51 protein-coding genes and 4 pseudogenes (1 of these 55 only partly in view) are annotated in these 57,355 nt (G+C 64.0%); 23 read left to right on the top strand and 32 right to left on the bottom strand.

The genetic code is table 11. From position 1 onward, the window contains the following. Nucleotides 1–594: 594 nt before the first annotated feature. Nucleotides 595–957 carry a hypothetical protein gene (locus ACVBD7_RS25425; RefSeq protein WP_458098269.1) on the top strand — a complete coding sequence of 121 codons (363 nt, stop codon included), beginning with the start codon at nt 595–597 and terminating at the stop codon, nt 955–957. A 237-nt stretch (nt 958–1,194) separates the two neighbouring features. Here ACVBD7_RS25425 and ACVBD7_RS25420 read toward each other — a convergent pair whose 3' ends face one another. Then, a complete protein-coding gene (locus tag ACVBD7_RS25420) occupies nt 1,195–1,647 on the bottom strand; it encodes a hypothetical protein (protein ID WP_458098268.1) in 453 nt (150 codons plus the stop codon). Nucleotides 1,648–1,910: 263 nt separating this feature from the next. Here ACVBD7_RS25420 and ACVBD7_RS25415 point away from each other — a divergent pair, with 263 nt between their 5' ends. Next, nucleotides 1,911–2,915, top strand: a complete 1,005-nt coding sequence (locus ACVBD7_RS25415; protein WP_458098267.1) for an alpha/beta fold hydrolase — start codon at nt 1,911–1,913, stop codon at nt 2,913–2,915. A 48-nt stretch (nt 2,916–2,963) separates the two neighbouring features. Here the strand turns inward: ACVBD7_RS25415 and ACVBD7_RS25410 are convergent, their stop codons facing one another. From ACVBD7_RS25410 to ACVBD7_RS25400, 3 genes are all read right to left on the bottom strand, one after another. After that, complete coding sequence (locus ACVBD7_RS25410) at nt 2,964–3,368, bottom strand: response regulator (protein ID WP_458098266.1); 405 nt, start codon at nt 3,366–3,368, stop codon at nt 2,964–2,966. 69 nt (nt 3,369–3,437) lie between these two features. Beyond that, nucleotides 3,438–5,684 carry a PAS domain S-box protein gene (locus ACVBD7_RS25405; RefSeq protein WP_458098265.1) on the bottom strand — a complete coding sequence of 749 codons (2,247 nt, stop codon included), beginning with the start codon at nt 5,682–5,684 and terminating at the stop codon, nt 3,438–3,440. A 78-nt stretch (nt 5,685–5,762) separates the two neighbouring features. After that, nucleotides 5,763–6,290 carry an exopolysaccharide biosynthesis protein gene (locus ACVBD7_RS25400; RefSeq protein ID WP_458098264.1) on the bottom strand — a complete coding sequence of 176 codons (528 nt, stop codon included), beginning with the start codon at nt 6,288–6,290 and terminating at the stop codon, nt 5,763–5,765. 517 nt (nt 6,291–6,807) lie between these two features. Between ACVBD7_RS25400 and ACVBD7_RS25395 the strand changes: the two genes are divergently transcribed. From ACVBD7_RS25395 to ACVBD7_RS25365, 7 genes are all read left to right on the top strand, one after another. Further along, on the top strand, nt 6,808–7,392 hold the full coding sequence (locus ACVBD7_RS25395) for a tyrosine phosphatase family protein (protein WP_458098263.1): 585 nt from the start codon (nt 6,808–6,810) through the stop codon (nt 7,390–7,392). A gap of 54 nt (nt 7,393–7,446) precedes the next feature. After that, nucleotides 7,447–8,031 carry a transcriptional regulator gene (locus ACVBD7_RS25390; RefSeq protein ID WP_458098262.1) on the top strand — a complete coding sequence of 195 codons (585 nt, stop codon included), beginning with the start codon at nt 7,447–7,449 and terminating at the stop codon, nt 8,029–8,031. Between the two features lie 690 nt (nt 8,032–8,721). Continuing rightward, nucleotides 8,722–8,925, top strand: a complete 204-nt coding sequence (locus ACVBD7_RS25385) for a hypothetical protein (protein ID WP_458098261.1) — start codon at nt 8,722–8,724, stop codon at nt 8,923–8,925. Between the two features lie 434 nt (nt 8,926–9,359). Then, nucleotides 9,360–10,529, top strand: coding sequence for an antitoxin Xre/MbcA/ParS toxin-binding domain-containing protein (locus ACVBD7_RS25380; protein ID WP_458098260.1), 1,170 nt, complete (start codon nt 9,360–9,362; stop codon nt 10,527–10,529). Between the two features lie 407 nt (nt 10,530–10,936). Continuing rightward, a complete protein-coding gene (locus tag ACVBD7_RS25375) occupies nt 10,937–12,013 on the top strand; it encodes a hypothetical protein (protein WP_458098259.1) in 1,077 nt (358 codons plus the stop codon). Continuing rightward, complete coding sequence (locus ACVBD7_RS25370) at nt 12,010–12,240, top strand: hypothetical protein (RefSeq protein ID WP_458098258.1); 231 nt, start codon at nt 12,010–12,012, stop codon at nt 12,238–12,240. The genes ACVBD7_RS25375 and ACVBD7_RS25370 overlap by 4 nt, the downstream gene beginning before the upstream one ends. Nucleotides 12,241–12,369: 129 nt before the next feature. Next, nucleotides 12,370–12,726 (top strand): DUF6634 family protein, encoded by a 357-nt coding sequence (locus ACVBD7_RS25365; protein WP_458098257.1) that lies wholly within the window; start codon nt 12,370–12,372, stop codon nt 12,724–12,726. Nucleotides 12,727–12,996: 270 nt separating this feature from the next. Here ACVBD7_RS25365 and ACVBD7_RS25360 read toward each other — a convergent pair whose 3' ends face one another. The 6 genes from ACVBD7_RS25360 to ACVBD7_RS25335 all read right to left on the bottom strand — a co-directional run bounded on the left by ACVBD7_RS25360 (nt 12,997) and on the right by ACVBD7_RS25335 (nt 18,611). Next, complete coding sequence (locus ACVBD7_RS25360; RefSeq protein WP_458098256.1) at nt 12,997–13,701, bottom strand: GntR family transcriptional regulator; 705 nt, start codon at nt 13,699–13,701, stop codon at nt 12,997–12,999. Nucleotides 13,702–13,823: 122 nt separating this feature from the next. Then, a complete protein-coding gene (locus ACVBD7_RS25355) occupies nt 13,824–14,822 on the bottom strand; it encodes a Bug family tripartite tricarboxylate transporter substrate binding protein (protein WP_458098255.1) in 999 nt (332 codons plus the stop codon). Between the two features lie 130 nt (nt 14,823–14,952). Further along, nucleotides 14,953–16,308 (bottom strand): amidase, encoded by a 1,356-nt coding sequence (locus ACVBD7_RS25350; RefSeq protein ID WP_458098254.1) that lies wholly within the window; start codon nt 16,306–16,308, stop codon nt 14,953–14,955. Beyond that, nucleotides 16,305–16,691: a cupin domain-containing protein gene (locus ACVBD7_RS25345; protein WP_458098253.1), complete on the bottom strand. Its 387-nt coding sequence runs from the start codon at nt 16,689–16,691 to the stop codon at nt 16,305–16,307. Before ACVBD7_RS25345 ends, ACVBD7_RS25350 begins: the two co-directional genes overlap by 4 nt. 14 nt (nt 16,692–16,705) lie before the next feature. Continuing rightward, nucleotides 16,706–17,395, bottom strand: a complete 690-nt coding sequence (locus tag ACVBD7_RS25340) for a DUF2848 domain-containing protein (RefSeq protein ID WP_458098252.1) — start codon at nt 17,393–17,395, stop codon at nt 16,706–16,708. A 25-nt stretch (nt 17,396–17,420) separates the two neighbouring features. Beyond that, entirely contained in the window at nt 17,421–18,611 is a 1,191-nt protein-coding gene (locus tag ACVBD7_RS25335; RefSeq protein WP_458098251.1) for an FAD-dependent oxidoreductase, read from the bottom strand. Nucleotides 18,612–18,881: 270 nt separating this feature from the next. Between ACVBD7_RS25335 and ACVBD7_RS25330 the strand changes: the two genes are divergently transcribed. Together ACVBD7_RS25330 and ACVBD7_RS25325 are read left to right on the top strand one after the other, a co-directional pair. After that, a complete protein-coding gene (locus ACVBD7_RS25330; protein WP_458098250.1) occupies nt 18,882–19,463 on the top strand; it encodes an amino acid synthesis family protein in 582 nt (193 codons plus the stop codon). Nucleotide 19,464: 1 nt separating this feature from the next. After that, on the top strand, nt 19,465–20,661 hold the full coding sequence (locus tag ACVBD7_RS25325; RefSeq protein ID WP_458098249.1) for an amidohydrolase family protein: 1,197 nt from the start codon (nt 19,465–19,467) through the stop codon (nt 20,659–20,661). Nucleotides 20,662–20,747: 86 nt separating this feature from the next. On the opposite strand, the gene ACVBD7_RS25320 is transcribed toward ACVBD7_RS25325, so the two are convergent. The 9 genes from ACVBD7_RS25320 to ACVBD7_RS25280 all read right to left on the bottom strand — a co-directional run bounded on the left by ACVBD7_RS25320 (nt 20,748) and on the right by ACVBD7_RS25280 (nt 28,967). Beyond that, nucleotides 20,748–21,428, bottom strand: a complete 681-nt coding sequence (locus tag ACVBD7_RS25320; protein WP_458098248.1) for an HpcH/HpaI aldolase/citrate lyase family protein — start codon at nt 21,426–21,428, stop codon at nt 20,748–20,750. A 1-nt stretch (nt 21,429) separates the two neighbouring features. Next, nucleotides 21,430–22,419 carry a Bug family tripartite tricarboxylate transporter substrate binding protein gene (locus tag ACVBD7_RS25315; protein ID WP_458098247.1) on the bottom strand — a complete coding sequence of 330 codons (990 nt, stop codon included), beginning with the start codon at nt 22,417–22,419 and terminating at the stop codon, nt 21,430–21,432. Nucleotides 22,420–22,606: 187 nt separating this feature from the next. Beyond that, on the bottom strand, nt 22,607–23,320 hold the full coding sequence (locus ACVBD7_RS25310; protein WP_458098246.1) for an ABC transporter ATP-binding protein: 714 nt from the start codon (nt 23,318–23,320) through the stop codon (nt 22,607–22,609). After that, complete coding sequence (locus ACVBD7_RS25305; protein ID WP_458098245.1) at nt 23,320–24,066, bottom strand: ABC transporter ATP-binding protein; 747 nt, start codon at nt 24,064–24,066, stop codon at nt 23,320–23,322. Before ACVBD7_RS25305 ends, ACVBD7_RS25310 begins: the two co-directional genes overlap by 1 nt. Further along, a complete protein-coding gene (locus tag ACVBD7_RS25300; RefSeq protein WP_458098244.1) occupies nt 24,063–24,926 on the bottom strand; it encodes a branched-chain amino acid ABC transporter permease in 864 nt (287 codons plus the stop codon). The genes ACVBD7_RS25305 and ACVBD7_RS25300 overlap by 4 nt, the downstream gene beginning before the upstream one ends. Continuing rightward, a complete protein-coding gene (locus ACVBD7_RS25295) occupies nt 24,926–25,801 on the bottom strand; it encodes a branched-chain amino acid ABC transporter permease (protein ID WP_458098243.1) in 876 nt (291 codons plus the stop codon). The genes ACVBD7_RS25300 and ACVBD7_RS25295 overlap by 1 nt, the downstream gene beginning before the upstream one ends. A 7-nt stretch (nt 25,802–25,808) precedes the next feature. Then, a complete protein-coding gene (locus ACVBD7_RS25290) occupies nt 25,809–27,035 on the bottom strand; it encodes an ABC transporter substrate-binding protein (RefSeq protein ID WP_458098242.1) in 1,227 nt (408 codons plus the stop codon). Nucleotides 27,036–27,362: 327 nt separating this feature from the next. Beyond that, nucleotides 27,363–28,505, bottom strand: coding sequence for a 3,4-dihydroxy-2-butanone-4-phosphate synthase (gene ribB / locus ACVBD7_RS25285; RefSeq protein ID WP_458098241.1), 1,143 nt, complete (start codon nt 28,503–28,505; stop codon nt 27,363–27,365). Between the two features lie 3 nt (nt 28,506–28,508). Beyond that, nucleotides 28,509–28,967, bottom strand: a complete 459-nt coding sequence (locus ACVBD7_RS25280) for a flavin reductase family protein (protein WP_458098240.1) — start codon at nt 28,965–28,967, stop codon at nt 28,509–28,511. A gap of 439 nt (nt 28,968–29,406) precedes the next feature. Here ACVBD7_RS25280 and ACVBD7_RS25275 point away from each other — a divergent pair, with 439 nt between their 5' ends. After that, on the top strand, nt 29,407–29,958 hold the full coding sequence (locus ACVBD7_RS25275) for a MarR family winged helix-turn-helix transcriptional regulator (RefSeq protein ID WP_458098239.1): 552 nt from the start codon (nt 29,407–29,409) through the stop codon (nt 29,956–29,958). A gap of 121 nt (nt 29,959–30,079) precedes the next feature. Here the strand turns inward: ACVBD7_RS25275 and ACVBD7_RS25270 are convergent, their stop codons facing one another. The 7 genes from ACVBD7_RS25270 to ACVBD7_RS25240 form a co-directional block, all read right to left on the bottom strand. Next, a complete protein-coding gene (locus ACVBD7_RS25270; RefSeq protein ID WP_458098238.1) occupies nt 30,080–31,252 on the bottom strand; it encodes an NAD(P)/FAD-dependent oxidoreductase in 1,173 nt (390 codons plus the stop codon). 5 nt (nt 31,253–31,257) lie between these two features. Next, on the bottom strand, nt 31,258–31,452 hold the full coding sequence (locus ACVBD7_RS25265) for a ferredoxin (protein ID WP_458098237.1): 195 nt from the start codon (nt 31,450–31,452) through the stop codon (nt 31,258–31,260). A 19-nt stretch (nt 31,453–31,471) separates the two neighbouring features. Continuing rightward, complete coding sequence (locus ACVBD7_RS25260) at nt 31,472–32,737, bottom strand: cytochrome P450 (RefSeq protein WP_458098236.1); 1,266 nt, start codon at nt 32,735–32,737, stop codon at nt 31,472–31,474. Nucleotides 32,738–32,765: 28 nt separating this feature from the next. Beyond that, on the bottom strand, nt 32,766–34,280 hold the full coding sequence (locus ACVBD7_RS25255; protein ID WP_458098235.1) for a 4-hydroxyphenylacetate 3-hydroxylase family protein: 1,515 nt from the start codon (nt 34,278–34,280) through the stop codon (nt 32,766–32,768). 276 nt (nt 34,281–34,556) lie between these two features. After that, a complete protein-coding gene (locus tag ACVBD7_RS25250) occupies nt 34,557–35,573 on the bottom strand; it encodes a Bug family tripartite tricarboxylate transporter substrate binding protein (protein ID WP_458098386.1) in 1,017 nt (338 codons plus the stop codon). A gap of 232 nt (nt 35,574–35,805) precedes the next feature. Continuing rightward, nucleotides 35,806–36,507, bottom strand: a complete 702-nt coding sequence (locus ACVBD7_RS25245; RefSeq protein WP_458098234.1) for an alpha/beta fold hydrolase — start codon at nt 36,505–36,507, stop codon at nt 35,806–35,808. Between the two features lie 32 nt (nt 36,508–36,539). Then, nucleotides 36,540–37,304 carry an SDR family NAD(P)-dependent oxidoreductase gene (locus tag ACVBD7_RS25240; RefSeq protein ID WP_458098233.1) on the bottom strand — a complete coding sequence of 255 codons (765 nt, stop codon included), beginning with the start codon at nt 37,302–37,304 and terminating at the stop codon, nt 36,540–36,542. A 505-nt stretch (nt 37,305–37,809) separates the two neighbouring features. Between ACVBD7_RS25240 and ACVBD7_RS25235 the strand changes: the two genes are divergently transcribed. From ACVBD7_RS25235 to ACVBD7_RS25225, 3 genes and pseudogenes are all read left to right on the top strand, one after another. Next, on the top strand, nt 37,810–38,496 hold the full coding sequence (locus tag ACVBD7_RS25235; RefSeq protein WP_458098232.1) for an HpcH/HpaI aldolase/citrate lyase family protein: 687 nt from the start codon (nt 37,810–37,812) through the stop codon (nt 38,494–38,496). Nucleotides 38,497–38,565: 69 nt separating this feature from the next. Next, nucleotides 38,566–39,891, top strand: a complete 1,326-nt coding sequence (locus ACVBD7_RS25230) for an LLM class flavin-dependent oxidoreductase (protein WP_458098231.1) — start codon at nt 38,566–38,568, stop codon at nt 39,889–39,891. A 516-nt stretch (nt 39,892–40,407) separates the two neighbouring features. Beyond that, a pseudogene (locus ACVBD7_RS25225) lies at nt 40,408–40,861 on the top strand (IS110 family transposase); the annotation flags it as partial. Here the strand turns inward: ACVBD7_RS25225 and ACVBD7_RS25220 are convergent. Beyond that, nucleotides 40,858–42,003: pseudogene (locus tag ACVBD7_RS25220) on the bottom strand (IS701 family transposase); the annotation flags it as partial. The pseudogenes ACVBD7_RS25225 and ACVBD7_RS25220 sit on opposite strands and share 4 nt — an antisense overlap. Before the next feature lie 366 nt (nt 42,004–42,369). Next, entirely contained in the window at nt 42,370–43,254 is an 885-nt protein-coding gene (locus tag ACVBD7_RS25215) for a Bug family tripartite tricarboxylate transporter substrate binding protein (protein WP_458098230.1), read from the bottom strand. A gap of 1,008 nt (nt 43,255–44,262) precedes the next feature. On the opposite strand from ACVBD7_RS25215, the gene ACVBD7_RS25210 reads away from it, so the two are divergent. From ACVBD7_RS25210 to ACVBD7_RS25175, 8 genes and pseudogenes are all read left to right on the top strand, one after another. Next, on the top strand, nt 44,263–44,499 hold the full coding sequence (locus ACVBD7_RS25210; RefSeq protein ID WP_458098229.1) for a hypothetical protein: 237 nt from the start codon (nt 44,263–44,265) through the stop codon (nt 44,497–44,499). Nucleotides 44,500–45,587: 1,088 nt separating this feature from the next. Further along, entirely contained in the window at nt 45,588–45,776 is a 189-nt protein-coding gene (locus ACVBD7_RS25205; RefSeq protein ID WP_458098228.1) for a hypothetical protein, read from the top strand. Next, a pseudogene (gene tnpB, locus ACVBD7_RS25200) lies at nt 45,773–46,120 on the top strand (IS66 family insertion sequence element accessory protein TnpB). The gene ACVBD7_RS25205 and the pseudogene tnpB overlap by 4 nt, the downstream one beginning before the upstream one ends. A gap of 201 nt (nt 46,121–46,321) precedes the next feature. Then, nucleotides 46,322–47,299 (top strand): annotated as a pseudogene (locus ACVBD7_RS25195) (IS66 family transposase). A gap of 448 nt (nt 47,300–47,747) precedes the next feature. Continuing rightward, nucleotides 47,748–48,773, top strand: a complete 1,026-nt coding sequence (locus ACVBD7_RS25190) for an LLM class flavin-dependent oxidoreductase (RefSeq protein ID WP_458098227.1) — start codon at nt 47,748–47,750, stop codon at nt 48,771–48,773. Between the two features lie 132 nt (nt 48,774–48,905). Beyond that, nucleotides 48,906–49,904: a tripartite tricarboxylate transporter substrate-binding protein gene (locus tag ACVBD7_RS25185; protein WP_458098226.1), complete on the top strand. Its 999-nt coding sequence runs from the start codon at nt 48,906–48,908 to the stop codon at nt 49,902–49,904. Between the two features lie 91 nt (nt 49,905–49,995). Next, nucleotides 49,996–50,709, top strand: a complete 714-nt coding sequence (locus ACVBD7_RS25180; protein ID WP_458098225.1) for a response regulator — start codon at nt 49,996–49,998, stop codon at nt 50,707–50,709. A 959-nt stretch (nt 50,710–51,668) separates the two neighbouring features. Then, on the top strand, nt 51,669–52,580 hold the full coding sequence (locus ACVBD7_RS25175; protein WP_458098224.1) for an AraC family transcriptional regulator: 912 nt from the start codon (nt 51,669–51,671) through the stop codon (nt 52,578–52,580). 826 nt (nt 52,581–53,406) lie between these two features. Here ACVBD7_RS25175 and ACVBD7_RS25170 read toward each other — a convergent pair. The 4 genes from ACVBD7_RS25170 to ACVBD7_RS25155 form a co-directional block, all read right to left on the bottom strand. After that, nucleotides 53,407–53,862, bottom strand: coding sequence for a cupin domain-containing protein (locus ACVBD7_RS25170; RefSeq protein WP_458098223.1), 456 nt, complete (start codon nt 53,860–53,862; stop codon nt 53,407–53,409). Between the two features lie 837 nt (nt 53,863–54,699). Then, nucleotides 54,700–55,932 carry an ABC transporter substrate-binding protein gene (locus ACVBD7_RS25165; RefSeq protein WP_458098222.1) on the bottom strand — a complete coding sequence of 411 codons (1,233 nt, stop codon included), beginning with the start codon at nt 55,930–55,932 and terminating at the stop codon, nt 54,700–54,702. Between the two features lie 22 nt (nt 55,933–55,954). Beyond that, nucleotides 55,955–56,428 (bottom strand): helix-turn-helix domain-containing protein, encoded by a 474-nt coding sequence (locus ACVBD7_RS25160; protein ID WP_458098221.1) that lies wholly within the window; start codon nt 56,426–56,428, stop codon nt 55,955–55,957. A 119-nt stretch (nt 56,429–56,547) separates the two neighbouring features. Next, a protein-coding gene (locus ACVBD7_RS25155) for an alpha/beta hydrolase (protein ID WP_458098220.1) crosses the window boundary here: on the bottom strand, nt 56,548–57,355 show its 3' portion. It continues 116 nt past the right edge of the window; the window shows 808 of its 924 coding nt (coding positions 117–924); its start codon lies off the right edge, out of view — the gene reads right to left on this strand; the stop codon is at nt 56,548–56,550.

Genomic DNA, 57,355 nt, shown 5'->3' with positions numbered 1-57,355 from the left:
CGTACTCAGCGAGCAACGATGCGGAGAGCTCAGATTGCGTGAAGCCGCTCGTGACGGAACACAAATTCCCACTCCGATTTGGCGGGAGTGACCACACATATGTTCGGCGTCCGACTGTAGGACCTGCCATGCTCGCGGTGCGCGACCGCCTGAATTGACAGGCTCTCTCGCCTCCTCAGCCTGATTGGCCCCAGATGCACGACGCTAGGACAGTTCAGGCCGAGACACGGCGTCTCGTCGCGACGACTGCCAGTATGGCGGCTGAACTCAGCCTTGCGGTACGCAAGTCTGAAGACCTGCTGAAACAAAGCCGTCATCTTCTTGCTCTCACCTATGGTGCCCGGCACAGCGGCATGCCGCCGGTCTAAATGACGCAAAGTCGTCGCAGCCCGAGTCGCCCGGTGCGCATCCGTCTACGGCCTGGGTAAGAACTGGCCGGGCCTAAACGATGCGCGGTAGGCCCTCTGGCCTTCAATGCACCATGGCCCAAATGACGGCCCCGCAAATGTGTTGCCTTCACAACCAACACGCACCGCCTGCTCCGTCCAGACGGGCAACCTAGCGGTGCGCCTTTTCAATAGCTGGATGTCCACAATGCCAAAGAACGACGATCCTACCGAGATCGAGCCGCGTCCTGCTCCTGTGGCCCAAGCCCCTACGGGTACGTTCGCGCAGCTCAAGCGGGATCACGAGAGCGGCACGGCGGGGGACAAGGTCCCCATGCTCGACCCGGGCCTGTCGCCCCTTGGGACAGACGATGAAGCATCGGGCGATAGCCCCGATCCACAACTCATTGCGGAGGTGCGGGAAAGGGAGTCCCGCGATGCACCGCCGCCGCTAATCGCGGCAGACCGACAGATTCCGAACCCTGGGGTGCCGAGAACCGTCGCGATTGGCCTCGGCGTCGTCGGCCTCCTTCTCCTCGCGGGCCTGCTGTTCTGGCGCATGGCCGCCTGAGTACGCCGGCCCCGTACTAAAGCTTTCGAGAGAGCACCCGAGAATGACCGACCACGCTACCGGGTTCGGCCGCTCGGGCGCTCTCATTGCCGGATGTAGACGAGTCCACCTATCTAAACCGCCTACCCGCAGTAATGCGCATCGACACACACAGCTGCGAGCACTCTGTGGAGTTCATAGCTGGAGCCAATCAGGTGAAGGCTTTGCGCCTCCAAGGTCGGACAACATTGTCCAACGTCACGCGGGCAAAGGTTTAGACGCACCCGTGGCGCCCAGGCTTAAAACATGGTGTAGAAGCGCATCCCGGGCAAAGGGCTTGACCAGCAGTGGTGCGGCGACGTGGAAGCCAGGGAGAAATCCGGCTGGATAACCCGATGCGTAGAAGAACGGCACACCGATCGCGGTGAGAGCGTCCGCAACTGGCGTGACAGGGCTGCCATTGAGACTGAAGTCGAGCACCGCGGCAGCAATGCCGCCGTCAGCCCTGGCGATCTCGATAAGTCGCAGGGCACCAGCCACCGTCGGCACCGGACCCAATACCTCCAGACCAGCTTCCTCAAGACAGTCCGCAACTTCGGAGGCGATGAGCCACTCGTCCTCGACGACAAGGACGCGAAACCGGTGGGTCGGTGCGGAGGTCGGCGGATGGCAGTCAGGAGGGAAAGAAGAGGGCTGGGTAGCATTGACCACGGGTGACCTCCTGCGACGGAATGTCGGTGGGAGTACAGGCCTCTCCCAGTCACCCGCGCAGCACGTCGTGGCAGACGACGGCATCGTTATGGACCAACTTGGTCGTTGTCTTCGGAACATATGTTGGGTCGTTTTAAATCTTCTGCACCAGCACTGGGTACTCTGACGATGAGGAAACACAGGCCTGAATGGGGCGTTGTTACGGTGTAGGTGTGCATGCCTGCGGCACTGTTCCGCGCCACCTGACCTGAAGGGCCACCAACATGTTCGCCGAACGATCACTCCGCAGCCGCTCGGCTCGCGCCCGTCCTCTTGCCTGGCTGGTCGGAGGGATTGGTCTGCTTGCCCTGGCGAACCACGCCATCGCACGGCGGGCTGAACACAGGCATCCGCCCGAAGGTTCGTTCATTGTCGTGGATGGAGTCCGTGTGCACTACAGTGATCGCGGCACGGGAAGCCCGGTTGTCCTAATCCACGGCAACATGGTGACCGGGGACGACTTCAACACGAGCGGCGTGGCCCAGCTGCTGCTGCAGACTCACCGCGTCATCATCTTCGACCGTCCTGGCTTTGGGTACACAGAGCGGCCACGCGGGCGGATGTGGACCGCCGCCCAGCAGGCTGAGCTGCTCCGCAAGGCGCTTCGCCAGCTTGGCATCGACGAGCCGGTGGTCGTTGGCCATTCCTGGGGTGCCATGGTGGCCCTTGCATTCGCCGAGGCCTATCCGGAAGACACGGCAGGCCTGGTGCTGCTGTCGGGCTACTACTTTCCGACGCTACGCCCCGATGTCCTGCTGGTCGGCGTCGCGGCCCTCCCGGTGATCGGCGACGTCCTGCGCTACACCATTTCACCAATCCTCGGTTGGCTCACGATGCCGCTGATCAAATGGGCGTTGTTCGCACCTGCTCGCGTTCCTTCCCACTTCCACGACGAGTACTCGACCGCGATGGCGTTGCGGCCTTCCCAGCTCCGGGCGACTGCTATGGACGGAGCGCTAATGATTCCGGGAGCGACAAGCCTGCGCCGTGGCTACGAGCGGCTGACCACGCCCACGGTCATCATGGCCGGGGATGGCGACAAGGTGGTGTTCAAGCGGTCGGCGGAGCGGCTTCACGCGTGCATCCCTGGAAGCGATCTGCAGATTGTCCAGGGCGCCGGGCACATGGTCCACCACCTTGCATCCCGACAGGTTCTCGCCGCCATCAAGTCTGTTTCTGCTGCGAGCAAGCAGAATGGGTCTAGACCCTCCTTGGTGAGCTCCTCTTAGGAGGGCGACTGTTGACGGCGCGCAGCCCCAAGCTGCGTCCATCTACCTTCACTTGGCTTGCGGGTACGTTCCTGCTTTCAAAAGCTTTCCAACTGCCCTGAGCAGACCGTGTTGAGAGATTGGCTTATCCAGGCGCGGTCGCTCGCAATACGCCGAATGGTCAATGATCCGCACGTCTCCGGTTGCGAAGAGGTATGGCACGCCGAGTTGGTTCAGGTGGTCGGCTACAGCATAGGCGGTCTCGCCGCGACCGAGATTCACATCCAGGACCGCCGCGTCTAGCCTCCCAGCCTCCGCCTTGATGGCCACGAGCGCCTGCTGCACGCTGGGCACCGGACCGACGACTTCGGCGCCCGCCCGACGGAGCCAATCCTCCATGATCTCGGCAATGAAGTACTCGTCCTCAACGATGAGGATGTGGCGGCCGACCAGTAGCTCATTCGTGTCGGGCATCGAGCACTCATTTCATGCAGCGGAGTGATTGAACGTAGCGGCCCGTCCTCACAGGCGCGACAACCTGGGTCACTCCAGGGGAAGCTGAATGCGGCACCGCACGCCATCCTCCCCGAGCACGAAATCGGTCGTGGCGCCGAGCGCGTAGGTCAGCGACTTCTCGATCATCTGACGGCCGTAGCCGCGCCGGGTCACCTTATCAGGCTGCACGACGACGCCGCTCTCGACCCAATCCAGCATGAGGCTGCGCTGGCCCTTTTTGTCCTGAGCGACGGTCCAGGTGACGAACAGCTGCCCCGCATCGTCCCGCAGAGCGCCATACTTCACAGCGTTGGTGGTAAGCTCGTGCACGGCCAGAGAGAAGTTCTGCACCTGCCGGATGGTGAGGTTCACCTCGGGGCCGGAGACCACCACCTTGGGTGTGCGGATTGCCGTGTGGGCCTCCAATTCCATGCGGACCAGCGCACCCACCTCGGCAGTATCGCTACCGAACTGGCTGAGCAGGCCTTGTGCCCGGCTTAGGGCCTGGAGCCGGGCCTGGAAGGCCTTCGTCGATTTCCCCTCGTCCAGGGTCTTGTTGGCGAGGGAAGCAACGATCCCGAGGAGGTTGCGGCTGCGGTGCTGCAGTTCGGCGACCAGGACCTCCAGCCGTGCGGCACCCCTCCGCACCTCAGTGACGTCTTTGGCGAACCCGGCGATCCGCCGGACCCGCTCCTGCCCGTCAAAAAGGGGAAAGTCCGTGTTCTCGATCCAGCGGATCTCGCCATCGGACGGGCGCGAGATGCGGAATGCATTGAAGGCCCGTTCACCGGCCCGGACACATTCGAGACCAGAGAGCGCTCCCTCGCGATCCTCGGAGACGACGAGGTCGGCCCAGTTCTGAAAAGTGTCGCCGCTCAGGAACGCCTCTCGGCTCTTTCCGTAGATCGCCTCGAAGGCGGGGCTAAGATACTCGAGTTCCATGGTGTCCGAGTTACGGATCCAGATCAGGTCCGATGACGCCTCGGCGAACTGGCGGAACCGCTCCTCACTTTCCGCGAGGGCAGTCTCGGCCCGCTTGCGTGCGCTGATGTCGCTGGCAGCCCCGAACCACTCCCGGATCTGCCCGTCCTCCTGCAGCAGGGGAACCGCACGCGAGTGGGCCCAGCCGACGCGCCCGTCCGCCTGCCGGATGCGGTGCTCCTGATCGAAAGGCTCCTTCGTCCTGATTGCCTCCTCGATGGCAGTCCGGACCTGGGGCTGATCGTCGGCGAGCATGTATTCGCTCCACCAGGCCTCACTCGGGACCGGCGTGTCGGCGAGAAAGCCGCGCCCGTCGAGCTGGAGCAGCTCGGACCAATCGGGGTTCATACGATAGGTAACATGGGAGGTGGCGCTCAACAGCGCCCTGAGCCGGCCCTCGCTTCCACGGAGTCGCTCCTCGGCCGCGCGGCGCTGGGTGACATCCTGGCCGATCTTGAGGAAGCCGGTCAGCGTACCGTCCGCGTTGCGAAGCGCCCGGGTGGATCCCTCGATGAAGACACCCTCGCCGTTCTTGCAGACGTGCCAGCGAACATCAGGCGCGACACCCTCTCGTCTGGCGGTCTCGATCTCCCACCTGTCCTGGCCCTTATCCCGGTCCTCACGTGTAAAGATGAGGGAACTGGGCTGGCCGACCGCCTCCTCCGCGGTCCAGCCGAAGACCGCCTCAGCCCCGGGTAGCCAGTCGGTGATCAGGTCCTGCGGGTCTGTGAGGTAGATGGCGTAGTCCAGGGCTGCCTCGACAGTGAGACGGAAGCGCTCCTCGGTCGAGCGCAGAGTGCTTTCCATGAGCAGGCGGTCGATGACTGGTCCCAGAATGGTCGCGTAGGTACGCAAGAACTGGATCTCGTCGTCGCCGAAGTCGCGCGGCTCGGTAGCGTCTACCTGCAGCAGGCCATAGGCCCGCCCTCCAGGAACGAAGATCGGCACGTTCACCAGCGCGACCACCCCAGCCTCGCTCATGAATGCTGGGATCCCGAAGCGGCCCTCCTTGCTGATGTCCTGCGTGACCACGGGTTGGCCCGCCTTAATCGCGAAGGTCTCGGAAGAGTGCTCGTCCATGGGGATGAGCACACGACCTACGACGCCGGGATCCCAGCCCACACCGGCCCGAACAAGTAGGACTTTCCCCTCGTCCCGGATCTCCAGGATCTTGGCGCGCTTGGTTCCGGTCGCCTCCCCCACAAGGCGGCAAGCCTCGCCAAGGACCTTGTCGAGGTCCTGTGACCGCAGGGCGAACTCGCCGAAGTCGGCGAGCACCTGCTGAGGTTTCATAGTACGTCCGTCGTCCGGCATCACAGGTCCCATTGCTGGCAATCTCACCGCAGCGGCAGGGGAATGCCCTCGCAGCCCGCAAGGCATTTTAGGACTAGACTAGCACGCCGCGTTTGGCCTGGGCCCAACATATGAGGCTCCCGTTAGTGTTGAGGCAGCCTTGCCGCACGCGACATCTCTGCTGTTGGAGGCAGCAGTCCTGAAGCTTAAGGACAGCCCAGACCGCAAGAATAAGCCTGGAAGCAGAATGTCCAATGTCGGGGAAGATACTAGCCTGACCTGCTCCAGCAGGCGGAGGACCGGGACGACGCTGCCGACGAGGCGGGCGAGCGGCAATGGGTGCGCTCCCGACACGCGGGGAAAGGCTGGGCCGGAACGGGCCCGCAGCATCTGGTAAGCCCGAATCAACACAAGAAGGCCAACCGCTACCGACAATCCGGGCAGAGCGCCGAGAAACGCCATCAAAAGTAGAAGCACGCCGAAGGACCAATCCCCTAGGCCGCGGAGCAGCCACTCGAGCGTGACCCGCTCGGGCGGTACATGTAGGGCGCGGTCTCCCAGATTGCGGAGGTCAGCTGGCTCGCCTCCGGAACGATCTGCAAAGCTGGGGTGCCTCCGGTCGCACACCGTCGGCTTGATGAACGGTTCAATAACGCTGGGAAGAGATCGCCGACATCATCGGTGCCTCCACGGCTATCGGCACCGACCGCCTTGGTATGGGCGTGATGCGGATTTGCCTGGCGGTATCTTACTGCTCAAGGACGTGCACGCGTCGAGCACACGCCTGATACTAAGTGAGCGGCCGCCTGCCCAGAGAAGGTTCGCGCCCAATTCCTATCGCCGCGGGCGAGGGCACTCTCTCCCGCCGCCGTATTTCGCCGATAAGGCCAGCGTCACGGAGAGGGTCTGCCGGTCAACAGCCCGAAAGTGGTCAGTGTAGCCAAGCGTGAAGCAGTGGGAGTGGCGCATTTCAACCCGCTCCCCTGATCGGCGAGTGACGGGGCTGCGGCATTTCTGTTCTGCAGGCGACGCCTTGATCCTGTAATCTGTAACGAGTTTGAGATTAGGAACAATTCACGAACATGCGCGAAGAGGAATCTCCTGCCTAGCCACTGAGGGTGGCTGGCTCGATGGAGATCTCGAGTTGTCCAACAACGAGCCGATTGTCGTATCAGCCCTGAACTGGGCACGTCGCCAGAAGCGGGACTTCTCGGCCGTGCTCACGCTGGAAGACCCTGATCAGCTGGTCACGCATCAACTCCGCTTCCACCAACAGCCCCACCCCGACCATCTGGTACTCCGCTTCGTCGATTTGGATACGGCCCCGCCGCCGGCGTATGCGGCCATGCCGATCTTTCGAATGGCCGACCGGACCGACATTGAGCGTGCCCTGAAGTTTGGCCGTGACAGCCTTGGCGGGCGCCGCCTCCTGGTACACTGCAATGCGGGCGTCGGCCGATCGACGGCCATTGCATTGGCTATCATCGCCGACAGGCTCGGCCGCGGCCGCGAGCAGGATGCGCTGAACGAGCTTGTCAGACTTCGGCCCGGAGCCGTCCCCAACTTGCACGTCCTGGCACTGGCAGACGAGATCCTCGGACGCGCCGGAGCGCTCGTTCAGGCGGTGCGCGATTGGGAACGCGACAGGCCGGAAAACGCGCGGCGGAGGTCCTACAACCGGGTGGCACACTTCGTCTTTTACGGGCTGCAGATCGGGCCGGATGAGTAAGGACCGGAGAACGAGCGTGCATGACGTGTTGATGCAGAGCTGGGGTGAGGGACGGTGATCATCTTCCTAGACTTCGAGGCCTCGTCGCTGGACGCTGGCTCCTACCCCATCGAGGTCGGCTGGGTGACGGAGGGCGGGGACGGCGAGGCCCACCTGATCCGCCCCGCTCCGGGCTGGGAGGAGTGGTCCGAGGCTTCCGAGCGGATCCACGGCCTCTCCCGTGGCCGTCTCGCCAGGGAGGGAAGCCCGGTCGAGGTCGTCGCCCGACGAGTGCACCAGGTTCTCGGTGCCGATGGCGTAGTGGTCGCGTCCGACGCGGCGCGCTGGGAGCAGCGCTGGCTCGACCGCCTGATGGCGGCCGCTGGGGTGGCGCACGCGATCCGTGTTGTCGAGCTGGAGCGCGACATCCTCGTTCCCGAGGCGCGGCGCCTTCTCCGACGAGCCCCTCCGGAGGGATCACCGGGGCACCACCTGGCCCGTGGCACGCTGCTGGATCGGGCGAGCGACATCATCGGTGATGCGCAGCACGCCGAAGGGAACCGGCGTCGGTTGCGGCACCGCGCCCTGGACGATGCCGAGGGAATGCGGTGGTGGTGGGTCGAGGTCCGCGCGCGAGTTGAGGCGGCCCTCCAAGGCTGACGCTTCGTCGAAGCGTCTCTGCCACATGCATCACCGCTGATCCAGCTTGGGCCCTACGATCGCAGTGAAGTACGTCGCCGTTCGTATCCGTTGGATCGGCACCATTGGCGCCATCAGCCCACGGATAATAAGCTCGGCCATCGCAGCTACATTCGCGGCTTCCGAGCAGGGATAGGGCGCATGCGGGTGACTCGGGAGAAGCTGGTCGAGGAAGTGTAGTGCGAGCCCATGACACGGGTCGCGGTCCACTGCGGCGTGTCGGATGTCGCGATCGCCAAGACCTGCCCCACCCTGGACATAGCAATGCTTCCGCTGACCACTAGGCCAAGATTAAGCACCGCGAAACGAGCCCCTGGCCACCCACTCCCTGCCGTAGGTGGCGCAGAGCGCTGGCATGTCTCCTCTAATTCGAGGTTAACAGCACAAGGGACAAGCCGGTTGTCGCAGCGCGGGTCGAGGTGACCCGCATGAACCTCTTCGAGCATTCCTGCCCACTGTGTGGGGCCGGGTTCGGGTTCGATGGTGACGTCATGGCCGGCCCGCCCGAAATATGGGCGTGTATGAGCCATCGTGCTGAGGTGGATATGTACGTGGCGTCGATGTGCGCGCGGTCGCGGTAGGCCTGGGCACGTCTGGGGAGGCGAGATGATCGACTTTGAAGTTCAACATCGGCTCGTAGGAGGTACTCATATGCTCTTCGTTCCTCAGGAGGTCGTGGAGGCCCGAGGCGCTGGCCTCGTCGTCGTCGACAAGGACCCCATTCGGGCCGTTGGGCTGTTCGAGGTCGCGATGAGCACGGCACGTCACCTCGGCCGCATCGACGCCGGCGCGCGCTGGCATCTCAATCGGGCCTTCGCCAGGGAGGCCGGGCTAGCACCTCAAGAGGCGGAGTAGACGGGCCTGCGTGCTCACCCGCGGTGCATCTCCCGATCCGACGAAGTGCATCAGAGGTTTGCAGTTTCGTTTCAGCAATTTTGCGCGCGCCCACGATGATGGCCGCGCGTCACCGGCCTTGAGGTCCCCGTCGCGGGAACAGCCGTCCGTCGTTCCGACGGGTACCAGATAGGTTTTTTTTACGTCCTCGCGGCGGTGGCAGGAGCCGGGGTCCGAGCCTGGGGCCGGCCCCGGCCTCCTGCCGCCGCCGCGAATGGACAACCTCGTATGTCATCTCGCACCAGCACCCCGCCCTTTGGGCGGGGCAGTTCTTCTTTCATCAGTCGGGACGCGGAGCGCGGCCTCGGGGGAACCGGATGCGCGTCCCCCAGCCATCAGCGCCGACCCCTTCCGGATCTCGGCCCTGGTAGCCGGCCGGTCTCGGGGATCGCCCGATGACCCCGCCCGTGCCCGGCCGGGCCACTGACGTCCCCTCCCCTGCCCCACACGCGCGCCTGCTCGGCCTCTGCGCCCGCGTCGCGGCGATCCAGCGGCGTACCGAGGGCCTCGCAGCCCAGGAGCGCCGGGCCGAGCGCCGGGGCGACCTCGCCGCGGCCGAGCGCCTCCACCGCCGGCAGGTCCGGCTCGTGCATCGGCGGCACCGCCTCCTGGAGGCGGTCTGTGACCTCCTCGCCCCAACAGCCCTCACACGCCAAGTCAAGTCGGCCGCCCTCGCGACCCTCATCACCTTCGACACCGATGGACGGCCCGACCGCCTGAGCGGCATGGCCCTATGGTCGGTGCTGCGTGACCTGGAGGTCGCTGGGAGCGAGCCCACGGCCACCAGCGAGGTCCTGCCTCCCGCGCTGCTCAGTACCCTCCTCCGGCGCGTCTGGCGGGCCGGCGACGGCTGGGCCTTGGACAATGACGCGATCCGCCTCCTTCTCGACAATCCGGACGACGAGACGGCACAGGCCTGGTTCCGCCACGAGGCGATCCCCCTCCGGCCGGGGACGCGGCGGCGCATTGGCCTCCTCCTCGCCGTAGATCACGCCCTCCGCCGCCTCTTCCGCTCGGCGGAGCGGCGTCTCGACTGGCTGACCCGCGCCCACCCGGGGCTTGGTGGCCGCGTGCCCATCACCCGCATGCTCGACGGCGGGCTCGGCGGTCTCCTTGCCGTGCACGCGCTGCTCGCGGGGGAGCATCGCGCGGCAAGTGCGGGGGATGGCCGTCGCACCCCCTCCTTCCCGATCGAGGCTACGTTGCGGCAAGCGCTGACCCGCTTCTGCGACGGAACCGAGGTTCCGCCTCCGGCGATCGCCTTCCCCTCCTGGGACGCGCTCCTGCGCTGGGTCTGGGACGGTGATGGCGACGAGGATACGGCTGTCCGAGGGCGCGTCGCAGAGCTCCTCGTCCGGACCGAGCGGGTCATCTACAACACCGACGCTCGGCGCCAATGGCTGACCGCGCGCACCCCCTGGCTCGGCCACCTCGCCCCGCTCGCCGCCGCCACCACCCCGGGCGGGCTGCATCGGGCGCTAGGGCTGCTTCGCGACGTCGATGCCCTTCGCCGGCGCCTGCGCGATGCCGGGATCCCGCCCGGTGACGGCGACAGCGACACCTGAGCACGGTGAGGGGCCGCCGTCCCGGGCGACCGCTGTCCCGCGCCGCCGCCGCCGGCGGACCAGTGAGGGAGAGGTAGAAGGACAGCACCAAAGCCCTTTGGGGGGCACGGGATGCCACCCGGCGCCTCGCGGCCGGGGCGGCATTCCGTCGCCCCCCACAGGGACCAAATCTCATGAGACGTAGACAGGTATCACGGCGGCCTCGCCTCCGGCGGCATGCACGCAAAACACCCGACTCCCGTCAGCTTCGCCTCAGCCTCCGTCACGGACGTGGCGGCCGGCGCAAGCGCTCCCAGGCAGGGGCGCAGGCGCTCACCCCCTACCCTGCCCTGCTCCTGCATCGCACGGTCATTCCCTTCGGCAATCTGCCGACCAAGCCCCCCGTGGGAATGGCTTGGCTGTACCAGATGTCCGGCCTCAACGACCCAGAGCCCTTCTACGCGGGCTTTACCAGTCAGAATCCCGCCACCCGCCTTGCCGCGCACGTCTCCTTTGCCCGGCATCGCGAGGGCTCCAATGTCCAACTGGAGACCCGCCTGCGCCAGTTGGCCGAGCAGGGTGAAACCCTGGTGATGCGCCTCGTCGGCATGCATCCCATCCACGCGATCGGAGCGGCCGAGGTCGCCCTCGTTGCGGGACTGCGAGCTCGCCTCGGCACCGCTCTCCTGAACCAGGGCCCGGGGGGCGAGGGTGCGCCCGTCGGTCGCCTCGTCTCCCGGGAGGAACGCTATCGCGCGGCCATGGCACGCCGCGCACGCCAGGCGGATCCGGCCTACCGCCTGCATCAGGCCCTCGCCAGCGCCCGTCCACGCCACACACCCGAGGCGCTGAACCATCTCCTCACCGACTTCGCGGAGGCCGATCCGAGCCTCCCCACGCGCACCCTCTGCCGTCGGCACGGGGTGCACGAGGCGGTGCTGCTCGGCCTCCTCGCCGGCACGGCGCGCCACCTGGTCGTCGATCCCGAACGCCTCGCCGCGGCCCGCGCCGCACAGGCCCGGCGCCAAGCTGTCCGGTCCGCGGCAGAGGAGGCCACGGCGTCGGCCGTCATCGCGACGCTGCTGAACTATCTCGCCGCTCCGGCTGGCATGGGGCTGGCCGAGATCGCGCGCACCCGGGGGCTTAATCCTCGTCGCCTGCAGGAATCCATCAGGCGTCGTGGGCACGGGATCTCCGACGAACTCGCCGGTGCCGTTCGGGCCCGCATGAAAGAGGACAACCGCCTGCGGGGCGCGGCTCTCGGCCGCAAGGCGCCCGCTGCCGACGCGCGCCTGCTCCGCTGGTGGCTGACGGCGTACTCCCGGCCAGGCTCGACGCTAACGCTCGCGACGGTCGCTGCCCGGCTCGGCGTGACGCAGGGCGCCATCTCGCATCGCCTGGCCGGCGAGCGCGGCACCACCCTCCCCCGGGCCCTGCTCCGGGCCTGCCGTGCCCGGGCCCGCACCGCGCGCCTTGCCGCCCTCCGCTCAGGGATGCGGCGATGAGCGAGGCGGAATTCCTGCGGGACAAACTGACCGAAGGCGAGCGACGCGGTCGCTTCGTCATCGTCCGTGACGTCGATGGACGCCGGCATGCTCTCGCCGCCACGGCCGTCGTCGCGATCAGCGAGGATGGGGACGGCGACGTCCTCCTCCTCCTGCCTGGCGGTCGGGCCCTGCGCCTCGCCGTCCCACTCCCCTCCGTCCTCGGCTGGCTCGACGGCCGGGGCTGACCCGACACCCACCACGGCCATGCCCCTGACAGGAGCAGGGCCTCCCTTTCACATCGCTTGATCTTCGCTCGCAGTGGCTCGACGCCTTTGCGAGCGAGAGATCGCGCTCTCACGGAACTTGCCTTTCCCATGATCCGCCTCGACGGCCCCCCTGACCTCCTCGCCCGGCAGCAGCTGCAATTCCAGATTACCCGATTGGAAGCTCTCATCGCTGACTTGCGCAGCCTTGCGGCCAGCAGCATGCCCAACGCCGATCAGCTCGCTGGCGCGCCAGTTCTACATGCCTGGCAGATCATCACCCGTCCCGTACCGTGCCTCGCCGGTATGGGCCTCGGTCACCCACGCCTTCCGCCCGGTCCTGTCGTGACAACGGACCTCTGGGCCGTCGACGCGACGGCTGGTTGGGCACGGACGCTCAGTCGATTCTACCGCCTCGAGATGCCTTCACAATTTCAGCGCGGTCTGGAGATCAGTGATGAGGAGTGAACCGGCAGCCCCGTCAACTTAGCCTGCTGCCGCGCTGGGCCTGGTCGAAGCGGGCGAGAGCGATCAGCATGTGAACAGAGACCAGAATCAGACCGCTCAGGAGATCCTGCACAGGCAGCATCGATCGCGTACATCATGCCTGATCATCGGCATAGAAACGCGTCTCGTGACGATGCAGGTAGCAAGGAGGCATTCCGACACTGTTAATAAAGCCGGCGACCTAGAGCGGGAGCCTAGTCCGCAGCAGGAGTCGCCGCCTGCTGGCCAGGATCACTGCCCGATGAGTAGCATCACATTTTGCCGGAAGGCGGCGATATGCCGCGCCATCGCCGCCTCCGCCGCCTCAGCATCGCGCGCCGCCAGGGCGTCCCGGATGGCGCGGTGTTCCTGCATTACGCTGCCCTGGTGCGCCTCCCTGTCCAAGGAAATAAACCAGAAGCGCACGGCTCGGTCATGCAGGTTGCCAAGGATGTCGGCAAAAATCGTGCTGCCGGAGCTTCGCGCGATGAGGGCGTGAAAGGAGGTGTCCAGCAGCATTAGTGCCTCGGTGTCGTGCCGGCTCAGCGCCGCCTCAGCATCGCGCAGCACCGCGTCCATCGCAGCGGCGTCCTCGGCCGTGAAGCGGGCCGCGGCGAGACGCACAGCGTGGCACTCGTTCACCGTGCGCGCTTCGATGATCTGCAGCAGCTCCGCGGGGTCGATGGGGCGGACCTCGATACCCTTCCTCGGCCGGATGGTGATTAGGCCTTCCAACCGGAGGCGCGCGAGCGCATGCCGGACCGGCATGCGGCTAAGTCCGAGCAGGTCGGCAACCTGCGCCTCGTTCAGCTTCTCCCCGGGGGTAAGGCGGCAGGTGATGATCTGGTGGCGGATGATCTCGTAGGCCTGATCCTTGAGCGGGACAGCACGCGCTTGCGCCTGATAGCCATCAGACGCCCGCCCGCCGGTACGGGCCAGCCAACGGTCGGTCTTCATCGCCGGCGCACCCATAGTCCTGCCTTCCTCCCCTGTGCCGGCGTCGCGAACTTGAAGCCACGGCGCCCACTCAGCAAGGGCCCGGGCCGACTGCACTGGACGGTCGCCCGTTCCGTTGATCCTTAATCCAGACTGGCGCCTGAGATCCGGACGGCTTCCTGCCAGAGGGGGGCGTCGCGACGCATCGTCTCAGCGAACGCTTCGGGCGTGTTGCAAACGGGCGTGGTGCCAAGCCGCTCCAGTGAGTCGCGGAACTTCGCGTCGTCGCAGGCATTGCCCAGGGCTTCGGCCATGCGACGGATGGCGGTGGCGGGGGTGCCGGCCGGGGCCGCGATGCCGTTCCACGTCTCCGCGCGGAACGCCGAATAGCCGCTCTCGGCCACTGTCGGCACACCCGGCAGGCTGGAGAGGCGCTCGGTTCCCGCCACAGCGAGCACGCGGATGCGCCCACCGCCCAGATGCGGGATCATGTCGGAGGGGTTGCCGAAATAGGCCGCGACCTCGCCCGTCAGCAAGGCCTGCATCGCGGGCGCGCCGCCGCGATAGGGCACGTGCTGCATCTCGATCCCGGCGCGCTGCATCAGCAGGGCCATGGCCAGATGGGTGGAGGAGCCGTTACCGGCGGAGGAGTAGTCCAGCTTGCCCGCCCGCGCCTTCGCGAGCGCGACGAAGTCCTGCAGCGTCGAGACGTTCAGCGAGGTGCTGACGGCCAGCACCATGGGGTTGCTCGCCACGATGGAGACCGGCGCGAAGTCGGTGGCCGGATTGAAGCTGAGCCGGGTGAGCGCGGGCAGCATCACCATCTGGGACGCACTGGCGGTGAACAGCGTGTAGCCGTCTGGCGCGCTTCGTGCCACGGCCTCGGCAGCGATCGCGCCATTGGCGCCGCTGCGGTTCTCGACCGGCGCGGGCTGCCCCAACGACCTGCCGAGCCACTCCGCACTGAGCCGCCCGATGCTGTCCGTTACGCCGCCAGGGGCGAAGGGAACGAGCACACGGATGGGACGGTCGGGCCAGTTGTCCTGCGCGCGGGCCGGGGCCGCGACGAGGAGAGCGGCAAGGGCCGTCACGGCCAGCCGAGCGACCTTTGGAGCGGTCCGGGATCCAGTTAGACGCAACATTGTCTCGCCTCCTTGCGAAGCATGGGTCGGAGCCGGGGTGGGCCTCTGATGGACCTCTTTCCCGACCTGTGTGACTGGCTTCCCCAAAGGCCTTCCCGGAACCGTTCCGGGTGAGGCGCCGGCCGCCGGTTCAGGCGCCCAGCACGGCTTCCACGGACGCGGCCAGGGCCAGCAGGCGCCGGTCCCCGCCCGCGGCGGCGGAGAGCATCAGCCCGACCGGCGGCTCCGGGGGGCGAGTTGCTGGCACTGAGACGGAGCAGCCATCCATCATGTTGATCAGCGTGGGATTGCGAAGCGCTGCCAGATTTGCGGCGGTGTAGGCGGCCTCGTCCTCCAGGTCGCGGATGCGCGGCGGCAGGATCGGTGCGGTGGGCATGACCAGCGCATCGTATCCCGCGATCCGCGCGGAGGCACGCCTCACGAAGTCCTTCCGCGCGCGCTTCAGGTCGAGGTAGTCCGCAGCCGACATGCCGGCGCCGCGGCGGATACGGCTGCTAACGCGCGGGTCGTAATCGTCGCCACGCCGCGCCAGCAGTGGGCGGTGCCAAGCATAGCTCTCCGAAGCGGTGAACCCGCCCAGCGCGTTCATCAAGGCCACCTCGGCGAATTCCGGCATCGCCGCCCGCTCAATCTGAACGCCCGCGCGCGAAAGGCGCGCCAGCGCGGCCTCAAACGCGACGGAGACCGCCGCTTCCATCCCATCCAGCGCCACCGTTTCCGGCAGCAGCAGGCGAAGACCGGCTAACGGCATCTCGGGTAGGGGCTCGAGCGGTTCGTCGGCCAGCACCGAATCCATCACGGCGCAGCAGCGCGTGCTGCGGGCGATCGGGCCGATGGAGTCCAGGGTGCCGGAGAGGGGCACGCTGCCCTCCAGCGGCACGCGCCGTGCAGTGGGCTTGAAGCCGGTCAGTCCGTTGAAGGCCGCAGGGATGCGGCAGGAACCGCCGGTATCGGTGCCAAGCGCGCCATGCGCCATGCCGTCTGCCACCGAGATGGCGGCGCCGGAGGAGGAGCCGCCGGGCACATGCCCCTCCTCGCGGCGCCACATGCTGCGGGGCGTGCCGTAATGCGGGTTGAGGCCGAGGCCGGAATAGGCGAACTCTGTCATGTTGGTGCGGCCGATCACCACGAAGCCCGCGCGGAGCAGCCGGCCAACGGCTGGGGCGTCGGCGTCCGCAGCCGCCGCGTCGTCGAGCGCGCGGGAGCCGGCGCGCGTCACTTGGCCGGTAACGTCGAACAGGTCCTTCACGGAAACCGGAATGCCGGCATATGGCGAGGGCGCGGCGTTGGCGCGGCGCAGCGCGTCCATCGCCTCGGCCGCCGCGCGGGCGCCCTCGGCATTTACTTGCAGGAAGGCCCGCCCGCCCTCTCCAGCCGGATCGGCGATCCGCGCCAGGCAGCTCTCCACCAGCGCGCGGCTTGTGGTGCGCCCGGCGGCAAGATTGGCCGCCAGGGCGTCCAGGGTCGGGCCGGCCGTGCCGCTCACTTCGGCGTCTCGTCGTAGTAGTGGATCTCGAGCAGCGTGCAGCCCGTGTCGGACTTGAAAGGACCGTGATAGGCGCCCGGCGGACGGCAGGCGTAGGCGGCTTCGTCGTACTTCTCGCCGCCATTCCCCTGCGCGTCGTTGCCGACAATCAGGTCGCCCGAGACCAGCCACACCTCCTCCCAGTAGTCATGCACGAATGGGGCGGTGGTGAACTCGCCGGGCTGAAAGCGCAGCAGGCGCGTGCGGTGGCCGCGCTTGTTCTCCTCGTCCAGCTTGCCGGCGAGGATCTTCTGCTCGATCCCGGCGGGGTAGCCCGTCGGTACTTCCCAGCCCGTGCCCGTGTCGGGGACGTGGAATTCGAGGTGTTCCTTGGTGATCGGCATGATCCGTCTCCGTCCTACTCGGCCAGCCAGCGGGCCGTGTACTCATGGGTTATGGCGCGCCCGAGCACGGGGTCGCGCAGCTCCATCCGGAAGCCCTGGCGCGGGCGGATGCCGCCCATAGCGGTCAGCGTGCCGCCGAACATCAGCGTGCCGACGCGAAGTGCGCCGCGGCCCTGGGCCTCATGCGCCGCCACCGTGTCGCGCGGGTCGCGCATCCCGGCGACGCTGCCTTCCTGATACGGCGTCCACCCCGTGCCCTCTTGCACCCAGGAGCGCAGCTCGAGGCTGTCCCAGTGGGCAGCCACGTCATCGAAGCGCCAGAGCGTGGACGCGACGGGCTTGGGGCACATCTGCTTGGATACGGTGATGGAGTAGCTCTCCACCTTGCGGTCGGTGTGGTCCGAGCCGAGCCCGACCCACCACTGCCCATCACCGTCGATGACGATGACGAACTCCGCCTCACCGCTGGACTCGGCGCCCAGGCAGTCGATCGCGGGCGTTGTGGTCAGCGTCTCCAGCCCGGCGCGATAGAAGCAGGGCGTGGTGGGAGGCGGGGCCACGCCGAGCGCGGCCAGTTCCTCGATATGCTCCTGCACCTTGTGCGGGTCGCGGCCGGTCCAGCCGGCAATTACCAGGTCGCGCAGTGCGAGGCTGCGCCGCGTGCCCGTGCCGTTGGTCTGGAAGTCGAAGGTCAACTCGGTCATGTCCGAAACTCTCTCGTGCCGCGGATCAGGCGATTTCGGCCGCGCGGCGCAGGCCGTTGATCATGGAGACGCCCATGAGGTAGGCATGTGCCTTGGCGGAATCGGCGGCTGTCTCCGCCATCCGCTCCCGGAAGGCGCGCTGCGCCTCCGGCTCCTTGGCCTCCAGGTTCTGCTTGTTGGCGATGGTCTGGCGCTGCACGTGCTCCACCGTCACGCCGCGCCGCTGGCGGTCGTAAAGATCGAGCAACTCGTCGCCCGCCTCGCCGTGCCAGACCCGGGCGAGCTTGCCGCCCAGGTTGAAGGCGTCGTGCACGCCGCCGTTCAGCCCCATGCCGCCGAGCGGGTTGTTGATGTGCGCGGCGTCGCCGGCCAGCAGCACGCGGCCTTGGCGGAACGTCTTCGCCACACGCTGGTGCACGCGGTACAGCGTGCGGTGCCGCGTCGGGTAGCTGTCCCGTCCTGCGACGATGCGGGCGAAGCGGGCGCGTGCGTACTCGTCGGTCATCGTCTCCTCGTCCGCCACCTCGGCAGGCACGGGGAACATGGCGCGCCATACGCCAGGCACCTTCAGCAGGAAGAACCACTCCTCGGGATCGGCGTAGTAGGAGACGTCGGCCAGGTCCGGGATGATCTCGGCGAAGTCGAAGGGTGTGGAGAGCACGAGGAAGCGCTCCGGCCAGGTGAAGCCCTCGAACTCGATCCCGGCGGACTTCCGCACCGGGCTGCGCGCGCCATCCGCACCGATCACATGGGAGCCGACCACGCGGTCTCCGTTCTCGAGCGTGACCTCCACCGTGTCCCCCCGGTCCAGGCAGCTGGATACGCGGGCATCGAAGCGAATGGAGTAGCCCGGCCGGTCGCTCAGCAGCCCGTGCAGAATGCGGGTCAGCTTGAACTGCTCGCATTGCAAGCGGAAGGGATGGCGCGAGACATCTGAGAGCACGCCGAAGTCGAAATCCGCGATGATGCCCTGATCGCGACTGCGGTACTGCATGCGCGGCGCGACGATTCCCTGCGCGATCATTGCCTTCGCGGCGCCCAGCTGGTCCAGCATGTCGAGCGTTGGGGCGTGGAAGGTTGACCCGCGCATCTCGCCGGAGAGTTCTGGCCCGGCCTCCAGTATGTGAACAGGCACGCCATGGCGGACCAGCTCGGCGGCGGCGGACAGACCGACCGGACCCGCGCCCACAATGAGAACAGGATGTGGTACGGGCATACCGTTCAGTCTCCTCAGCCGACACGTCATGGAAGGCAGCGCGCCCGAAATTCGGAGCGGCTTCGCTGGACCCTTACCTGCCACGGTCGGGACCGCTTGGATGTTGAGCGCGGATGAGCGTCAGCACAAGAGTGAAATATCACAGTGAAATCCCAAGCGTGACATCGGGCGACCTGATGGTCGCACCACGCTCAAGCACAGGAACGATTTAGTTTCTCGACAAGCTAACAACATTAGTTAATGTGCGGGAGGAAAAGCTTGGAGTCTGCAATGAAGCTTGATGTCCGCCGCTGGTTTACCCTGGTTGACGAGAGGGCCGTTGAGGCCGGCCAGCGTACAGAACAGCCGCTGCGCAAGGTCGCGGCCGTCGTCATTCTCGGAAATCCTTATGCCGGCCGCTATGTCGACGACCTGTCGGAGGGCGTTGAGGCCAGCAAGGAAGTAGGCGCCTTTATTGCGAAGCTCGCCGTGGAGGCCATGGGGCCCCACAAGGCCGAGAGTTATGGCAAGGGCGGGGTTGTCGGTCTCGGTGGCGAGTTGGAGCATGCCAATGCCCTGCTCACCTCCACCTTCGCCGAGCCAGTCAGGGCCGCGCTGGGAGGCGGGCTCTCCTGGGTGCCGTCCTTCACCAAGGTGGGCGCACCGGGTGTGAGGATCGACGTTCCGCTGGCGCATAAGGACGCGCTCTACGTCCGATCCCATTATGATGGCATGACCATTTCCATGCCGGATGAAAGCCCGGCGGCCGACGAGCTGGCCCTGATCATTGTCCTGGCCAACCGCGGCCGCCTGAACGCTCGCGTCGGCGGCCTCCAGGCCAGTCAGATCTCCAAGCGCGACGGGCTCTATTGAGGTGAGGGTCGCGATCGTTAATCTGGGGCGCATCGTCACCGGCGATCACTCCGCCCCCTTTGCACCGGGGGACGGAATCCTCCTGCAGGACGGCCGCATCGCCGCCATTGGCAATCTCACTTCCGAGCAGGTGGCGGGCGCCGACGTGGTGGTAGACGCCGCCGGCACGGTCGCCATCCCCGGACTGATCGACAGCCATGTGCACATCACCTTCGGTGACTATACGCCGCGTCAGAGGGTGGTGGGTTATCTCGAAAGCTATGTGCATGGCGGCACCACCACCGCCATCACCGCCTCAGAGGTACATGTGCCTGGGCGCCCGAAGGATCCGGCCGGGGTGAAGGCCCTGGCCCTGGCGGCCGCCGCCTGCTTCCGCGATTATCGCCCTGGCGGCATGCGCGTTCATGCCGGTTCCGTAATCCTTGAGCCGGGCCTGACCGAGGCCGATTTGGCGGAGTTGAAGGACGCCGGTATATGGCTCGCCAAGGCCGGCTTCGGCGCCTTCCAAACACCGTTCGACTACGCGCCGTTGATGAAGGCCGCACGGTCCCTGGGCATCGTCACGACCATGCACACTGGCGGCTCCTCCATCCCTGGCTCCTCCGGCATCTGGGCCGAGCATGTGCTGGCCTCTGACCCGACCGTCTCCTTCCACGTCAATGGCGGCCCCGTTGCCATGCCGGAGGAAGGCTTCGAGCGGCTGGTAAACGAGAGCACCGTGGCGATGCAGATCTGCACCGCCGGGAATCTTCGCACCGCCCTGCTGACTGCCCGCCTGCTGGATGAAGCCGGGCAGCCCGAGCGCCTGCTGATCGCCACCGACACGCCCACCGGCAGCGGCATCATGCCCTTGGGCATGTTCTACACCATCAGCCATCTGGCTAGCCTCGGCGGAATGCCGCCCGAGCAGGCCATCGCCGCCGCCACAGGCAACAACGCCCGCACCTACGGCCTGAACTCGGGCGTGCTGGCGGTGGACCGCGATGCGGATGTTGTGCTGATCGATGCCTGCGCCGGCGGCTCGAAGAACGATGCCCTTTCGGCCCTCAGCAACGGCGATGTGCCGGCCGTCTCAGCCGTCTTCACCGATGCCGTGCCGCGCTTCATCGGCCGCAGCCGCAATACCCCGGCCGGCATGCGCAACGTCCGCGTCACGGAATGCCGCCTGCCTATGGACTTCTCTGGAAGCGCCCACTGACGGGGACGGGCCGGGATCCGGCCCGATAATCGGTCGCATCCGTCAGCGCTCATCCGCTGACGGATGGTGGCCGCAAGTACGCCGTCCTACCCGGCGAAAGCCGTGTTGATGACGGCGGGATGGCGAGGGTCGGTCGTCGACTTTCCCGTGAAGCCCATCGCCTTTACGCGCAGACAGTTCTGCCGCAAGCCCTCCAGGTCGTCCCTAGGATGGAAGGGCTCGTCGTAGACATCGATCCCACGCACCGCCGCCGCGTTGACGATGCGGGACCGCGCATAGAGCATCGGCTCCCAGCCACGCTCCATCCGCAGCGCCTTCGACAGGTCCTTGCCACCAAAGGACAAGGCGATGATACGGGAACTCGCGGCAGCAATCTCTTCCACGGCGGCCAGGGCGCGCGGCGTCTCGATGATGATGTTGAAGGGCAGCAGCTTGCACCGCCCGCCCAGCAGCTCGTCGATCAGCAGGACCTCCGCAGCACTCTCCACCTTCGTCAGCACCACGGAATCGGGCAGCTCCGCCGCATCAAGCAGAAGGGGGATGTCCACCAGCGCGTCGCGTGTGGAAAGCGGGCTGATCCGAATCGCCAGCTCTGCGCCGGAGGGGCGACCCCGGCGCAGGAATTCGGGGATCAGGGAGCGGGTCGCGGCCTTTAACTCGCCCGGGACTGTGTCCTCCAGATCGAGGCAGATGGAGGTGGCACCCGAGGCGAAGGCGGCCGGAAAGAGGGCCTCCTGGCCCCCGGTGATCAGCAGCTTGGAGCTCACCCTATTTCCCCGCACCGAGACCGGCGAGCCGGATTGCCGTGCCCCATCTCACATGCTCGCGCACAATGTGCTCGGCGAATTCCTTCGCGCTGCTGCCCACCACCGTGGCGCCTGCCTTGATAAGCTTGTCCTGCACCTCCGGATTGCGGAGCGCGACACCGATCTCCGTCTCCAGCCGGCGAGCAACGTCTTCGGGCGTCCTGATTGGCGCGAAGAAGCCGAACCAGGAGGTGATCTCATAGTCCGGGATGCCCTGCTCGATGAAGGTGGCCAGGTCGGGAAAGGCCGGCGAGCGCTCCCGCGAGGCGATGCCGATGGCGCGAAGCTGCCCAGTCCGCATATAGGGCGACGCCACCGAAAGCTCGACGGATGCCGCCTGGATCGTCCCGGAGATCAGATCCGCATGAACCTCGCCGCCGCCCCGGTAGGACACATGAAGCACGTCGATCCCCGCAGCCTGGCGGAAGATTTCGGATGCCAAGTAGTGCGGCGTGCCGATCCCGCCGTCACCCATCGCCAGCGGCTTGCCCTGGCCTTTGACGAAGGTGACAAGCTCCTGGACGTTGCGGGCCGGAACGTCGTTGTTCACCACTAGCACGTGAGGGACATAAGCGGCCTGGCTCAGGCCGATGAAGTCGCGCTCCGGCTTGTAGGCGGAGTTGGGATCGATCTGCGGAAGGATGCTGATGGTCGTGGTGGAGCCGACCATGAAGGTGTAGCCGTCCGGCGTCGCACGAGCGAGAGCCGCCGAGCCGATGCTGCCGGATGCCCCGCCGCGGTTCTCGATCACCACGGGCTGGCCAATTGTCTGGCCCATCTGATTGCCCACGAGCCGGCCGACTAGATCCACGGTACCGCCCGGGCCGAACGGCACAATGAGCCGAAGCGGACGATCTGGATATCTCTGGGCGCGGGCGAGACCCGGCGACAAGCCAGCCAGTGCGACCGATGACAGGATCCGGCGACGGGATAGGGAGAATGGCGCGTGCATGATCGTCCTTGCAGACTGAAAGACGGTGGTTAGGCGTTGACGCCCGTGCCGGTGCATCTCCCGTGGTGCATGGATCGCCGGGCTGGAGCCCGGGCTGTTCGTTGGCTGCGAGTATCCGAATCACTTCGGAAGTTTGTCAACTTTATTTGGTGTCCCGACCCGCGGCCCGTGGGCAGTCGCGCCCGCTTTAGGCGGCGGGCGCGATGCCACCGAGGAAAGCCTCGGCCAGCACCGGGCTTGCCGCGAGTTCGCCCGGCGTGCCGGAGGCGCGCATCCGTCCGGTCTCTAGTAGGAACGCATGGTCAGCAACGCGCAGCGTCTGCCGCGCCTTCTGCTCCACCAACAGAATGGAGAGCCCGCCCGCCCGCAACTCGGAGACCAGCGAGAAGACACGCTCCACCATCAACGGCGCGAGGCCCAGCGAAGGCTCGTCGAGCACGAGGAGGCGTGGGCGCGACATCAAGGCGCGAGCGATGGCCAGCATCTGTTGCTCGCCGCCACTAAGCAGCCCCGCTAGGCCGCCACGCCGCTGCCGCAAGATGGGGAAGCGGTCCATCTGGGCCTCGGTCTCCGCCGCCACTGCTCCGCGATCTCTGCGCGAATAGGCCCCAAGCCGGAGGTTCTCCTCTACCGTCATACGGTGGAGAATGCCTCGGCCTTCCGGCACCAGGGCGATTCCTGCCCGCAGCACCGTCTCTGGCGCACGCGGCAAGGGGCGACCATCCCAGGTCGCAGAGCCGATATAGGGCAGCAGCCCCGCTAAGGCCCTGACTGTGCTGCTCTTGCCCGCACCGTTGGCGCCGATCAGGGCAACGATCTGGCCCGCACCGACCCGCAGATCGATCCCCTTCACGGCGCGGATAGGCCCGTAGGACACCGTGAGTCCCTCGATCTCCAGCATCAGGCGGGAGCTCCAAGATAGGCGTCGAGCACCACTGGGTTGGCGCGCACCACCTCAGGCGTGCCCTCCGCGATGGGTACGCCGAAATCGAGCACATGCAGATGATCGCAGAGGCCCATGACAAAGGGCATGTCATGCTCGATTAGCAGGATCGACAAGCCCTCCCCGCGCAACGCCCGTAGCAGCACGGCGAGATCCTGCGCCTCCTCGTGGTTCATGCCGGCCACCGGCTCGTCGAGCAGCAGCATCTTGGGCGCCGCGGCCCAGGCGCGGGCCATCTCCACCTTGCGCTGCAACCCGTAGGGCAGGGTTGCGGCTAGGCGGTCCCGATGCGCCTCCAGGCCAAAGCGCCGCATCGTGAGATCCGCCCGCTCGACTCGCTTGGCACCGCCGGAGGGCAGCAGGTCCGCGATGCGCAAGCCGCCGCCACGCTGCCCGACCAGGAGATGCTCCCGCACCGTCATGGACGGGAACAGGCGAATGTTTTGGAAGGTGCGGGCCATTCCAAGCCGGGCGATGCGATGCGGCCGCAGCCCGGAGACGGATCGGCCTTCGAACAGCACTTGACCGGCTGTAAGGTCGTAGGCACCGGTGATCAAGTTGAACAGCGTGGTCTTGCCCGCGCCGTTCGGCCCGATCACGCCTACGATGCCTCCGCGCGGCACCGTGAGCGAGACCCCGTCCAGCGCGGTGATGCCACCGAAGCGCTTAGTGGCGCCCCGCAGCTCCAGCAATGAATCGCTCATGACACCTCCGCAGCTTCCGGAGCCGCCGCGCCGCGCCGGCGGGGTATCAGCGCGCGCAACAGGTTTCGGTCGAGCAACCCCTGCCGACGGACCAGCAGCACTAGGATCAGTAGCGCACCGAAGGCCGCGAGGCGCCAGTCGGCCACGAAGCGGAGCGTCTCCGGAAGCAGCACCAGGAGCCCCGCCCCCAGAACCGGCCCGGCGGCAACGGTTGAGCCGCCCAAAATGACCGCCATCACCAGCTCGGTGGAGCGCTCGAAGCCGAAGTTCCCTGGCTCGATGAACAGGTGCCAATGCGCGAAAAGAGCCCCGGCGATGCCGGAAATCGCTGCACCCACCCCGAACGCGCCGACCTTCAGCGCGGTGCCATGCAGGCCGATCAGATTTGCCGCGACTTCGTCGTCATTCACGGCCCGGAGGGTGAGCCAGAGCCGGGAGCGCGCCAGCAGCAGGAGCACGCCGAGGACGCCCGCCAGCCAGATCCAGATCGTGGAGACCTCCAGCTGCCGCATACCGCTGAAGCCGGCGGCGCCGCCCATAGGCTCGAAAAACAAGAAGAAGCTGCGCGTCATCTCCCCGAAGCCGAGAGTCGCCATGGCGAGGTAGATTCCGCGCAGCCGCAGTGCCGGAAAGCCGACCAGCACGCCCACGACGCCGCTGAGCAGTGCCCCGGCAAGCACTGCGGCAGTCAGGCCGACATCATGCGCTACCGTCAGCCATCCCGCCGCATAGGCGCCGATTGCCATGAAGGCAGCATTGCCGAGCGAGAGCTGTCCCGTGGCTAGGATGACATAGACCCCGAGAGCCGCGATGCCGCCGATGCCAATCTCGGCGAGAAGTCCGGCCGCATAAGCCGACATCAAACTCTCTGTGCTCCGGCCGCCCGGCTTCCGAGCAGGCCCTGGGGCCGTAGCAGCAGAACAAGGATCATGAGCCCATACACCGCGAAGTCGCGGAACGCGGCACCCCCATGCACCACGCTGAAAACCTCCACCAGCCCCACCAGTGGCCCCGCCAGGAGCACGCCCCATATGCTGGTGGTACCGCCGATCACCATCACGGCGATGGCCTTGAGCCCCGTCTCAACCCCGACATACGGCGTGATAGCGGCGTAATGCAGGCCGATCAGCACTCCGGCCGTCCCCGCGAGAGCGCCGGAAATAGCGAAGGCAGCACTGGTCAGCCGGCCGGCATTGACGCCGAGCAGGCGCACCACGTCGCGGTTCTCGGCAATGCCGCGCAAGGCCTGGCCGACCCTGCTGCGCTGGACGAGCAGCGCCAGTGCGGCGACGAGAAGCACCGCGACCGCGATGATGACGACCTGGGCCAGGCCGATCGAGGCCTGGCCCAGGTCGAAGCGCAGGTCCAGCAGGTCGGGCGGCAGCTGCAGCGGGTCCGAGCCCCAAATGTTCACCGCGACCGTCTGCAGGATCACGGAACAGCCGAGCGTCGAGAGAAGCGGGGCTATCGGAGGAGCGTTGCGCAAGGGCTGGTAGGCCACCTTCTCCACCGCCACGCCGAGCATCGCGGCCACTCCGGCTGCGGCCAGCACCGCCACCGGCAGAGGATAACCCGCCAGCACGAGGGTGAGGCCCACATAGCCTCCGATCATGAAGAGCTCGGCGATCGCGAGGTTGAGCACGCCGAGAATGCCCATGACAAGTGAGAAGCCGAGCGCGACCAACGTATAGACCGCGCCTAGGGTCAGCCCGTTGACGACCTGCTGCAGAAGCATGGCGGCGTCAGCAGGTCAGGTTGCCGGCGGTGGAGCAGCCGCGCAGCCTCTCCGTCCAGCGGCCATTCTGCCCGACCACCACGAAGTAGGTCTTCACCGCGTCACCGTCAGGGTTGAAGTGGACCGGGCCGGACAGGCCGTCATAGCCCGTCAGGTGCTCCAGATGGCCGCGGATCCTCTCGCGGTCTGTGGCGAGATCCGCCTCAGCCAGGGTGATACCCGCTTTCCGCACCGCGTCGAGGTAGATGCCGACAATCTCGTACATATGGGCGTCGTACATGCTGGGCTCGATAGTGTTCGGCAGTCCGGCGGTGCGCCGCAGGACCGGCGTCAGCGCATCCGTGAAGCGCTTCGCCGCCTCGCCCTCCTGCCCCGCATAATAGGTGGCGGTGGAAATAATCGGCACGTCCGGCGCGGCACGCAGGATGGCGGAGGAGATCAGCGGCGTCCCGCCGATCACCGGCTTAACGAGGCCTTGGCGGCGCATCTCGCGGATCACGGTGACGGCCTGGCTGTAGTCCGCCGCACAAACGACCGCATCGGGGTTCAGCCCCTTCAGGGCAGTGACCTGCGCGCTGACGTCAATGTCACCCGTGTTGAAGCTTGCAAGGTTGCCGGCATTAGCGAGGGTGATGCCGTGTTCACCCAGCATCTCCGGTACGATGCGTGAGCCAAGTGACACCGAATTCGCGTCCTTTGCGTCATAGATGACGGCGACCTTCGACACGTTGTACGCGACCTTAAGGAATGGCAGGGCAGCGCGCATCATCACCGCCTCATCGATCGTGTTGCGGAAGGCCCAGGGGCGATTCGCGGCAGCCGTGCCCGGCTTTGATGAGGCCTGGGAGATAGTCGCCAGCTTCGCCTGGTTTGCTACGGGGAAGGCCACCTCGCAGGCGCTGCTCGTTAGTGGACCAGCGATGGCAAGGACCTTGTCGTCATCCGCCAGCTTACGCACGAGATTCGCGGCCTGTGCAGGGCGTGCAGCGTCATCATAGATGAACAGCTTGAGCCGGGCCCCCTCGACCCCACCGGCCGCGTTCACCTGCTCCTCCACCATTCGCAGCGTGGCAGCATTCGCCCGCCCCCATTCGGCGAAAGGCCCGCTGCTCGGCACGATGGCGCCGATCCGGACCTCGCGCCCGGCCAGGCGGCCGGCCTGTGCCCGGGCGCTGAAAGGCGGCAGCGTGCCGGCCGCAGTGAGAAAAGCGAGAGAGCGACGGGATAGCGGCATCGTTCTACCTCTTCGGATTAGGTGGCGGAGTGCGGCTCGCTGAAGGCGTCAGGGGCTCCATGCCAACCGATGCGCAGGGTAACGCAAACGCCGCGCCAGTGACGACCAGCGCTGCACTTACGCACATGCATGACATGGCCGTAACCTTCTTGTAAAACGCTTTTCTGGTCGCTTTGAAGAAAAGGTTACTAAGCAATGCACTCCAGCGCTGAATGCGCTGGTGCGACTGCTTGTTGCTTCCGTCCGGCAGGTTACGAAACCGGCGGCAGATGCTTACTTGCCGGGCAGCAGCACTGTTCTGCAGCAGAGCTGGGCCGTGCATGGAACTCATTTACCGAGAGCGGTGAGGAGATGTGTGTGCACGATCCGTAGCCCATATCCCTCAAGGCCAACGACGGGGCGGGGATGATTGGAAAGTAAGATCATCTCCCGCACCCCGAGATCGGACAGGATCTGGGCGCCGATGCCGTAGTCGCGCAGCTCGGGCGCCGCCTTCTCGCGCCCGGCGCGGACGCGGGCGGATAGGGCATCGGGCTTCACGTCGCGGATGAGCACCACCACGCCGCGGCCTTCGCGCGCGATCTCCTCCATGGCGTCGTGCAGGTCCTTCGGGCCGTTCCGGCCGGTGATGTCGGACAGCAGGTTCACAGCATGGACACGCACCGGTACCGGGCCGGGCCGGGTGAGGTCGCCGCGCACCAGCGCGAGGTGTTCCCCATATTCCAGGGTGTTCGCATAGATGACCACGCGCCAGGGGCCGCCAGGCGCGTCCTCCAGCATGCCTTCCTCCACGCGGCGCACCAGGCGCTCGGTGCGGCGGCGATGGGCGATCAGGTCGGCGATCGTGCCGAGCTTCAGCCCGTGGTGCTGGGCGAAGGAGACAAGGTCCGGCATCCGGGCCATAGAGCCGTCGTCGTTCATGATCTCGCAGATCACGCCCGCGGGGTTCAGCCCGGCGAGGCGGGAGAAGTCCACCGCCGCCTCCGTATGGCCGGCGCGCACCAGGGTGCCGCCCTCCCGCGCCACCAGCGGGAAAACATGGCCGGGGGTGACAATGTGCTCGCGCCCCATCTCGGGGTTGATCGCCACCGCCACCGTCCGGGCGCGGTCGGCGGCGGAGATACCGGTCGTCACGCCGTCTCGCGCCTCGATGGAGACGGTGAAGGCGGTCTGGTGCCGGGTGCCGTTGGACTGCGCCATGAGAGGCAGGCCGAGCTGCTCCACGCGCCCGCGGGTCATCGCCAGGCAGATCAGGCCGCGGGCGTGGCGGGCCATGAAGTTGACGGCGTCGGGGGTGGCGAACTGGGCGGGGATGACGAGGTCGCCCTCATTCTCCCGGTCCTCATCATCCACCAGGATGAACATGTGGCCGCGGCGGGCCTCCTCCAGCAGTTCCTCGGTGGGGCTGATGAAGTCGGCGAAGCTGGTAGTGCGCGAGAATACCCGGCCCGGATTCGTTAGGGCCGACACGGGTCAATCCACCGCAAGGGCAGCATAGGCGCCGCGCATGTAAACCAGCGCGTCTTCTGCCCGAACCGGCGTGACGGCCTGTACCCGACCAATGACAATGGCGTGGGAATGCCGCTCGATCAGTTCGTCGACCACACAATCTACAGCGACCAGCGCGTCAGACAGGAGAGGGGTGCCGGTCACGGCAACCGTCCATTCGCTACCCTCGTAGCGCGCCGCTCCCGAAACGCTCCCCTGGCCCGAGAACCGTTGAGCCAGGGGCAAGTGTCGATGGGTCAGGACATTGACTCCAAAGCTGCCGAATCGCCGGATCAAAGGCAGGCTCGCTCCTTTGCGATTGATGCAGACGAGCAATGTCGGTGGATCCATAGACAAGGAGGTCACTGAGGTCGCGACCAGCCCCCCTCGCTCCTCTCCGTCCCCAACGGTAATGGCACAGACCCCGCCAGCGAGTTGGCGCATGGCATGCCGGAACGCGGCTCCGACCGTTAGCGTTAGGGGGTCGTGGCCGGAAGTTAAAGACATCTTGCGGTATCTCCGTTCCTCAGCAGTCTCGCACTCATGCGGCACCACGAGCCCGTAAGGCAGGCAGGCAAGGGCGGAACATGTCCTTCACCAAACCACCGCATGCTTGCAACGCTAGCTTCTGTTAGAAGCTAGTGCAAGCTACTTCCCCCGTTTACATAGGTCGTACATGCGTTGGTTGACGAAGCCGGCTGGAAACGCCAGATGAGCTCAGAACAAAGCATTGCTCCGCGTCTTCACGTGGGGGAAAAGTGCAGAAGGTCACGTGAGCAAACCTAGCATGTCAGCATCGGCGAGGCGCACCCGTGGGGTAGCGAAGGCTGTGCCTACAACAATGAAATCTGCATTGCCGGCGTCCAAGGCAACGAAGCAGGTCATGGCCACGACCACTCGGCCTGAGCTTCTCGTGAACAACTCCGACCACGACTTCAGGCGGCTGGTGCATGGGCTTTTTGCGTTTTTCGCCCGTCATGAAACGGTCCGTGCCGGCCACGGGGCCGTGATCGGCCTCGCTGGGGTTGAGTACACGGTCCTCATCTCGATCGGGCACCTCTCGATCCAGGGTGATGTGAGTGTGCGCACAATTGCCGACCACCTGCATCTCAGTGGTGCTTTTGTAACTACCTTGACAAATAAGCTTCTCGCCCGGGGCCTGATTACCAAGGACGAAGACGAGCAGGACCGGCGCCGCGTCTGCCTGCGCGTTACCGAGAAGGGGCGGGACTTACTGGCCCAGCTTGCGCCGATCCAGCAGCAGGTTAACGATGTTCAGTTCGGATGCCTCAGCGCGGCGGAATTCCACCTTTTACTTGATCTGGTAGAGAGGCTGGTGGAGTCGAGCGACAAGGCGATCATTCTGCAGCGCTATCTGGCTGAGACGGCGATCCCTCCGAAGGTCCCAGCGGCGGCCCAGGCCCGGCGCAAGTAATAGAACAGCCATTGAAGCCACAACGCAGGACTGCCCGGCAGCTTTGGGGCCGGACAGCCCAATTCCCCGCTGCGCGTCCAATGACTACAAGCAGTCGAGACCGGAAATCGATGCTTCGCAGCTAGACGGGCGACGGCTCTGCCATGTCATGCATGAGTTGCTGTCTTGCCTGCCGCAGTTCCCGCGGCGCATTCCACCCCAGAGCACCGACAGCCCTGCCTGCCTCATAGCACGTCGCTACGAACCGCCCCTGCCCCGAGGCCGCTTCTTGGATCTCCAGCCTCCCATTCTCCGGGAACAACCCATAGCCTTGGAGCTTCACGTCGAACTGGTCCGTCCAGAAGAAGGGGATCGGTTTGAAGGGCTGCCGGATCCCCAACAGTGTCCGGGCCGCAGCGGCACCCTGCTCCGTCGCGTTCATTCGGTGCTCGACGCGAAGCCGCCTTCGAAATCCGGGATGCCACCAGGACGCAACATCTCCGGCAGCGACGACACCCGGGGCAGCCTCACAAAACTCGTCGCATTCCACCCCAGGGTCGAGACGCAAGCCGCTGTCCCTTAGCCAGTCCGTGGACGGCACGGACCCAATTGCCAGCAGGACCAGATCCGCCGGGCAGAAGGCACCGTCGGTGAGGCGGACCCCAGCCACCCGCCCGCCTGTCACTTCCAGCCTCGCCATCCGAGTCCCCAGCCGCAAGATTACGCCCCGCTCACGGTGCAGCGCAGTGATTCGCGTCCCGATTTCTGGGCCAAACTGCCGGCGCATCGGCGTGGCTGCATCGCACACGAGGGTCACCTCCAGTCCCATCGTGCGTGCTGAGGCTGCGAATTCGGTGCCGAGTACGCCACCGCCGACCACAACGATGCGAGGCTGCCCCGCCAACGCCGCCCTGACGGCAAGTGCATCTTCCATGGTACGCAGTACATGCACTCCGTCGGGCATTGGCCCTGGTAGGCGCCGCGGATGAACCCCCGTTGCGATGACCAGCCCATCGAAGGCGAGCGCCTCACCTGAGGAAAGCGTAACCTGGCCCGCGCGGAGGTCCAGACCTGTGGCTCGCCTGCCGCAAAGCCATTCCGCCTTCAGCGCCGCAATTGCATCGGTGTCGCGCAGCATCGCCCGCGCGGGTTCCCAACTTCCAGCCATGATCTGTTTGGAAAGGGGCGGGCGATCATAGGGATGCCCTTCCTCCTCCCCGATCATGATCAGTTCCCCGCCAAACCCCTCTAAGCGCAGAGTTTCAGCCGCCGAAAGGCCGGCAGCCGACGCCCCGACTACCAAGATACGGCGCATGCCGCTCAGCCCTCGACCTTGATCGCCACCGCCGGGCAGACTCGGATCGCCTGAAGCACCTCCAGCCGGCGCTCCTCCGGCGGGTTCTCATCAAGCAAGATGACGACTCCGTCCTCATCGCGCTGGTCGAAGACCGTCGGGGCGGCCATTACACATTGGCCAGCGCCGCAGCACTTCTCCTCTTCAACAATCACGCGCATCGCTATCCTCCTTCCCCGCCTACCACGTCACCGGCACATGCTCGACGCCATAGACGAAGCTTTGCTCGCGGAACTCTATCTGTGAGAGCGACGCAGCCAACTCCAGGGTCGGGATGCGGCGGAACACGGTGCCAATCATGATCTGAAGCTCGGCTCGCGCCAACGGCTGCCCGAGACACTGATGCGGGCCGTAACCGAAGGCCACATGGTGGCGCGCATCGCGATGAATGTTGAAACGATCTGGATCCGGGAAGGCCTGCGGGTCACGATCCGCCAGCGGGTTGTGCGCGATAATTCCGTCGCCCGCCTTAATCGTCACGCCCCCAATCTCGATGTCCTCGAGAGCAGTCCGCCGGCGACCGGAGTGCGCTACGTCCACATAGCGCAGGATCTCCTCCACCGCGTTGTCCAGCAGCGTGGGATCGGCCATGAGCGCCTGCTTTTGGTCGGGATTCTGCAACAGGGCGACGATGCCCAACGCCATGGCATTGGCCGACGTCTCATGCCCGGCCGTCAGCAGAAGGCGCGACATACCAATCAGCTGATGCCGCGTTAGGTTGCCGGGACGCATCTGCCCAATGACAAGGCGGCTCAGCAGATCATCCTGCGGAGCAAGATTTTTGCGGTCGATGAGGCTGCCGATGTAGCCATCGCACAGTTCCTTGCTAGCCTCCGCCGCGCTTTCCGGAGAGCTCTTTGAAGAGGCGATTCGGGCGCCGAGCTTATGGAAATAGGGCTGATCTTCATACGGAACGCCGAGCAAGTCGCAGATGACGGTAATGGGCAGAGCGAGGGTAAGATCCTCCACGAGATCCGCGGGCGGACCTTTCTCCACCAGACCGTCGATCAGACCGTCGACAATTTCCTGCAGTCGCGGCCGCAGCGCTTGGATGCGCTTCACCGTAAACTCCGCCGTTAGCATGCGTCGCTGCTGCAGATGGTCCGGGGAATCCATCGAAATAAAGCTCGGGTATTGCCTGCGCACAAAAACCATCCCCGGATTGGCGCCAGGATAGTTCGGCCGACTGTTGTCGGCGCTGACGCGCGGATCCGTGAGGATTGCTCGCACCTCGTTATAGCGGGTGACAAGCCAGGCTTCCTGCCCCGTCCATAACCGCACTTTGCTGACTGGCCGCTCCCTCTGAAGCGCCAGCAGGCTTGGCGGCGGATCTAAAGGGCAGCCCCGCGACGTCGAGTATTCCGGCACTGAGGCCACATGGAACGGGCATCCAGCGGCGACTGCCGCGCGCTCCGGAACTGAGTTTAGGATCACATCGCCCGGCATGGTGCCCTCCTGCTCCTCCGGCGTCTCGTCAGGCCGCGCGGCCGGACGAGACGACGCTGTCCTTCAGCTCGTAAGACGACATAAGCTCCTTGCCCACACTGCCCGCACGCTCCCAATCGTAGGTGCGGAAGGAGTGCCCGCGGGTCACAAACTGCGCGCCGGCATAGAACATCTCGTATTGAAGGTGGCGGGACGCGAACTCGGAGCCGACCGCATCCCAGATCAACTTCAGCAACTTCACTCGATCCTTCCCCGACATCACAGGGGAGACCTGCGTCAGGCCGATGATGCGGTCCAGCTCGGGATTGCCAAAGTCCTTCGCCGAGGAGGGCAGCATCAACAAGGCGCCCCCGGCCAGCTCGCGGATAGCCGAGACAATTTGAGGATACATCTCCTGCGACTGTACCTGCGCGGCGTAGAGCAGGTGCTTGTTCGGCAGGAAATAGGGGCCGCGCATTGAGCCGCCCGCCTCCATGCCGAACACCATCCCCTCAATTAGCGCCGCCTGAGAGGCCAGCTTACCCAGCGTGTCCCGAACCGGCGGGAAGTTTATAGTGCCGATTGTTTCGGCAATACCACGCGCCAGACCGACCAGAAAACGGAGCTTCACCGAGAGACGGATCTGCGCCTGGTAGTTCTGATAGACATGCGCCGGCGTGTCGTGCAGCTGTGCTCGACACATGTCGGTGCTGCGATGCACGAAGACGCGCTCCCAGGGGACTTTGACGTCGTCGAAGAAGACCAGCGCGTCGTTCTCGTCGAAGCGATAGGATAGAGGATTGTCATACTCGCTCGCGGCACTCGCCTCGAACGACTTGCGCGAGAGAAGCTTCAGCCCCCTAGCATTCATCGGCAGCGCGCAGGCGAAGGCGAGGTCCTCCTCTCCGGGCTTCAGCGGCTGCCCCGAGCCAACAAAGATTTCATTCGCCATGATCGCCGACGTAGCAAAAAGCTTGGCACCGCGGATGGTAATCCCGGAGGCATCCTCATCGACGATGCGGGCGATCATGTCCTCGGAGCCCTCGCCCTGGTCGCCGAAGGCCTTGGAACGGTCGCCCTGCACGTTATTGATCACATAGGTCAGGAAGATGTCGTTCCGTCGGGCCTCTTCGTACCATTCGCGAAAAGCCGCTGCGCGCTGGGGACTGTGCGCTTCGAATACTTCCAAACCCATGTACTGCCCCGAGACGGAGGAAGCGACATGGTCTGGTGAGCGTCCAAGAAAGCCGCCCGTCTGCTCCGCCCATTCAACCAGCGCCTTCCGGCGCTCAACAAGTTCCTCATAGCTAGTCGGCAGCTGCCATGCGCGGTTCACTCTGTGTCCACCGCCGAGATCGAAGGTCATACGCTCGATGTTCTCGGGACGTGCCTGGTACTCGTACAGCGCGGCCGCCGAGCCCACCGCATTGCGGTAAGCAGGGTGCGATGCCACGTCGTGGATCACCTGTCCGTCAAGATACACCGACCGGCCGTCCCGCATGCTCTGCAAGTGCTGCGCGCCGTCTTTCACATAGGTCCGGCCGCTCGGATTCAAACTGTTCATGGCTGCGTTTCCCTGTGCAAGAGCTCATACCGCGGGCTTCTGGGCCGACCCTGACCCGAGGCACTGCAGACAACCCATCCAACTCAGATCTCGATACCTATTTTTAGAAGCTATCACAAGAGTTTTTTCTGGCCGGTGCGGAGCCTTCAGTCGGAGTCAAATCATGCCGTCCGGCCGCAATGCGTCCGATCGTCTGTCAACGTTGAGGAGCGGTCCTCCGCAGCACACCTCATGGCTGGAGCGCCGGCGATACCGCCGGCGCTCCCGGACCAGGTTTCAGTCCAACCGCGCATCCGCGAGGCGGACCATCTCGCCCCAACGCGGGCGCTCTGCCCGGATCAGCGCGCTCATCTTGGCCGGATCGGGAATCAGAGGGCTCGCGCCCGCGGCGCGGATACGCTCCTGCACCCCCTTCTCGCTCAGAATTGCCGCGATGGTGCCGGAGAGCTTATCCACGGCAGCCTGGGAGGTGCCGGAGGCCGCGCAGATCCCCGTCCATATCGTCGCCTCGAGCTGCGGCATCCCAACCTCGGCCATCGTCGGCACCTCGGGCAAGGAATGCCAGCGCGTGCCGGCCGTGACAGCCAGCGCCGTCAAGCTCCCCTGCCGGATATAGGGACCCAGCGAGGCCGCATCTGTCATCGTGAACTGCGTGTCGCCACGCAGCATCGAAGCGACAGTCTCCGCGCCGCCCCTGAAAGGAACATGCACGCCGGTGATCCCGGTGTTCTGCATGAAGAGTGAGCCGAGCAGATGTGGCGAGGTCGCTATTCCATTGGAACCGTAAGTTACCCCTTGCCGCTGCTTCCTGCCCCATTCCACGAACTCGCCCATCGTCCTTGCCGGGACATGCGCGGTTGGGACGGCGGCCACGTTGCAGTATTCCCAGGTCAGTCCAACGGGAACAAAATCCGCGTCAAGATCGTAGGGAATGCTCCGGTAGACGAAGGGATTGCAGAGATACTGGCTAACCGTACCGACGATCAGCGAGTAGCCGGCGGGGCGAGACTTCGCGACGTTGTCCAGTCCGATAATGCCGTTGCTGCCCGAACGGTTTTCTACCGGAAACGGCTGCGCCAATCGCGCCTGTAGCTCCTGCGACAGCATCCGGCTCATGATGTCGCTGCCACCACCGGGCGGGTTGGGCACCACGATTCGCACGGGCCGCTCTGGATAGGTGGCAGCATCCTGAGCTTGAGAGCCAGCGGCAATGAACGGCAGCGCGGCGGCCCCGCCTAGGACCGATCGCCGCCCCACGCCGCAAGAGTCCGACCACAACTGAACTTGCTTCACCAAGAGAGCCTCCTGAGATGAGTGGAAGAATGTCGTGCCCTGGCAAGCCTTGCCGCTCGCAACTTCCTCTCGAGGCGGGCTGCCTGTTGCCTGCAGCTCCGCCGCAAATTGCCGCCCATCCAGGGTCAGCCCAGGATGACAGCCTTCGCGTGCCGTCAGTCCGCAACGAACCCGGCCACGCGGACAGGCGGTATCCCGCCGCCCCAGCCCTGCCCGGAAAGTGTCAGCCGGCTCACTGCGACCGCCAGGTGAGCATCGCAGCGCTCACCTCCTCGGGCCGCTCCAGCGTAGAGAGATGTCCGCATTCCGGAACCACCACGAGGCGGCTACCGCGAATGCCTGCAGCCATCTCCTTCGCATGCTCGAGCGGTGCCAACAGATCGGTGTCCCCGACCAGCACGAGCGTCGGGCAGGTTATGCCGGCCAACACGGGGCGCGAATCCGGGCGATTCATGTTCGCGTTCTGCTGATTGATGTAACCCTGCGGCCCTACCTCTTCCGTCATGGCGCGGTGAGTGGCGCGCAGCGTCTCATCCGTCTGGCGGGAGGGATGCACGTTTCGGGCGTAGTGCAACGGCGGCAACTCGGCGAAGCGGCCCTCACGGGCCATCTTAACGCGCTCGGCCCGCAGGCCGGCCCCTGGCCCGCCGGGCACCTCCGGCTGAGCAGATGTCGAAAGCAGCGCAAGCTGTGTCACCCGCTCCGGGCAGCGCCGCATGATCTCGAATGCGATGAAGCCGCCCATCGACAGCCCCGCCAGGGCGAACCTCGGCGGTGCATCAGCCAGAACGAGATCTGCCAAACCCTCGATGCTGTCTGCGCCGCGGTGGTCACACACCATCACCGGCCCAAAGCGCCACATAAGTGGAATCTGATGGCGGAAGAGCACGGCCGAGCAGTTCAGGCCAGGAATCATCAAAGTCGGAACGGACATCTGGTCGATCCTGATGCGGAGGGAAGGCGAGTTCAGTGAAAGGTGCGGCCGCCATCGACCGGAAGGGCGACTCCGGTGATGAAGGCGGATTCCGGCCCGGTCATGAACAGGATAGCCTGGGCCACCTCCAGGACGGTCGCATTTCGCTTGAGGGCATACTGGCTGCCATCGCCCGTCCGCCCCTCCGTCAGCGACGTCGGCACCATCCCCGGACAGACGCTGTTCACGCGGATCCGCGGCGCTAGCTCCCTGGCCAGCGAACGCGTCAGATTGATTAGGCCGCCCTTCGAGGCCGCATAGGCGGAGTTGCTGGGTCCGGCCGGCATTAAACCCTGCCCGGATGCAACGTTCACCACCGTCGCAAAGGGCGTCTGCCGTAGGTGGGGCAAACAGGCACGCAGTACGATATGCGGCCCGATGAGATTTACCTCGACCACCTGGCGCCAGTCGGCAATGTCTACATCCTCGACACGTCCCGGCTTAGAGATTCCGGCGCAGTTGACGAGCCCATCGAGCCCTCCGAGTGCCGCGACGGCCTGCTCCACGGCGCCTCGCACTCCGACCTCATCCGTAACGTCGGCGACAACGGCCGTGCCACCAACCTCCAAAGCCGCCTGTCGCAGTGTATCAGCGTCGCGGTCCATCATGGCGACCGCCGCACCCTCCTCAACGAACAGCGCCGCAGCGCGCCGAGCGATGCCGGATCCCGCGCCCGTCAGCAGGATTTTGCGCCCCTTGAGCCTGTCACTAGGCAGGTGGGAGTTCCAGAAAGGGGCCGAACGCGCCGCTTCACTCATGGGAAACTGTCCCTCTGTCAGCAGACCGGATGCACGTCATCGATAGCGCCACGCCACCGCAGGCACACGGGACCATAAGCATCTTAGAAAAGGTATTGAAGAAAGCAATAATCGATATTGACCGGTGCCCCGTCGGTTGGCGTGGCCGAAGCTGTACAGCCCCCGCCGAGCACCACGGAACGCTCGGTATTCCCATTTTTAATACCTTTACCTTGAAGCTGTGTGGACTTAGCCTCCCAGAGCCGATGCGGTCAGGCCTCAGCCGTTCCGGCGTGATGGATAGCTTGGGCAGCTCGTGGAGCGCCGCCATGGCAATCATGCCGAGCGAAGAGGCCGGATCCACTGACGTGCGAGCTCATTCAGCAGCCTTGCTGAGTCGCAGGCCGGAGGGCGGAGACTGTCAGCTTCGAGTCGGTAGGGCCTTGGATGTAGGTAAAACGTTTTTCCGCGTGATGCCGATCACGATCCATCGGCCCGCCGACAACGATTGATCCGGAGCAGATCGATGACAAGCACGCAGTGCCCCGCCTATAGAAGCGTACTGCTCTCCACCGGAGCCGATGCGGAGACCTTGCGGGTGAATGCTGCCTGCGACGCGGATGTCCTTTGCATCGATCTCGAGGACACGGTTACGGACAAGGATGCGGCGCGCCACCTCGCCGCGGCTTTCCACACCGATCCCGGCCCTCATTCGGGAGCGCGCGGAATTCGCATGAACCCATTGTCGGAAGAGGACGGGCTGCGAGACGTGCTGATGCTGCGGTCCGCCTCCTGGAAGCCGGACCTCGTCGTGCTAACGAAGGTCCTTCATCCTCACGAGATCCGGCTTGCCACTGAATTATTGCCGGACTGCGACCTGATTGCCCTGATCGAGACGGCCGCGGCCGTGGAGCACGCTGCGGAGATCGGGCGGGTATCGCCGCGCTTGAAGGCGCTGATGTTCGGTGGAAAGGACCTCGCCCTTGCCCTCGGCAGCGAGCGCCGCTGGGAGTCCCTGCTGTATGGCCGGGGACGCGTCGTGAACGCGGCCGCCGCCAGCGGCGTGCCGGCGCTCGACGAGAACTACCGGCCGCTAGGAGACTTGGAAGGCCTGGCCGAGGCCAGCACACGCTCCCGCGCCATGGGCTTCCGCGGCCGGCTGACTATCGACGCCCGCCACGTGCCGATCATCAACGACCTTTACGCAGCTTAATCTACCAGGGCCGCCCGCCAGCCTCCCAGCACTCCACGGAGTGCCCCGTGACAGCAGGAAGTGACCGAAATGAGCGAAGCGAAGCGCCAGATCAGGCTAGGCCTTTCGATGGCCGGGCACGGCTATCACCATAGCGCCTGGCTTCACCCGGAGGTCCCGCCAAACGGCATCAGTGACGTCAATTTCTATCTCGACATCGCGCGCACGGCCGAGCGCGGCCTGTTCGACGTCGCTTTCCTCGCGGATTTCGTCACCTTCTCCATGTCGGACACACCAAAAGGCGTGCTGGGCCGCCACACCAAGGGCGCGCTCGAGCCCATCACCCTACTCTCGGCGCTGGCTATGGGAACCAGCCGGATCGGCCTTGCGGCGACCGCGTCAACCACCTTCGGCGTGCCCTATCACATCGCTCGCGCCTTCGCATCGCTTGACCAGATTAGCCAGGGACGGTGCGGTTGGAACGTCGTCACCTCCTTTCAGGACGAAGAAGCGGTTAACTTTGGCTCCGCCAACATCCTGGAGAAGTCCATGCGTTACGAGAGGGCGGAGGAGTTTGTGGACGTCGTGCTTGGCCTTTGGGACAGCTTTGCGCCCGACGCCTTTACCTACGACCGCAACAGCGGGATGTTCTTCGATCCAAGCAAGGTGCGTGTCCTCAACCACGTGGGCAGACATTTTCAGGTTCAAGGCCCGCTCGGCACGCCGCGCTCCCCCCAGGGCCGCCCAATTGTCTTTCAGGCCGGCGCATCCGAGGAGGGGCAGGAGCTTGCTGCCCGCACCGCCGATGTCGTCTACGCCGTGCAGAACACCATCGACGGTGCGCGCAGGTTCTACAATGCGCTCAAGGAGCGCATGCCCAAGTACGGCCGCCAACCAGATGATCTGAAGGTCATGCCTGGCCTTCTTCCGGTTGTCGGCTCGACCGAAGAGGAAGCAAAAATGAAATTCAGAGCGATGCAGGCTTTGATCGATCCGCTGGTCGGCCTGAAGTACCTCACTGGCGTTTTTGGTGACCTCTCTGGCTATCCGCTCGACGGCCCTGTGCCTGATCTACGCAGGGACAAGCAACTCGCTACACGAGCCGCTCTGATCCTGGACACCGCACGGCGAAATGACTGGTCGATCCGGCAGCTCTACGAGAATGTCGCAATCGGCAACACCCATAATACCGTCATTGGGACCGCTGAGCAGATAGCCGACGTGATGGAGGAGTGGTTCAACGCTGGCGCAGCGGATGGCTTCAACATCCTGCCTGCGCTCTCTCCGCTGAGTGTCCACGAGTTCGTCGACCAAGTGGTTCCGGAACTTCAGCGACGTGGCATATACCGTACATCCTATGAAGGATCGACGTTGCGCGATCATCTCGGCGTTCCTCTGCCTCCAAGTGCGCACTGACGTTCAGAAGGGTTGATCAATCTCTCCGTGCTAGACATCCCACCAACCAAGTTCTTCGAATTAATCTGTGTGGAATTTTGAGGTCGCACGTGGGTCGTCGGGCCTGAGCCGGAGGGTGAGCGTCCTGCTGGTGATTGTACGCGGAGCGTCAGGAGAACCTCTGGCGCGGGCGGTCAGTGGCGCACAGACGAGTGCGGGCGGACGGTGTTGTAGTGCCTGCGCCAGCTTGACTTTGGCCAGCGTGTTGAACACCTCTGCGTTGAGTAGATCTTTCCGGGGCTAGCCGTTAAGGCTGTCGACATAGCCGTTCTCCCATGGACTGCCCGGCTCGATGAACGCGGTCTTCGCGCCTACGCCGGTGAACCAGCCCTTTACGGCGATAACTGCCAACTCCAGTCCGTAGCACATCAGGAAGGTTCAACCGGATCGGGCGTGATCCGGTCCTAGGCGGCCACGACCGGCAAGCAAGCCTCCACAGTGATGGTGTCCAGCCACAAGGAGAGGAGCCAGCCAGCCATGACCAAGTCCTATCCTACGCCCCCTGCCGCTGTCCTTGTCGCCACCGACGTGGCAGGCTCAAACATGAGGTGTTGAGCGAGGGTGCCAGATGCTCGGCAGCGCCCGAGGATAACGGTGATCAACACCCGTGCAGAGCACGACCTGCTTGTGGCCGATCTGCAAGCAATGGAGCGCCCGGTTACGGTGGGCCTGGAGCCGACCGGCCCCTACCACCGCCCACTCGCCTGGAGACTGCTGTAGGCTGGCTTTGGCGTTCGGTTGATCTCCTCGGTGGCTCTGGCCCGCACGAGACTGCCCTGCACACGGCTGGGACAGGAACAATCCTAAGGACGCCCAGGTCATCCTGCGCATGCTGCGGATCGGGGCTGCCTGTCCCTACCACGACCCGCTGGAGCACGGCGTCAACGACATCCAGGAGCTGTCGATGACCCCTAAGGTTGTCTCCAAGGCCTCAGTCAGGCGGTGGTGCCGCAGGAACGCAAGGGCCAGCATCGTCATCAGCGCGTGTCGGTGCAGGCCAGTCCACGAGCGCCCCTGAAAGTGGCCGAGGCCGAGCTCTTCTTTGAGTTGTTGGTGCCCCTGCTCGTAGTTCCAGCACGCCTTGATGGCAGGTGCCAATGCGTTGGGGCCCGTGGCGAGCAGGCTGAAAAGGTGGTACTTCGTCACGTCCGACGCGCGCCGCTCGCCCACCACCCAGGCTTCCCCGCCCAGAAGGTGCTGCGCAGGCCTGCCGCCGATCTGCTAGGCCTGTCCGTCCGCGACGCGGATGGTAGGGCCGCGAACCGGGCGGTGAGTCGCCCCTCGGTGCCGCGGCGCCAGGCAATAGTGCGCCGCAGGGCGCCCGCGAGGACATCCTAGGCCGAGCGGGAGAGATGATCGGGCTCGGGGGCAGGCGACGTCGACCGCGTAGACCTTGAGGACGCGCGGGATCCCGACCGCCCGGTCCAGACCGCGCGCGCTCAGGCCTTATCGGAATGAGGCGCTGACGCCGTAGCCCGCATCAGGCAGCACGGTGCCGAACCGCGCCCCCGCTGCCACGACCCGGTCCAACTCGGCTACGGCGAGCTCGGGCTTGCTGCGCGGTGTCCTCCAGAGCTCCAGCACACGGGGCGAACCGGCTCGCTGACCCCGCTCTCCGAGAGGGTCTGAGGCACTGCTTCGGACAATTGGGATCGGCACCTCGGCGAGGGCCAGTGTCAGCGAGACCAGCGTCTGGCAGTTGGCGTTCTTGCCGAGTACCGTGACGTACTGCGGCGCGACGCCGACCGAGGCGCGACCCATCTTGGGCAGGGCTGTGCCGTCGATTACGAAGGACGCGTTCGGCGCGCCCACCAGCCGGTCCGCCTCGACCGCCAGCGCCGCCTCCAGCGGCTCGATGTCCCAGGGCCCGCCCACGATGAAGTGGTGCAGGGCGTCGTGGCCAGGAAGGCCTATGCGCTCGGCCATCGCCTGGATGCTCTTGCGCTCGCCTGGTCCGATCAGGCCTGCGACATGAAGCGGGCACATCGCCCGTCGCTCCGCATGCCCGAGCGCCGCCACAAACGGCACCAGCCAGCACCCCAGCTCCGTCCGCCAGCCCCTGCCTGACATCATGACCGCGCTCAATCACACCAGATCATGGTGCCTAACCAGTAGACCGGTTCAACCGACCTGCCAAAGTAGTGCTAATGACATTAACCCTGGGGAGTTCAGGCACTCAGCCCGGAGCTGGGAATTAGAGGCCTGGCTGAAGGCGTTGCCCGTCATAGTCTCAGCTTAGACAAGTCGATCTCCGCCTTGTTCAGGTGGGCTCAAACTAAGCGGACGATGTCCCCTTGCAAAGTCGAGCACACGCGGACGCCCTTCAAGTTTGAACATACCCGCAGGCCGGCTGCGGTGCTGCCGCATGTCGCGTCAATCCGCTACGCTCCTGGCGGCGGAGATAGCGCAGCGTCAACCCGGCTGGCTGGCGTCGCCTTCTCACACTGGCTGCGCGCCGGAGATGCGGACCATTTCCTGCCAGCGCGGGCGCTCCGCCAGGATTCGCTGGCGCATCGCTTCCGGAGAAGGGAGCATCGGCATAGCGCCTGCTAACCGCACACGTTCCTGAAATGCAGGGTCGGCCATGATGACTGCATTTGCTTCGGTCAACCTTTCCAGAACAGCGACTGGCGTGCCGGCCGGAGCCATCATGCCGTTCCAAATGGTCACTTCCAGATAGGGCAGTCCCAGCTCGGCGACCGTTGGAACATTGAGCAGCGCGGGCCAGCGCTTCGGACCGGTGACGGCCAGGGCTCGCAGGTCGCCGCGCTGAATGAAGGGAAGCTGGGTGGCTAGGTCAGAGATGGTGAAATGTACGTCGCCGCGCATCATTGCCGTCACGATCTCCACCCCACCCCGATATGGAACGTGCACGCCCTCGAGGCCAGCGCGGCTGAGATAAAGGCTGGCCAGTAAATGCGGCGACGTCGCGATGCCGTAAGAGCCGAAGATCGGCTCAATCCGACGCTGCTTGGCCCAGGCGGCGAAGGCCTCGAAGCTGCCCGCATCCACGCGCGAGGGCGCGACGGTAGCAGCGTTGTAGTACTCCCAGAGCATGCCCACCGGCAGGAAGTCGCGGTCGATGTCATAGGGTACGCTGCGGTAGACTAGCGGGTTGCTGACAATCTGCGAGACCGAGGCAGTAATCAGAGTGTAGCCGTCAGGCCGCGACTTCGCGACGTGATCCAGTGCAATAATGCCGTTGCTGCCTGTCCGGTTCTCGATCAGGAAGGGCTGGCTCAGACGGCGTTGCAGTTCCTGCGCCAGCATGCGCGTAATGGTGTCCGCCGAGCCGCCGGCGGCGTTGGGCACAATGATCCGCACTGGGCGGTCAGGATAGCTGGCAGCTGCATTCTGGGCCAAGGCGACTCTGGGGCCGGCTAGGCCGGCCAACAGTACTTGGCGGCGGGTAGTCTGGTTACTAGGACTCTCAGACGGCAAGGCTTGTCTCCGCTATGGTAGGCCGGACCGAGCAGTTCCAGTGCGGTCTTCTGTGAACCGTCTCGCGCCTGATACGCCGCAATGCCGCTATCTTCAAGACCTTTTAAAGGTAGCTATTTGAAATAGCGGCAAGTGCCGTGTCCCCTTAGGGGTAGTTCGCCGGTTATGTGGTCGGGCGTCTATCAGAGGGAGGTGGAGGAGGACCGTAAGAAGAGGCATAAGCCGGGGGAGATCGTCGCCAAGCTGCAGCATGTCGCGGTTCTGACAGGCCATCGCAAATTTGTGGTCCGACCCGGTGCGGGTGATCCGGCTTCGGAGCTAGTGTATTCTCATTAGCGGGCAGAGTACGGCAGTTTTCAGCTGGACAAGATTGGCGTCTAATCGAGCTGGAGCTGGAGAGCGCACGGTTGCGTCGGGCGACTTCGAACGTGACGCTAGCCAATGTGCTTCTGAAGGAGACTACCTTGGAAGATAATGAGTTCGGCGCGACGCCGGGCTTTGATGGGGTGTGACGCGACAGCTCGGCGCGTCGGAGCGCCGAGCCTGCGCGGTGCTAAGGTAGAACCGGTCGACGCAGCGAAGCGCGGCGGCTTCGCCGCGTGACGAGGCGGTCTTGAGGACAAGCATCGTCGACTCGGCCCGGCGGTTCGGCCGGAACCGCTACCGGCGGTTTTCGGCGCTGCTGCAAGGCGAGGGCTGGTCCTGCACCCACAAGCGGGTGGAGCAGGTATGGCGCATCGGTGGGCTGAAGGTCGCGGCCCAGCAGCAAGAGCGTGGTCGGCTCTGTCTGAATAGCGTTTCCTGCGTGCGGTTGCGCACGGAGCGTTCATCCATGTTTGCTCCCATGACCTCGTCGGGGACCGGAAGCATGATGGTCGCAAGCTACCGATATTGAACGTCGTCGACGACTACACCCGGGAGTGCCTAGTGATCCGAGTGAGCCGTCAGCTCTACGCGACGCAAGTGATCTACTTGCTGTCGGATCTGCTCATCCAGTGCGGCACGCCGGGCAACATCCAGTCTGCCATCTGGCTGGAGCTCGCAGCAAGCGTAAGGAGGGGCGGGATCACCGACACCGGCGCGACAACTGCCTACATGGATCCGGGCAGTTCCTGGAAGAACGGCTAGGTCGAGAGGTTCACTGGCAAGCTGCGGGATGAGCTGCTCAACACGGGAGTCTTCATGATGCTGGCCGAGGCGAACGTGATGGCTGGGTCCAACGTCGACGCTACAACGTTGGCCGCTGGCAGTCCTCGCTTGGCCACCGGCCACCGGCCACCGGCCACCGGCGCCAGGGGTGCCTCAGCAGCACCACTTACCACCGTCGGACAGCTCCGTCCCTTTTGGATCAGCCGCGGCTCCTGGCATCATTCACTAGAGGCACGCCCGGATCACCTCAGGGGAGCTGGTCAGCACCACAAGACCCAAGCCCCACCTGCATACTGAACTTGAGCTTTGCTGGGGACCGCCCATCGGCATGGCCGGTCCCCTCTAGGCTGAGAGACGTAGCGCTATCTCTAGCCAAGCCTATCAACTTAGCTGTGTTGACCGCCACCTCCTGTTGCCCCGGAACGCTCCAGCGTCTTGAGCGCGCGCGACCCACGCGCATCCGGCGACCGGACAATCGGCGACCGCCTAGCAGAAGCCGTCGGGCCAGCGACCGGAACAGTCGCGCCAGAGGTGCTGGACACAATGCCCGATCGCGGCCTGTTGTCGCCCGATGCATGTGATTGGCTGCTAAATCCGGCTACCATCATCACTGTGAAAGCAGCCGAAGCGAAGAGTGCGCGCATGGTATTTCTCCATTGAGTCCTGAGCGGCACCGTGCTGCTCAGATCTCCATACTTCCACCACCTTGATCACCGCGCCTGCTCGATGTTCCGTCCTACATTGCGATCTTGCGGTCCCCTACACTGCACGATTATTAGCGCCCTACACCGCTCTTATCGTATCCATCCGGGGAGAGCCGCCTTCCCTGACCTGCGCGTCCGCTGATCTTACTTGTGTTTCTAAGAGTGTCGGTAAGAGCAGGCGGGATTTGGGATAGAGATCATCAGCGGGGTGGAGCAGCGTCGGCGCTGGCGCGTCGAGGAGAAGCTTCGTATCCTGACCGAGATGGACGGGGCGCCACGCTGACCGACGTCGCGCAGTGGTACGACGTCAGTCGGGGCCTGCTCTGGCAGTGGCGGGATGCGCCGCGGCGGGGACGCCTCACGGTGGCGACGGCGAGCTTTGTCCCGGTGCACGTTTTGCAGGATTTTCCTGCAGCCGAACCCGCCGAGAACGGTGTGGTGGAGGGCAGCCGCTCCGTCGAAATCGTCAGGCCGGACGGCACGATCCTGCGCGTGGCCGAGGAGATCGGACTAACCGCACTCCGCCGTGTGCTGTCGGGGTTGCGCGGGTGATCCCCGTCCCCTCCGGTGTGCGAGTCTGGCTGGCGGTGGGTCACACGGACATACGCCGCGGCATGAACGGGCTGGCGCTGCAGGTGCAGGAGGCGCTCGGGCGCGATCCCCACGCGGGCGAACTTTGAGTGTTCCGCGGCATGCGCGCCGAACAGGTCAAGATCCTCTGGCACGACGGGCTCGGCATGTTGCTCTATGCCAAGCGGCTGGAGCGGAGACGCTTCCTGTGGCCAGCGCCTGCAGGCGGTTCCGTGTCCATTTCCTCCTCCCAGCTGGCCTACACGCTCGACGGAATCGACTGGCGGAACCCGCAGCGTACCTACGGGCCGCGGGTCGTGGGCTGATCCTGCCAGGGCGAGGGTTACTGTGCTGGCGGCGCGTCCAGCCGTCCGGTTCACTCATCCCATGACGCCCGTACCGGATCAGACCGGAGAGGTTGAGGCGCTCCGGTCGGCCCTTGCCGTGGAGCGCGGGGCACGCGCGCCCGGTGCGGAGGCAATGACTGCGCACTTTAAGCTGGTCATCGCCAAGCTGCGCCACAACAAGTGCGGCGCCTTCTCCGAGCGCGGCCGCAAACTCATCGAGCAATTGAAGATGGAGCTAGGCTACCTCGTCGCGACCGTGGCCGAGGACACGACGCGGGCCGGGGGCCAGGGCGGGGAGCGGCCTGGGGTACCGCTGCCCCACAAGTCGGTCCGGGGCGCTTTACCTGCCTATCTGGCGAGCGAGCGGATAGTGGTGCCGACGCTCGCCGCCTACCCCTGCTGCGGCGACGGGCCTTCCAAGCTGGCCGAGGACGTCACGAGACCCTTGAGGAGGTGCTCCGGTCCTGGAAGGCGGCCCAGACCGTGCGGGCTTGGGCTGCAGAGCGGACCAAGGTGATCTGCCACGCCTGCGAGGCCGTCACCCAGCCACCCTCGCCATTCCATTGTCTCGCCCGCGGGCGTGCCAGGTCGAACATGCTGGCTTTGATACTGGAGGCCGAGTACGACCAGGACCTGCCGCTGCACCGCCAGAGCAAGACCTACGCCCAGGAGGGGGTGGAGCTGAGCGTCTCCACCCTGGCCGATTGGGTCGGCACTGCGGCGGCCGTGCTCTCACCCCCGCACGCCCTTATCACGGCCCGCCTCTGAACCACTATGCGTGACGACCGGTCCTTTGCCGGACCAGCCCCGCCCGCCGCCCTGTTCCAGTTCTCCCGTGACGGCGCGGCCGATAACCCGAGACGGAACTTAGCCACCTACGCCGAGATCCTGCTGACCGACACATACGGCGGGTTCGAAAAGCTCTACCGACCAAACCGCAAGCCGGCCCCGATCACCGAGGCGGCCTGCCGGGTGCATTTCCGCAGGAAGCTGTTCGACCTGTCCGCGGTCGCACGTGCTCCGCTCGCCGCTGAGGCCGTGAGATGCGTCGACCGGGGTACACGACGCCGAGCGGACAGTGAAGGGTGTCTGGCTGCCGGCCGCCTCCTGCACCGATGCACCGTCGTAGCCCCGCTCGTCGCCGACCTCCACGCCTGAATGCTCGAGACCTAACAGCGGACGGGAAGATGCCCAAACTGGCCAGTGGAGGTGCGGCTCTGGCGTTTCTTTTCCTGGCGAGGCTCGTGCTGCGCTCGGCCTCGTCCGGACGTCGTTCCAGTCGTTATTTTCCAATGGTCAAGGCGGTCGTTACCAGTGCATGCCCGCGGCAGTGCCGCGCTCGGCCAGGGAGGCGCCGTAGCGGTCGTTCGGCAGTTTTGTGCGTGGTGGTAGCAAGCAGCGCACCTGGGAGCGTGGCTATCCCGGATGGTAGCAGATCAAAAGTATGCAGCCATGAATTCCGATTACCTCGGCGCTGAAACTGCTCTCTCAAGCCAGCCTCTGAGTGGGCGCAAAATGCATCTATTTATGCCCAGATCGATCAAGCCATGGGATGGCGAGAAGCATACGTTTGCCTCTCTCGGCTTAGCTCTCATCTAGGGATCCAATGCTTCAATTCGGCATCTTCGACCATCTTGATGACTCGGGTCTTGGCCATGCGCGGCAGTACGAGGATCGCCTGCAACTTGCAGAGACGTGCGATGCGGCCGGTTTCCGTGCTTACCATGTGGCTGAGCACCATGGCACGCCTCATGGAATTGCTTCCTCACCGTCGGTATTTCTCTCCGCGCTTGCACAGCGCACTAAGCGACTGCGCTTCGGCACACTAGTCTCGCTTCTGACCCTTCAGCATCCACTCAAGACCTTTGAAGAAACATGCATGCTTGATCAGATAAGTCGCGGACGGGTGGAACTTGGAATCGGTCGTGGTACGTCTGGAATAGAGCTTAGGTTTTTCGGTGTGGAGGTGGAGAGCGCGGGGGATCGGTTCCGCGAAGCATGGGACATCATCCAGATGGCGATGGTCGGTAGTCCGATCTCCTACGCTGGACGCTTTTTCCAATTACGGGACGTGCCGGTGGCACTAAGTCCCTTTCAAAGCCCTCGCCCACCAATCTGGTACGGTGCCAACAACCCGTCGACTGCAGCTTGGGCTGCGAGAAATGGAATGAACTTGGCGAGCTTCGGGCGTGTGGAGAAAGTGCGCACGGTAACTGATGCTTACCGGGCAAATTGGCCGGCCGGAGAAACCGGTATGCCTCTCCTTGGAATGGCCCGGCACATTGTGATTTCGCAGACAGATGCCGAGGCGGAGGATCTCGCTAAACCAGCCTACGCATCTTGGTACCAGATGCTCGGTCATTTGGAACGCCAGCATGGCATCACCCAACCGCCCAAAGCCCCTCCAAGCTTCGAAGAGGCAATGGCTAATGGAATATGTATTGTAGGCTCAGTCAGCACTGTGCGTGAGGCAATAATGAAGCAGACGCGAAGCGCAGGCGTTACTTACCTTCTGTGTCAGGTGGCGTTCGGCAATCTTCCGCTCGCCGCATCGTTAGCGACTGTTGCGGCAATCAGGGGCGAAATAATGCCGGTTCTAGAAAACGACATATCTGCCTCCCGCATGGAATGAAAGATGCCACAGCCGGGATAACATATGGCTGGGTAATCTCATCGAGCTCAGCATAACTCAACAACGCGCCTGTAGTCTCTGCTGCGCTACCCCGAACTGGGCGACAGCGGGTTATCGACGAAAGATGATCACATGAGGAAGATAAGCCGGCGTACCTTTGCAGGCAGTCTCGCGGGGCTGAGTACCGCTGCTGGCACCGGTAGCCGCCCGTTGATGGCAGGTTCACTGGTATCCAACCAATTTGCGCGGGCGCTAGTTGGCTTCCCAGCGGGTGGTTCAATAGATATCGTGGCCCGCCTCTACTCAGAGCGGCTGCGAGGCAAATTCGCGACGCAAGTTGTCGTGGAGAACCGCACCGGTGCCGGCGGTCGTGTTGCGCTAGATATGGCGAAGGTGGCGCGTCCTGATGGCAGTACCTTCATTCTTACTCCCGCAAGCACGTTGACTGTCTATCCGTCCACGTACTCCCGCACGCTACGCTATGATCCGCTTACGGACTTTACCCCGGTTTCACCCGTCTGCGCCTTCCCCTTCGCCCTCGCAATTCGAGCTGATCATCCAGCACGGAGTCTGGCGGAGCTGGCCGCTTGGGCTAAACTCCAACCTGTTGCGATTTCGTTCGCGAGTCCCGCTGCGGGATCAATGCCGCATTTTCTCGGAGTGCAAGTAGCCAGAGCACTTTCTATTTCCACGATCCACGTTCCCTATCGCGGCGCAGCACCTGCTCTGCAGGACCTACTGTCCAAGCAGATCTCATTCGTGTCAGTGGTGCTCGGAGATGTTATGCCACTTTATCGAGCTGGCCAGGTAAGGATTCTTGGTATTTCTGCAGCACAGCGGCTTGGTCGCGTACCGGAGCTCCCAACTTTTGCGGAACTCGGCCACCCCGAGCTTACTGCAGAAGAATGGTTCGGCTTTCTGTTACCAGCATGGACGCCCGCCACAATCGTGGAGAGTCTAAGCCAAGCAGTAATGGAAGTGACTGCCATGACAGATCTGCAAAACGCACTCGCCCTCCTCGAGTACCGAAGCGTAACGAGCACCCCTTTGGATTTCGCAGAGCGTATCCGCACAGAACAAAGGCATTGGGCATCGATTGTAGCTGCGTCAGACTTCAGCTCGGAAGAGTAGTTTTTTTGGGCGATCTGATGGAACAGAGGTTGGCTCGCCACCCCGCACGCCCATTCGAGCAAAAGCTATGATGCAAGCGCATATACTTGTGGTGGACGACGACGCTTACATGCGCCGTATAGTGCGCGACTACCTGACCGAGCACGCCTTTCTGGTGACTTCGGTGACGAACGGCGCGGACATGCTCAAGATCGTCCGCAGGCAGCCGGTGGACCTCATCATCCTTGAACTCCAACTTGTTGGCGAGGATGGGCTGGAGCTGCTCCGCAGTTTAGGGGATCTGACCAGCGCGCCAGTGATTATCATTACGGGGCACCTGACTGACGAGGCTGACAGGGTGGTCGGGCTGGAGCTTGGCGCTGATGACTACTTGCCGAAGCCCTTTGGGCTACGTGAGCTGCTGGCGCGCGTGAGAGCCATCTTGCGGCGGGTCGATGCTACGGGCCGCGGGACAACCTCCCGCCGCAGAATTCTGCGTTTCCGCTTCGGAAACTGGGAACTTGACCTGAATGGACGCTGGTTAAAAGCGTCAGACGGGAAAGTAGTACGGCTGACACGTGGGGAAGCCAATCTCCTGCATGCTTTCCTTAAGGCGCCGAATCAGATCCTGAGCCGCGACCAGCTCCTGCTCAACAGCCGCGGCAACGACCAGGACGTGTATGACCGCAGCATCGACGTCACCATTTTGCGGCTACGCCGAAAACTGGAACAGGAGCCGTCGCAACCCTCCCTTATCCGCACCGAGCGCGGATTGGGCTATGTATTCAGCACGAGTGTCGACACGGTTCGAGACGCAGTGCCGTAAATGGGCGCGCCTCCCAGAGGTCAGCCGTCCGGCGAGGGCCGCTTCTTGTGATAGGTGATGAGTACTGACCTAAGCGACGCACGTAAGTGCGGCGCTGAGGACTAAGGCAGGATGGAGATAACCACTGGGATGAATAGATGGCGGCGTTGGCGTGTGGAGGGCATACTGCGCCTGTTAGCCGAGGCGAAGCCCTTGGGAGCGTGACTGACCTAAAGTCTCGTGCCTGAGCTATACAGGCCCGCGGCAAGGGCACAGGCACCGCGGCCGAGATGCTACTCTCTCTGGCGACCATCCCGAGTGCATCCTCTCCGACGCGGCCCTAATTAAATTCTGCGGCGCCTGCCCTACCCCCGCCTCCAGCGATAAGGCCGCCGGACCGCATCAGCCGTGGCAGCGACTGGTAGGCCAACGCCGCTCTTAACCGCGTGGTCATCGTGCGCAGGCGGCCTCACCAGCCCACCCTAGACCACGTCTGGCGGCGCACAACCGTGGGAAAGAGCAAGCCGGATGTCATCCTTTGCCTCAAGCGCAACGTCGCACGCAAGATCTTTGACTATCTCTGCCACCCAGCTCATTTGCTCCAGGCAGCTACGGTGACCCTTGACTGTAGAAGCTTCAACGCCTTTCGAACCACTATCACCAACAGATAATCAGTTGATGGAAAGTGCCAGCCAGAGAACCCAGCTTCACCCCGGTAAGTCTAGTGCTCCTGCTGACCATCTGACGTCAATATCGAAATGAGCGGCATCACATTCCGCGTCCCGCAACAGAGCAAGTCTTTTCTGTCCAGCGCTCATGCAGGTTCGGCGTTGGGCAATCGGACAAAAGCTCAACACCCATTCGCCTTCTGGACGGTCACAATCAGATGCGTGACGCGGTGGACTTCCGGGCGCACTTGCTGCAGCGGCGTGCAGTAACTATGTCCAGCGTATCGAGATACGCACCTGGACAGCTACTTTATGATTAACGAAACTGTGATGTTCGATCCTTTTGGTAGTGTCGTGTCGCTGCCTCCTGCTTCCGTCGTTCATACTAGGCGGTCAAAACTACGCATTCGCCGCTTTGTGCCTACTGCACCTGATCCGTCTGCCCTCAATCTCTCAATTTCAATGCCGCAGGATGACGGCTTCGTCGCCCTTTACCACTTGAGCAACGGTCCGCCTCATGAGCATTTTATCAATGGCCGCTCCACCGTGGCCCCTGCCCTTCATGCGGGACATATCCACCTCATTGATCTTAATGTCGCCCCGATGTCGTTAGTTGGCGCGGTATCGCCACTATGTTTGTACATACATATTCCGCGGCAAGCGCTTGATGATGTTGCACAAGATGCGGGACTCTCACCCGTTGCTGTTCTTCGTCCTCATACCGACTGGAACACATACGATATCACCGTGCAGCGGATGGTTCCGTTATTGTTGGACGCAATGGTAGAGCAAAACCGCACCACGAATTTTTTTCTCGACCACCTACTACTCGCGCTGACGGCACATTTTTGTTCTACGTATGGCCAAGCTAGTAAGATTAGCTCAACTTCGAGAGGTCTAGCGCTGTGGCAGGTCCGGCGCGCCAAGGAAATAATCGCGAGTAATTTGCACCGTGAAGTGTCTTTGCAGGAGATTGCTAACACATGCGGTCTATCTGTGTTCCACTTCATACGTACGTTTAAGGCATCAACGGGGCATACTCCTCATAGCTGGCTACAGCTCTGCCGTGTTGAACGCGCTCGGGATCTCATACTTAAGTCTAATTTCTCGCTTGCTGATATTGCCGATCAGTGTGGCTTCGCAGATCAGAGTCATCTCACCCGTCAGTTTAAACGATCAGTCGGATTTACGCCAGGTGCATGGCGCCGTTCCCGCCCACGCTGAAGTTGTCTATTTAGGCATGGAGTGCTCGTAGATTTAAGTGGCATATAATGCTCAGCCTGTGTCGCAGAGCTGAGCCACTCTGAGCTCCTCGAAGTAGCCCTCACCCGTGTGTCGTAGGTGGTACCGTATTGCGCGGGTCGCGTGGCGGCAGGCTAGTCCGAGCGGACCGCCTCAGCCCAGAGTAAACGGCTGATCCAGTCCTGCCGCCAGTCCAGGCCAAAGCTTGACAGCCAAGTAGCTGCCTAATTGTGACTGTGTTCGATTTGATTCTATTTGGTCGACTGCAATTGGTTTTGTTGTGTGATCCGCCCTGGGCGGCAATTATGCGTTTCGCCGTATAATCGAGCGGGTACAAATGTGTCGAGTGTTGCAAGAACAATGAAGGTGTTGAGAATGGCACAGCGGATTTGGATTTCTCCGACCTGGTGGCGTCAAGGGGCGCGAAGGGCGCATATCCGTTGTACGGCGTCCGAGCTGGCCGAGGACGCTCGCGTGCCGCTGGCCGGAGAGGCCGAGCGCGCATTGACCGGGTAGTTGATGCCGGACGATCGGCAATTAGTGGCATGGGCGTGAGCCGGCTGTGCGCCACGATAGCTTTATGGTCCAACTCGTAGCCGACCTCCAAGCCTCGGTGCTCGAGTCCCGAGGCAGGATATCTTGCGACACCGACTTATGGATGACGCTGTCATCCGTCTTCAAGCGGCGGGACGCGGTCACCAGATCCATGGCCGGCGACCGCGTCTGTTTAACCAGTGACTCTAACCCTTTCGCCTTTGTACCCGACGGATGGATTTATGAGGCGGAACGCAAAGCTGACCGTGCAAGCTCAGCTGCCAATTTGCGGGCCCACGAAGATCGTACCGTGCACGTTGGCCAGCGCAGCTAAGTCTTCGGACCCGCAGTCCGCAAACTGCGCAAAGATTGCCTCAGCGCCGCCGGGCGAGAAGAAACCAACTGCCCGGACCGTTGTATCCGTCAAGTTGCGCCAAGTATGCGCCATCCCGCGTGGGATGAACACGTAGCTCCCTGCAGCTACATCAAAGACTTCCTTCCCCAACATAAACCGTAGCTCGCCCTCTAACACCTGGACGATCTCGTCTTCGTGCTGGTGGATGTGAAGCGGCGGGCCGCTCAGCGGAGCGAGAACACCCTCAACGATCGAGCAGCTGCCGCCGGTGTGTTTGCTAGCGAGCCGTATGCTGACGCGCTCGCCGCCGAACTCCAGCCACTGGCGATCCTCAGAACGGCTGATGAAGCCTGGAAGGTTAGAATGCACTGTCATGATCAATCCGTTGTGTCTACGAGGCCGGTTTAGGTGAACTATCTTTCCGCAGAATTTCAGAACTGGCGATCGTTCTGAAATTTGTAACTTTGAAGTCGATTCCTGGCCCCTGAGGATCGTTCAACCTGCGTTGATCTGAAGCGGGTAGCTTGCCCACGATGTCAGTTTCCAGGTTGCTGACATTCTGCTCGCTGTTGACAAGGGGCACCATTGCTGGTTTGCGGTTTAGAAATTAGTAGGTGCAAGATCGAAGCCAAGCGTCCAGCGCTGAGCCGCCCGAACGCTTGGATGTTTGTGAAAGTCGGCTTTTCTGTGCAATGCTGCATACCGGTGTTATGTGCCTGTGAGTAAAATCTGAAGCTACCATGAGGTCTCGTGCCAGTTGCAGACGGCTACGCCACAGCCAATTGTGCAGACTTTAATAAGTAGACACCTCAGAAGCACGAGGAAAATGTTATACTGACAATCCGCGAGCCCCGGCGACGGACCGAAAGGATATGCAATCATATACTCCGGCTGGTTGCGTCACGATCCAATGACACTCCGCCGCGATTAGCTATCGATAAACGAAAGATCGGTCAGTTGGATCGAGCGTGGCAGTATCCGTCTTGCCTCACACTCGCTGCCGCGACTTCGGAGGATCATCCGATGGCCGCCGCGTTTAGGCACGCGGGGCAGAATCGTTCAACGTTGAGCCACACCGCAGCTGTCGCGCCTCAGGGAGAAGGATATCGCCCAAGATCAATGCTAGTCCGATCTGCTGGGATGACTTGTAGATTTCACGCCCATGCGGAATAGACCGACAGCTGCTTCAACGCACGGCCGGGTTTTCTCACACTAAAGCCGTGTCACCATCGGACAGCCGCCCGCCTCCATCGGCCGGAATGCCTCGACGGCGGGGGACGTCCAGACCAGCTTTAGGTAATCCCAGCCGCCACGCGATTCCTCCGGGCGCTTAACCTCGAAAAGGTGGACATCGTGGATTTTGCGGCCGTCAGCACGGACCAGACCCGGGCCGAACACGTCGTCATCGGTCGGCATCCGCTTCATCAATTCCACTATCTCGCGTCCGGACCGCTTGGCACGGGCATGACCGAGTTGGGCAACCGCTTTGAGATAGTGCAACGCGGCAGAGTAAGCTCCGGCTTGGCACTGGTTCGGATAGCTGCCGGCTGTCATCGGCAGAACTCGGGCAGTGAAGGCACGCGTCCGATCGTTTAGGTCCCAGTAGAAGCATTCCGTTAGCAGAAGGCCCTGCGCCGCCTCGAGACCCAGGCTATGCACATCGTTGATAAATCCGACGGTCCCGAGCAGTCGCCTGCCGTTCTGGTTGAGGCCGAACTCATGCGCCTGCTTAACGCAATTAATGAAGTCGGTTCCAGAGGCCAGGAAGGCGATCACGTTCGCGCCGCTTGAACGCGCGCTCATCAAATAGGAAGAGAAATCGGTCGTGGACGGGAAAGGATATCGTACTTTGCCCAGGAGCCGACCGCCTTCTTCGGCAATGAAGATTGCTAAATCCCGCTCCATCTGGTGGCCGAACGCCATATCGGCAGTAATAAAAAAGAAGCGAGTGCCTCCAGCTCGGGCCGTGGCTCGGCCCGAGGAGCGCGCGGCCATATAGGTGTCGAAAACCCAGTGGATGGTATTCGGGCCGCAATGTGTGCCCGTCAGCTCCGACGTCGCAGCCCCGGTATTCAGGTGAATACGATCCTTATCCTGGCATAAGCGGTTCAAGGCCAGGGCAACAGCAGAGTTGTTCACCTCCAGCACCACGTCCACCGCGCCGCGGTCGAACCATTCCCGCACAATTGAAAGCCCTATATCCGGCCGCTGTTGGTGGTCGGCCTGCACCACCTCAACGGGTATGCCACGTTCGGCCAGACCGGCTTCCAGAACGGCCTGACGCACGCAGGTGACGTTCACGGGTCCGGAGAGATGGCGGTAGGGGCCGGAGAAGTCGCCGAGGATTCCCAAACGGATCGGCGTCAGCCCTTGCGCGCGCCCAACCTTTGCAGCGAGTGCTCCGGCAGCCGCCCCGCAGACAAGGTGGCGACGCGTGGCGATCATGAAGCTGACTCCGTGCCTAGTCTCACTGGATACTGGCAATCTCGCACAGCGTCCGTCGGTATTCCGTTGGTGTAACGCCGACTGTCCTCCGAAAGCTAGCCGTGAATGATGAGGGGGTCTGGTATCCAACTGCCAACGCGATTTCGGTGATAGACAGGTCGGGTAGACTCAAGAGCTCCTGCGCTCTCTCAATGCGCAACGCGACCAGCCAATCATAAGGAGTCTGGCCGGTCGCTAGGCGAAAGGCCGTGCAGAAATGCGAGCGGCTAAGCCGCACCATTGCTGCTAAGTTGGCGAGGCCCATCTCCTCATCGAGATGCTCGCGCATGTAGCGCGTGACCTGTTTAACTTGCCACTCGGCTAACCCGCGTCGCGGCGCGGCAGCCTGCTCTAATCGCCTGAACTCAGCGCACAGCAGGTAAATGGCATGTGCAGTAAAAAGCCGGGCCGCCTGCTGCGAACCCACGCCTCCGACAGTAGCTTGCTCTCCAAGCACGGGAACATCTCCTGGGATGATGACCGTGTCGGAGTAAGGCAAGCAGGACGATGTGTGGTGTTCAGTCCTGGTACTGCGTTGTTAAGCGTTGTGCCGCCGCTCACATTCGTTCGCAAGCGTTAACCCTGGTACAAGGCCGCCCGCAGACTACCGGAAATCTGAGCCATTGCGCTACGCGCCGGCGCAGTATGCGCCAGCGCGTTCAAAAGCAGGAAATCGTGGATCACCCCATTGTAACGGGTGCAGGTAACGGCGACGCCCGCCTCGGCCAGGCGAAGCGCAAAGTGCTCCGCTGGTGCGCGCATGATGTCGTGTTCCGCGACAATGACCAGCGCCTCTGGCAAATCGTTCAGCTCCGCCAAATTGGCTTTCAGCGGAAACGCAGTGATCTGCCCGCGTGAGACTTGTTGGGGAAACGCGAGCCGTAACCTGTTGCGCAGTGCGGACCGGGTAAGCCAAGGCGTAGGCTCCTCACCAGGCGCGGGTGACGGCTCGTCGATTAACGGGCAAATTAGAAGTTGAAAGACGATCTCTGGCCCGCGACGCTGCTTGGCCATCAGAGCTATGGCAGCCGCCATACTGCCGCCTGCGCAGTCGCCAGCAACCACAATGCGAGAACTGTCCAAGCCAAGTGCATCGGCTTCGGCCACAACGTGCAGCAGGGCGGCATAAGCCTCCTCTACCTGCACGGGAAAAAGGGCTTCCGGTGCCAAACTGTACTCGACGAAGACGATGGCTGCTGGGAGGCTGTTGGTCAGCTCGCTTACAAGCCGTGCGTAACTGGTGGCATCACCTGCCACCCAGGCTCCGCCGTGCAGATATAGCACGAATGGGTAGCTGCCCTCAGCATACAGAGGGCGCAGGATGCGCAGGCACACGGCGGGCCTGCCAGGAACCTCGACTTGCAAAAACTGGACAGCTACGGGC

It is taken from the genome of Roseomonas sp. WA12, assembly GCF_054165765.1.
Note: the sequence above shows the minus strand (reverse complement) of the source record. Positions and strands in the feature narration are given on the sequence as shown.

Coding starts and splice junctions, on each gene's coding strand:
- ACVBD7_RS25280 (WP_458098240.1), bottom strand. CDS start 28,967: ATGCGCCAACTCGCTGGCGGGGTCTGTGCCATTACCGTTGGGGACGGA.
- ACVBD7_RS25385 (WP_458098261.1), top strand. CDS start 8,722: ATGCTCTTCGTTCCTCAGGAGGTCGTGGAGGCCCGAGGCGCTGGCCTC.
- ACVBD7_RS25165 (WP_458098222.1), bottom strand. CDS start 55,932: ATGATCGCCACGCGTCGCCACCTTGTCTGCGGGGCGGCTGCCGGAGCA.
- ACVBD7_RS25295 (WP_458098243.1), bottom strand. CDS start 25,801: ATGCTTCTGCAGCAGGTCGTCAACGGGCTGACCCTAGGCGCGGTCTAT.
- ACVBD7_RS25415 (WP_458098267.1), top strand. CDS start 1,911: ATGTTCGCCGAACGATCACTCCGCAGCCGCTCGGCTCGCGCCCGTCCT.
- ACVBD7_RS25375 (WP_458098259.1), top strand. CDS start 10,937: ATGTCCGGCCTCAACGACCCAGAGCCCTTCTACGCGGGCTTTACCAGT.
- ACVBD7_RS25175 (WP_458098224.1), top strand. CDS start 51,669: ATGATTAACGAAACTGTGATGTTCGATCCTTTTGGTAGTGTCGTGTCG.
- ACVBD7_RS25310 (WP_458098246.1), bottom strand. CDS start 23,320: ATGCTGGAGATCGAGGGACTCACGGTGTCCTACGGGCCTATCCGCGCC.
- ACVBD7_RS25360 (WP_458098256.1), bottom strand. CDS start 13,701: ATGAAGACCGACCGTTGGCTGGCCCGTACCGGCGGGCGGGCGTCTGAT.
- ACVBD7_RS25305 (WP_458098245.1), bottom strand. CDS start 24,066: ATGAGCGATTCATTGCTGGAGCTGCGGGGCGCCACTAAGCGCTTCGGT.
- ACVBD7_RS25410 (WP_458098266.1), bottom strand. CDS start 3,368: ATGCCCGACACGAATGAGCTACTGGTCGGCCGCCACATCCTCATCGTT.
- ACVBD7_RS25255 (WP_458098235.1), bottom strand. CDS start 34,280: ATGAACAGTTTGAATCCGAGCGGCCGGACCTATGTGAAAGACGGCGCG.
- ACVBD7_RS25345 (WP_458098253.1), bottom strand. CDS start 16,691: ATGCCGATCACCAAGGAACACCTCGAATTCCACGTCCCCGACACGGGC.
- ACVBD7_RS25275 (WP_458098239.1), top strand. CDS start 29,407: ATGGCCACGACCACTCGGCCTGAGCTTCTCGTGAACAACTCCGACCAC.
- ACVBD7_RS25300 (WP_458098244.1), bottom strand. CDS start 24,926: ATGTCGGCTTATGCGGCCGGACTTCTCGCCGAGATTGGCATCGGCGGC.
- ACVBD7_RS25240 (WP_458098233.1), bottom strand. CDS start 37,304: ATGAGTGAAGCGGCGCGTTCGGCCCCTTTCTGGAACTCCCACCTGCCT.
- ACVBD7_RS25370 (WP_458098258.1), top strand. CDS start 12,010: ATGAGCGAGGCGGAATTCCTGCGGGACAAACTGACCGAAGGCGAGCGA.
- ACVBD7_RS25235 (WP_458098232.1), top strand. CDS start 37,810: ATGACAAGCACGCAGTGCCCCGCCTATAGAAGCGTACTGCTCTCCACC.
- ACVBD7_RS25405 (WP_458098265.1), bottom strand. CDS start 5,684: ATGCCGGACGACGGACGTACTATGAAACCTCAGCAGGTGCTCGCCGAC.
- ACVBD7_RS25315 (WP_458098247.1), bottom strand. CDS start 22,419: ATGCACGCGCCATTCTCCCTATCCCGTCGCCGGATCCTGTCATCGGTC.
- ACVBD7_RS25335 (WP_458098251.1), bottom strand. CDS start 18,611: ATGCCCGTACCACATCCTGTTCTCATTGTGGGCGCGGGTCCGGTCGGT.
- ACVBD7_RS25185 (WP_458098226.1), top strand. CDS start 48,906: ATGAGGAAGATAAGCCGGCGTACCTTTGCAGGCAGTCTCGCGGGGCTG.
- ACVBD7_RS25340 (WP_458098252.1), bottom strand. CDS start 17,395: ATGACCGAGTTGACCTTCGACTTCCAGACCAACGGCACGGGCACGCGG.
- ACVBD7_RS25270 (WP_458098238.1), bottom strand. CDS start 31,252: ATGCGCCGTATCTTGGTAGTCGGGGCGTCGGCTGCCGGCCTTTCGGCG.
- ACVBD7_RS25330 (WP_458098250.1), top strand. CDS start 18,882: ATGAAGCTTGATGTCCGCCGCTGGTTTACCCTGGTTGACGAGAGGGCC.
- ACVBD7_RS25425 (WP_458098269.1), top strand. CDS start 595: ATGCCAAAGAACGACGATCCTACCGAGATCGAGCCGCGTCCTGCTCCT.
- ACVBD7_RS25230 (WP_458098231.1), top strand. CDS start 38,566: ATGAGCGAAGCGAAGCGCCAGATCAGGCTAGGCCTTTCGATGGCCGGG.
- ACVBD7_RS25265 (WP_458098237.1), bottom strand. CDS start 31,452: ATGCGCGTGATTGTTGAAGAGGAGAAGTGCTGCGGCGCTGGCCAATGT.
- ACVBD7_RS25245 (WP_458098234.1), bottom strand. CDS start 36,507: ATGTCCGTTCCGACTTTGATGATTCCTGGCCTGAACTGCTCGGCCGTG.
- ACVBD7_RS25380 (WP_458098260.1), top strand. CDS start 9,360: ATGACCCCGCCCGTGCCCGGCCGGGCCACTGACGTCCCCTCCCCTGCC.
- ACVBD7_RS25355 (WP_458098255.1), bottom strand. CDS start 14,822: ATGTTGCGTCTAACTGGATCCCGGACCGCTCCAAAGGTCGCTCGGCTG.
- ACVBD7_RS25190 (WP_458098227.1), top strand. CDS start 47,748: ATGCTTCAATTCGGCATCTTCGACCATCTTGATGACTCGGGTCTTGGC.
- ACVBD7_RS25365 (WP_458098257.1), top strand. CDS start 12,370: ATGATCCGCCTCGACGGCCCCCCTGACCTCCTCGCCCGGCAGCAGCTG.
- ACVBD7_RS25170 (WP_458098223.1), bottom strand. CDS start 53,862: ATGACAGTGCATTCTAACCTTCCAGGCTTCATCAGCCGTTCTGAGGAT.
- ACVBD7_RS25260 (WP_458098236.1), bottom strand. CDS start 32,737: ATGCCGGGCGATGTGATCCTAAACTCAGTTCCGGAGCGCGCGGCAGTC.
- ACVBD7_RS25290 (WP_458098242.1), bottom strand. CDS start 27,035: ATGCCGCTATCCCGTCGCTCTCTCGCTTTTCTCACTGCGGCCGGCACG.